Source organism: Duganella sp. 1411, from assembly GCF_017833525.1.
Classification (GTDB): Bacteria; Pseudomonadota; Gammaproteobacteria; order Burkholderiales; family Burkholderiaceae_D; genus Rugamonas.
Genome location: NZ_JAFICD010000003.1, coordinates 802,271 through 859,941, shown reverse-complemented (window position 1 = coordinate 859,941; position 57,671 = coordinate 802,271). Strand labels below are relative to the sequence as shown.

46 protein-coding genes (2 of these 46 running past the window's edge) are annotated in these 57,671 nt (G+C 62.2%); 26 read left to right on the top strand and 20 right to left on the bottom strand.

What is annotated here, in order from left to right; all coding sequences use genetic code 11:
• The 5 genes from mnmE to rpmH form a co-directional block, all read right to left on the bottom strand.
• On the bottom strand, positions 1 to 1,093 hold the 5' portion of the coding sequence (gene mnmE, locus JOD97_RS20800) for a tRNA uridine-5-carboxymethylaminomethyl(34) synthesis GTPase MnmE (protein WP_209722539.1). It extends 287 nt beyond the left edge of the window; only the first 1,093 of its 1,380 coding nucleotides appear in the window; it begins with the start codon at positions 1,091 to 1,093; the stop codon falls past the left edge of the window.
• 155 nt (positions 1,094 to 1,248) lie between these two features.
• Positions 1,249 to 2,961: a membrane protein insertase YidC gene (gene yidC / locus JOD97_RS20795; protein ID WP_209722536.1), complete on the bottom strand. Its 1,713-nt coding sequence runs from the start codon at positions 2,959 to 2,961 to the stop codon at positions 1,249 to 1,251.
• Positions 2,962 to 2,972: 11 nt separating this feature from the next.
• Complete coding sequence (yidD, locus tag JOD97_RS20790; RefSeq protein ID WP_209722533.1) at positions 2,973 to 3,245, bottom strand: membrane protein insertion efficiency factor YidD; 273 nt, start codon at positions 3,243 to 3,245, stop codon at positions 2,973 to 2,975.
• Complete coding sequence (gene rnpA / locus JOD97_RS20785) at positions 3,242 to 3,712, bottom strand: ribonuclease P protein component (protein WP_209722757.1); 471 nt, start codon at positions 3,710 to 3,712, stop codon at positions 3,242 to 3,244. The genes yidD and rnpA overlap by 4 nt, the downstream gene beginning before the upstream one ends.
• Positions 3,713 to 3,748: 36 nt before the next feature.
• The gene (gene rpmH, locus JOD97_RS20780; RefSeq protein WP_010401996.1) at positions 3,749 to 3,883 is read right to left on the bottom strand and encodes a 50S ribosomal protein L34; all 135 of its coding nucleotides are present in this window, start codon (positions 3,881 to 3,883) and stop codon (positions 3,749 to 3,751) included.
• A gap of 394 nt (positions 3,884 to 4,277) precedes the next feature.
• On the opposite strand from rpmH, the gene dnaA reads away from it, so the two are divergent.
• From dnaA to JOD97_RS20720, 12 genes are all read left to right on the top strand, one after another.
• Complete coding sequence (gene dnaA, locus JOD97_RS20775) at positions 4,278 to 5,675, top strand: chromosomal replication initiator protein DnaA (RefSeq protein ID WP_209722530.1); 1,398 nt, start codon at positions 4,278 to 4,280, stop codon at positions 5,673 to 5,675.
• Positions 5,676 to 5,771: 96 nt separating this feature from the next.
• The gene (dnaN, locus tag JOD97_RS20770) at positions 5,772 to 6,878 is read left to right on the top strand and encodes a DNA polymerase III subunit beta (RefSeq protein WP_209722527.1); all 1,107 of its coding nucleotides are present in this window, start codon (positions 5,772 to 5,774) and stop codon (positions 6,876 to 6,878) included.
• Between the two features lie 211 nt (positions 6,879 to 7,089).
• Positions 7,090 to 9,594, top strand: a complete 2,505-nt coding sequence (gene gyrB / locus JOD97_RS20765; RefSeq protein ID WP_209722524.1) for a DNA topoisomerase (ATP-hydrolyzing) subunit B — start codon at positions 7,090 to 7,092, stop codon at positions 9,592 to 9,594.
• Between the two features lie 357 nt (positions 9,595 to 9,951).
• Complete coding sequence (locus JOD97_RS20760) at positions 9,952 to 10,311, top strand: hypothetical protein (protein WP_209722522.1); 360 nt, start codon at positions 9,952 to 9,954, stop codon at positions 10,309 to 10,311.
• A gap of 275 nt (positions 10,312 to 10,586) precedes the next feature.
• Positions 10,587 to 13,367, top strand: coding sequence for a Z1 domain-containing protein (locus tag JOD97_RS32750; RefSeq protein ID WP_209722519.1), 2,781 nt, complete (start codon positions 10,587 to 10,589; stop codon positions 13,365 to 13,367).
• A 9-nt stretch (positions 13,368 to 13,376) separates the two neighbouring features.
• The gene (locus JOD97_RS20750; RefSeq protein WP_209722518.1) at positions 13,377 to 15,533 is read left to right on the top strand and encodes a hypothetical protein; all 2,157 of its coding nucleotides are present in this window, start codon (positions 13,377 to 13,379) and stop codon (positions 15,531 to 15,533) included.
• A 59-nt stretch (positions 15,534 to 15,592) separates the two neighbouring features.
• Positions 15,593 to 16,495 carry a hypothetical protein gene (locus JOD97_RS20745; RefSeq protein WP_209722516.1) on the top strand — a complete coding sequence of 301 codons (903 nt, stop codon included), beginning with the start codon at positions 15,593 to 15,595 and terminating at the stop codon, positions 16,493 to 16,495.
• Entirely contained in the window at positions 16,492 to 17,196 is a 705-nt protein-coding gene (locus JOD97_RS20740) for a hypothetical protein (protein WP_209722514.1), read from the top strand. Before JOD97_RS20745 ends, JOD97_RS20740 begins: the two co-directional genes overlap by 4 nt.
• A 281-nt stretch (positions 17,197 to 17,477) precedes the next feature.
• Positions 17,478 to 18,845 (top strand): DNA (cytosine-5-)-methyltransferase, encoded by a 1,368-nt coding sequence (dcm, locus tag JOD97_RS20735; protein WP_209722754.1) that lies wholly within the window; start codon positions 17,478 to 17,480, stop codon positions 18,843 to 18,845.
• Positions 18,846 to 18,847: 2 nt separating this feature from the next.
• Positions 18,848 to 19,363: a very short patch repair endonuclease gene (locus JOD97_RS20730; protein ID WP_209722512.1), complete on the top strand. Its 516-nt coding sequence runs from the start codon at positions 18,848 to 18,850 to the stop codon at positions 19,361 to 19,363.
• A 140-nt stretch (positions 19,364 to 19,503) separates the two neighbouring features.
• Positions 19,504 to 21,045: an MvaI/BcnI family restriction endonuclease gene (locus JOD97_RS20725; protein WP_209722510.1), complete on the top strand. Its 1,542-nt coding sequence runs from the start codon at positions 19,504 to 19,506 to the stop codon at positions 21,043 to 21,045.
• Between the two features lie 18 nt (positions 21,046 to 21,063).
• Positions 21,064 to 21,522: an EcoRII N-terminal effector-binding domain-containing protein gene (locus JOD97_RS20720; RefSeq protein WP_209722508.1), complete on the top strand. Its 459-nt coding sequence runs from the start codon at positions 21,064 to 21,066 to the stop codon at positions 21,520 to 21,522.
• A 1,453-nt stretch (positions 21,523 to 22,975) separates the two neighbouring features.
• Here JOD97_RS20720 and JOD97_RS20715 read toward each other — a convergent pair.
• The 7 genes from JOD97_RS20715 to tssF (JOD97_RS20685) all read right to left on the bottom strand — a co-directional run bounded on the left by JOD97_RS20715 (position 22,976) and on the right by tssF (JOD97_RS20685) (position 33,735).
• On the bottom strand, positions 22,976 to 23,242 hold the full coding sequence (locus JOD97_RS20715; RefSeq protein WP_209722506.1) for a PAAR domain-containing protein: 267 nt from the start codon (positions 23,240 to 23,242) through the stop codon (positions 22,976 to 22,978).
• Positions 23,243 to 23,256: 14 nt separating this feature from the next.
• A complete protein-coding gene (locus JOD97_RS20710) occupies positions 23,257 to 24,345 on the bottom strand; it encodes a T6SS immunity protein Tli4 family protein (RefSeq protein WP_209722503.1) in 1,089 nt (362 codons plus the stop codon).
• Entirely contained in the window at positions 24,338 to 26,083 is a 1,746-nt protein-coding gene (locus JOD97_RS20705; RefSeq protein WP_209722501.1) for a triacylglycerol lipase, read from the bottom strand. Before JOD97_RS20705 ends, JOD97_RS20710 begins: the two co-directional genes overlap by 8 nt.
• Before the next feature lie 9 nt (positions 26,084 to 26,092).
• Positions 26,093 to 28,873, bottom strand: a complete 2,781-nt coding sequence (locus JOD97_RS20700) for a type VI secretion system Vgr family protein (protein WP_373999900.1) — start codon at positions 28,871 to 28,873, stop codon at positions 26,093 to 26,095.
• A gap of 36 nt (positions 28,874 to 28,909) precedes the next feature.
• Positions 28,910 to 30,742 carry a type VI secretion system baseplate subunit TssF gene (gene tssF, locus JOD97_RS20695; protein WP_209722498.1) on the bottom strand — a complete coding sequence of 611 codons (1,833 nt, stop codon included), beginning with the start codon at positions 30,740 to 30,742 and terminating at the stop codon, positions 28,910 to 28,912.
• Positions 30,743 to 30,949: 207 nt separating this feature from the next.
• Positions 30,950 to 31,933, bottom strand: a complete 984-nt coding sequence (gene tssG / locus JOD97_RS20690; RefSeq protein ID WP_209722495.1) for a type VI secretion system baseplate subunit TssG — start codon at positions 31,931 to 31,933, stop codon at positions 30,950 to 30,952.
• Complete coding sequence (tssF, locus tag JOD97_RS20685) at positions 31,897 to 33,735, bottom strand: type VI secretion system baseplate subunit TssF (RefSeq protein ID WP_209722492.1); 1,839 nt, start codon at positions 33,733 to 33,735, stop codon at positions 31,897 to 31,899. Before tssF (JOD97_RS20685) ends, tssG begins: the two co-directional genes overlap by 37 nt.
• Positions 33,736 to 34,020: 285 nt before the next feature.
• Between tssF (JOD97_RS20685) and tssI the strand changes: the two genes are divergently transcribed.
• The 12 genes from tssI to JOD97_RS20625 all read left to right on the top strand — a co-directional run bounded on the left by tssI (position 34,021) and on the right by JOD97_RS20625 (position 49,171).
• Positions 34,021 to 37,086, top strand: coding sequence for a type VI secretion system Vgr family protein (gene tssI, locus JOD97_RS20680; protein WP_209722489.1), 3,066 nt, complete (start codon positions 34,021 to 34,023; stop codon positions 37,084 to 37,086).
• Positions 37,083 to 38,663: a hypothetical protein gene (locus JOD97_RS20675; RefSeq protein WP_209722486.1), complete on the top strand. Its 1,581-nt coding sequence runs from the start codon at positions 37,083 to 37,085 to the stop codon at positions 38,661 to 38,663. The genes tssI and JOD97_RS20675 overlap by 4 nt, the downstream gene beginning before the upstream one ends.
• Positions 38,581 to 39,654 (top strand): PoNe immunity protein domain-containing protein, encoded by a 1,074-nt coding sequence (locus JOD97_RS20670; RefSeq protein WP_209722484.1) that lies wholly within the window; start codon positions 38,581 to 38,583, stop codon positions 39,652 to 39,654. Before JOD97_RS20675 ends, JOD97_RS20670 begins: the two co-directional genes overlap by 83 nt.
• 258 nt (positions 39,655 to 39,912) lie before the next feature.
• Entirely contained in the window at positions 39,913 to 40,635 is a 723-nt protein-coding gene (locus tag JOD97_RS20665) for a PEP-CTERM sorting domain-containing protein (protein ID WP_209722480.1), read from the top strand.
• 110 nt (positions 40,636 to 40,745) lie between these two features.
• The gene (locus JOD97_RS20660; protein WP_209722478.1) at positions 40,746 to 41,534 is read left to right on the top strand and encodes a sterol desaturase family protein; all 789 of its coding nucleotides are present in this window, start codon (positions 40,746 to 40,748) and stop codon (positions 41,532 to 41,534) included.
• Positions 41,535 to 41,543: 9 nt separating this feature from the next.
• Entirely contained in the window at positions 41,544 to 41,828 is a 285-nt protein-coding gene (locus JOD97_RS33295) for a type VI secretion system Vgr family protein (protein ID WP_209722475.1), read from the top strand.
• Entirely contained in the window at positions 41,710 to 42,099 is a 390-nt protein-coding gene (locus JOD97_RS20650) for an HI0074 family nucleotidyltransferase substrate-binding subunit (protein WP_209722472.1), read from the top strand. The genes JOD97_RS33295 and JOD97_RS20650 overlap by 119 nt, the downstream gene beginning before the upstream one ends.
• A gap of 17 nt (positions 42,100 to 42,116) precedes the next feature.
• Positions 42,117 to 42,434, top strand: coding sequence for a nucleotidyltransferase domain-containing protein (locus tag JOD97_RS20645; RefSeq protein ID WP_209722469.1), 318 nt, complete (start codon positions 42,117 to 42,119; stop codon positions 42,432 to 42,434).
• A 64-nt stretch (positions 42,435 to 42,498) separates the two neighbouring features.
• Positions 42,499 to 43,959, top strand: coding sequence for a DUF3375 domain-containing protein (locus tag JOD97_RS20640; protein WP_209722466.1), 1,461 nt, complete (start codon positions 42,499 to 42,501; stop codon positions 43,957 to 43,959).
• Positions 43,946 to 44,647 (top strand): DUF4194 domain-containing protein, encoded by a 702-nt coding sequence (locus JOD97_RS20635; protein ID WP_209722464.1) that lies wholly within the window; start codon positions 43,946 to 43,948, stop codon positions 44,645 to 44,647. Before JOD97_RS20640 ends, JOD97_RS20635 begins: the two co-directional genes overlap by 14 nt.
• On the top strand, positions 44,644 to 48,021 hold the full coding sequence (locus JOD97_RS20630) for an ATP-binding protein (protein ID WP_209722461.1): 3,378 nt from the start codon (positions 44,644 to 44,646) through the stop codon (positions 48,019 to 48,021). Before JOD97_RS20635 ends, JOD97_RS20630 begins: the two co-directional genes overlap by 4 nt.
• On the top strand, positions 48,005 to 49,171 hold the full coding sequence (locus JOD97_RS20625) for a DUF3322 domain-containing protein (protein ID WP_209722458.1): 1,167 nt from the start codon (positions 48,005 to 48,007) through the stop codon (positions 49,169 to 49,171). The genes JOD97_RS20630 and JOD97_RS20625 overlap by 17 nt, the downstream gene beginning before the upstream one ends.
• Before the next feature lie 115 nt (positions 49,172 to 49,286).
• Here the strand turns inward: JOD97_RS20625 and JOD97_RS20620 are convergent, their stop codons facing one another.
• Complete coding sequence (locus JOD97_RS20620) at positions 49,287 to 50,204, bottom strand: hypothetical protein (protein ID WP_209722455.1); 918 nt, start codon at positions 50,202 to 50,204, stop codon at positions 49,287 to 49,289.
• 186 nt (positions 50,205 to 50,390) lie between these two features.
• Between JOD97_RS20620 and JOD97_RS20610 the strand changes: the two genes are divergently transcribed.
• Together JOD97_RS20610 and JOD97_RS20605 are read left to right on the top strand one after the other, a co-directional pair.
• Entirely contained in the window at positions 50,391 to 51,950 is a 1,560-nt protein-coding gene (locus JOD97_RS20610; protein WP_229264583.1) for a YsnF/AvaK domain-containing protein, read from the top strand.
• A gap of 53 nt (positions 51,951 to 52,003) precedes the next feature.
• Entirely contained in the window at positions 52,004 to 52,744 is a 741-nt protein-coding gene (locus JOD97_RS20605) for an ABC transporter substrate-binding protein (protein ID WP_209722451.1), read from the top strand.
• Between the two features lie 10 nt (positions 52,745 to 52,754).
• Here JOD97_RS20605 and JOD97_RS20600 read toward each other — a convergent pair whose 3' ends face one another.
• The 7 genes in view from JOD97_RS20600 to JOD97_RS20570 are tightly spaced (at most 30 nt apart) and all read right to left on the bottom strand, a layout consistent with a single transcriptional unit that may run on beyond the window.
• Entirely contained in the window at positions 52,755 to 54,026 is a 1,272-nt protein-coding gene (locus JOD97_RS20600; RefSeq protein ID WP_209722448.1) for an NAD(P)/FAD-dependent oxidoreductase, read from the bottom strand.
• Positions 54,023 to 54,346 (bottom strand): c-type cytochrome, encoded by a 324-nt coding sequence (locus JOD97_RS20595; RefSeq protein ID WP_209722446.1) that lies wholly within the window; start codon positions 54,344 to 54,346, stop codon positions 54,023 to 54,025. The genes JOD97_RS20600 and JOD97_RS20595 overlap by 4 nt, the downstream gene beginning before the upstream one ends.
• A gap of 30 nt (positions 54,347 to 54,376) precedes the next feature.
• Entirely contained in the window at positions 54,377 to 55,138 is a 762-nt protein-coding gene (gene soxA / locus JOD97_RS20590; protein WP_209722442.1) for a sulfur oxidation c-type cytochrome SoxA, read from the bottom strand.
• Positions 55,135 to 55,461: a thiosulfate oxidation carrier complex protein SoxZ gene (soxZ, locus tag JOD97_RS20585; RefSeq protein ID WP_209722439.1), complete on the bottom strand. Its 327-nt coding sequence runs from the start codon at positions 55,459 to 55,461 to the stop codon at positions 55,135 to 55,137. Before soxZ ends, soxA begins: the two co-directional genes overlap by 4 nt.
• The gene (locus JOD97_RS20580; protein WP_209722436.1) at positions 55,461 to 55,910 is read right to left on the bottom strand and encodes a SoxY-related AACIE arm protein; all 450 of its coding nucleotides are present in this window, start codon (positions 55,908 to 55,910) and stop codon (positions 55,461 to 55,463) included. Before JOD97_RS20580 ends, soxZ begins: the two co-directional genes overlap by 1 nt.
• Complete coding sequence (gene soxX, locus JOD97_RS20575; protein WP_373999899.1) at positions 55,907 to 56,365, bottom strand: sulfur oxidation c-type cytochrome SoxX; 459 nt, start codon at positions 56,363 to 56,365, stop codon at positions 55,907 to 55,909. Before soxX ends, JOD97_RS20580 begins: the two co-directional genes overlap by 4 nt.
• Positions 56,366 to 56,376: 11 nt before the next feature.
• Positions 56,377 to 57,671 carry the 3' portion of a molybdopterin cofactor-binding domain-containing protein gene (locus JOD97_RS20570; RefSeq protein ID WP_209722433.1) on the bottom strand. 889 nt of this gene lie beyond the right edge of the window, so the window shows 1,295 of its 2,184 coding nt (coding positions 890-2,184); its start codon lies off the right edge, out of view; the stop codon is at positions 56,377 to 56,379.

Genomic DNA, 57,671 nt, shown 5'->3' with positions numbered 1-57,671 from the left:
CGTGCGCCGACAGGTACACGTGCGTGGCGTCCGACATCGCGTCCACGCTCGGCTTGTGACCCGACAGGTCGATCTTGTTCCAGATGCGCAGCACCGGCACGCCCGCCGGAAACGCGGCGACGATGTTCTCATCCGCGCGCGACGGCCCGTGGTCGGCGTCCAGCAAATGCAGAATCACATCGGCCTTGCCGACCTCGCCCCAGGTGCGCTCGATACCGATGCGCTCGACCACGTCCACCGTCTCGTCCGCATGACGGATGCCGGCCGTGTCGATGATGTTGAGCGGGATGCCTTCGATCTGGATCGTTTCGGTGACCTTGTCGCGCGTGGTGCCGGCGATCGGCGTGACGATGGCGACGTCGGAACCGGCCAGCGCATTGAGCAGCGACGATTTGCCGACGTTCGGCTGGCCCACCAGCACCACGCTCAAGCCTTCGCGCAGCAGCGCGCCCTGCGCCGCCTGCTTGAACACCTGGTCCAGCGCGCTGACGATGCCGGCCAGCTGGCCGCGCGCGTCCGATTTCTCCAGGAAGTCGATTTCCTCCTCCGGGAAGTCCAAGGTCGCTTCGACCAGCATGCGCAGCCCGGTCACGCCTTCGACCAGCTTGTTGACCGTCTTCGAAAACGCCCCCGACAGCGATTGCGACGCCGACTTGGCCGCCGCTTCGGTGGAGGCGTCGATCAGGTCGGCCACGGCCTCGGCCTGCGCCAGGTCGAGCTTGTCGTTCAGATAGGCGCGGCGCGTGAATTCTCCCGGCTCGGCCAGCCGCAGACCCAGGTCGGCACCCGCTTCCAGCACCCGCGCCAGCAGCAGTTGCAGCACGATCGGGCCGCCGTGGCCTTGCAGCTCCAGCACGTCCTCGCCGGTGTACGAGTTCGGCCCCTTGAACCAGATGGCGATGCCCTGGTCGATGATGGCGCCGTCGGCCTGCGTGAACGGGATGTAGGTGGCGTGGCGCGGCTTCAGGGCGGTGGCGCCGAACAGGGCGGCGATCAGCGGTTGCAGATGCTTGCCGGAGGCGCGCACGACGCCGATGCCGCCGCGTCCCGGTGCGGTGGCGATGGCGGCGATGGGGGAGGAGTCGATATTCATGGGCAATGATTGTAAAGGATTTCGGAACCCAACCCTTCACCCCAAACCGGAGGGGTCGTACCCCGCACGGGGTACGACCCCGGGCTGAGCGGGGTGCGGGGTATAAAAAAAGCCCGCGATCAACACGGGCTTCTTGGCAACGCGAACCGCTCGGACTACGCCTTGGCGGCCGCCGGCGTGCCGTACTTCTTGCTGATGACGTACTGTTGACCGATCGACAGCACGTTGTTGACCACCCAGTACAGCACCAGGCCGGCCGGGAAGAAGAAGAACATCACCGAGAACACCAGCGGCATGAACAGCATGACCTTGGCCTGCATCGGGTCGGCCGGCGCCGGGTTCAGCTTGGTAGTGATGAACATCGAGATCGCGTACAGCACCGGCAGGATGAACCATGGGTCCGGCGCGGCCAGGTTGGTGATCCAGCCGATCCACGGCGCGCCGCGGATTTCAACCGACGCCTGCAGCACCCAGTACAGCGCGATGAAGACCGGCATCTGCACCAGGATCGGCAGGCAGCCGCCCAGCGGATTGATCTTCTCGGTCTTGTACAGTTCCATCGTGGCCTGGTTCATCTTGGCCGGATCGCCCTTGTAGCGCTCGCGGATGGCCTGCATCTTCGGCGTGACCAGCTTGACCTTGGCCATGCTCTTGTAACCGGCGGCCGACAGCGGGAAGAACAGCAGCTTGATCAAGATCGTGAAGACGATGATGGTCCAGCCCCAGTTGCCCAGCACCTGGTGGATATGCACCATGACCCAGAAGATCGGCTTGGCGATCACGGTCAGCATGCCGTAGTCCTTGACCAGCTCCAGGCCGGGCGTGACTTTTTCCAGCAGTTTTTCTTCCTGCGGACCGGAATACAGCTTGGCGTCCGACGACACGGTGGCGCCCGGCGCCAGGGTGCCCAGCGGCTGGATGGTGCCGATCGCGTACTGGTTGGTCGTCACTTTCTTGGTGAAGATGGTGCGTGGGGTCTTGTCCTGCGGCACGAAGGCCGAGACGAAGAAGTGCTGCGAGATCGCCACCCAGCCGTTGTCGGCCTTGGTCGGGTGGTCCTGCACCACGTCCTTGCCGGTCTTGGCCGCTTCGGCCGCGGCTTTTTCCAGCGATTCGAACTTCAGCTTGTGGTACTTGTCGGCCGCCGTGTACAGGGTCGGGCCGGTGTAGCTGCTGTTGAAGAACGAGTCGCCGGCCGGCTTGTTGCCGTCGTGGACCAGTTGCAGGTACAGCTCGGGCTTGACCGGCGCCGTGCCGACGTTGGTGACGTCGTGGCGCACGTCGATCACGTAGTCGCCGCGCTTGAAGGTGAAGGTCTTGGTCAGCTTGACGCCGCCCTGCTCCGCTTCCAGCACCAGTTGGATCTGGTTGGCGTCGTTGAGCATGCGCGGACCGGGCTTGGCGACGAAGCCGGTGGTGTGGTTCGGCAGGCCGGCCGCGCCCACCAGGCCGGTCTGGCCCAGATAGGTCTTGCCGGTGGCGTTGTCGACGTCGAACAGCACCTGGTTCTTGTGGGTGTCGACGCCGTCCTTGTACTTGAGCAGCTCGAGGCGCTTGATGGTGCCGCCCAGGGTGTCGATGTCGACCTTGAACAGGTCGGTCGTGACGGTGATGCGCTCACTCTTGAACGGCGCTGCGGCATCGGCGGCGGTCGCGGTCGCGCCCGGCAATGCGGCGGCGCCGGCGGTCGCCTGGGCGGAGGCGGCGGTCGGCAGTTCCGATTTCTTCGCCTCGGGCGCCTTGGCGGTTTGGGCCGGCGCGGGCGCGAACATGGAAGGCTGGCCGGTCGAGACCATCCAGTTGTTCCATAGAACTACCAGCGACACGGCAAACACGATCCACAGGATGGTACGTTTATTGATATCCATTAGGGTATTTATCAGGAGTGGTTGCAACCGCAAGCGGTCGTTGAAGAGGAATTCTTGGCATCCGGCGCATCCTTGGGCGGCACCGGATCGAAACCGCCGTCGTTGAACGGGTGGCAGCGGCACACGCGTTTGGCGGCCAGCCAGCCGCCCTTGGCGGCGCCATGCACCTGCAGCGCTTCCAGCGCGTAATTCGAACAACTCGGATAGAAGCGGCAACGCGGCCCCAGCAGCGGACTGATGGTCAGCTGGTAGGCGCGCAGCAGGAAGCGGAGCAGTTGGGTCATGACGGCGTAAGTGGAGGCGTGGCGGCCGAAGGCAAGGCCGCCGGCGGCTGCATCGGCGGAACTGTTTGCGCCTGCCGGCCCGACAGCTTGATCTGCGCCGCGAACAGGCGCGACAATTCCAACCGCAGCGAACGCTTGAGCGCGGCGGTGGTGGCGGGGCCGTCCTTGCTGTTGACCGGCTTGGCCAGGCGCACCACGCAATCGATGGCGGGCAGGCCGGTCACGCGGAACAGTTCGCGGGTGACGCGCTTGATCGTGTTGCGCGTGACGGCCCGCGGCGCGAAGCGCTTGGCCACCACGACGCCCAGCCGCGCATGCGGCAATTCGTTCAGACGGGTGTAGAGCACGAAGTGCGCGCTTTTTTGCGTGGGGCGCAAACGAAAAACGGATGAAAATTCATCCGTTTTAACGATACGCCGAACGCGCGCGAAGTCGTGGGAACCTTCGCCTGTCGAGCCGCTTGAAATACAGCTTTCCACGCGATCAGCTAACAAGCAGGTGGCTTATACAGCCAGACGCTTGCGGCCTTTTGCGCGACGTGCGTTGAGCACATCACGGCCACCACGGGTAGCCATACGAGCGCGGAAGCCGTGGGTACGCTTACGGCGTACGACGGAAGGTTGGTAAGTACGTTTCATGTTGGTCTCGCTAAAAGCAGAAAAAAATACAAAATCGGGCCAGCGCCCGTCAATTTTTGGTGCCAATGACACTTCGCGCACCCATGCCAACGCTACCGGCACAGCTGGGTCCATCTCATCGCCCGCTAATCCACGCTTACTCCATATTGACGTTCAAGTGAATAAACACGGAATACGGGCGGGGAACCCTGAATTATCAGCATTTCGGCCCTGCTTGTCAACAACAGATCCGGTTTGCCGGCGATCCGGGCCCGACCGGAAGGATGAAAAATAAGCGGCGTGCCTGTGGATAACTTTAGCGAGCGAGAGTAGAATAGCGCGTTACGTGTGGCGAACCCGCGGCGCAACAGCCCCGGTCCACACCCTCATCAGCAGTAGAGAATAGATAAGATTCATGGAAAATTTCTGGCAGACCTGCTCCGCACAGTTGGAGTTGGAACTGACGCCGCAACAATTTAGCGCGTGGATAAAACCGCTCATCCCACTCGATTACGAGGCGGGCAAGTTGCGTGTGGCCGCACCGAACCGCTTCAAGCTGGACTGGGTCAAATCGCAGTTCGCCAGCCGCATCACGGCGCTGGCCTGCCAGTACTGGGAAGCGCCGACCGAAGTGCAGTTCGTGCTCGACCCGCGTCTGTCGATGCCGAAAAAGGCCGCCACCGTGGTGCCGGCGCCGGACTACAACGACGGCAACCCGAACGGCCACGCGCGCAACTCCGACCCGGTGCCGTCGGTGCCGGAATTGCCGGCCTCGGCCGCGCCGCGCCGCGAGCAAAGCCGCATCAACACCGACCTGACCTTCGACAGTTTCGTCACCGGTAAGGCCAACCAGCTGGCGCGCGCCGCCGCCATCCAGGTCGCCAACAACCCGGGCGTGTCGTACAACCCGCTGTTCTTCTACGGCGGCGTCGGCCTGGGTAAGACCCACTTGATCCACGCCATCGGCAACCAGGTCATGGCCGACCAGCCGGGCGCCAAGATCCGCTACATCCACGCCGAGCAGTACGTGCGCGACGTCGTCACCGCCTATCAGCGCAAGGGCTTCGACGACTTCAAGCATTACTACCACTCGCTCGACATGCTGCTGATCGATGATATTCAGTTCTTCGGAGGCAAAAGCCGCACGCAGGAAGAATTCTTCTACGCGTTTGAAGCGCTGATCGCCGCCAAGAAGCAGATCATCATCACCTCGGACACGTATCCGAAGGAAATCACCGGCATGGACGACCGCCTGATCTCGCGCTTCGACTCCGGCCTGACGGTGGCCATCGAACCGCCGGAGCTGGAAATGCGGGTCGCCATCCTGTTGAAGAAGGCCAAGCAGGAAGGGGTCACGTTCTCGGACGACGTCGCCTTCTTCGTCGCCAAGCACCTGCGCTCGAACGTGCGCGAGCTCGAAGGCGCGCTGCGCAAGATCCTGGCGTACTCGCGCTTCCACGGCAAGGACATCACGATCGACATCGTCAAGGAAGCGCTGAAGGACTTGCTGTCGGTGCAGAACCGCCAGATCTCGGTGGAAAACATCCAGAAGACCGTGGCCGACTTCTTCAACATCAAGGTCGCCGACATGTACTCCAAGCGCCGTCCGGCCAACATCGCCCGGCCGCGCCAGATCGCCATGTACCTGGCCAAGGAACTGACGCAAAAGAGCCTGCCGGAGATCGGCGAACTGTTCGGCGGAAGGGACCACACGACGGTGCTGCACGCGGTCCGCAAGATCGCGCTGGACCGCACGAAAAACCCGGAATGCAACCACGAACTGCACGTTCTGGAACAAACACTGAAGGGCTAGCGGGACGCTAGTTTTGCCATTATGATTGGTTGAACTGCAGAGCTGCACATAAGTTAATCTTGAAATATCGTTAATCTTTACTACTGAGGATAATCTATGCAATTGGTCAAAACCACCCGAGATACCCTTCTCCGGCCACTGCAGATCGTGAGCGGTATTGTCGAGCGTCGGCACACTATGCCGATTCTGGCCAATATCCTCATCCGCAAAGACGGCGAGAACGTATCCTTCCTGTCGACCGACACCGAAGTGCAGATCACGACCAACGCCGCGATCGGCTCCGGCGCCGAAGTGACCGGCACCACCGTGGCCGCGCGCAAGCTGCTCGACATCCTGCGCGCGCTGCCGGAATCGGGCGACGTCACGATGACCTTGCTCAACAAGCGCCTGACCGTGCAGACGGGCAAATCGCGCTTCGCGCTGCAAACGCTGGCCGCCGAGGAATTCCCGACCGTCCAGCAGGCCGACAGCTACAGCGCCAGCGTCACCCTGCCGCAGAAAACCCTGAAGCACCTGTTCAACATGGTGCACTTCTCGATGGCGCAGCAGGACATCCGCTACTACCTGAACGGCCTGCTGCTGGTCCTGGACGGCAACAACGTCATCGCCGTGGCCACCGACGGCCACCGCCTGGCGTTCTGCCAGGTGGAGACCGAGCAAACCTTCGAGCGCCAGGAAGTGATCATCCCGCGCAAGACCATCATCGAACTGCAGCGTCTGCTGGAAGAGAACGATGAAACGGTGCAGCTCGACATCGCCGCCAACCAGGTCAAGCTGACCTTCGCCGACATCGAGCTGATCTCGAAGCTGGTCGAGGGCAAGTTCCCCGATTACACGCGCGTGATTCCGAAGGGCTACAAGAACGAATTCACGATCGGCCGCGACGAGCTGCTGCGTTCGCTGCAACGCGCGGCGATCATGACCAGCGACAAGTTCAAGGGCGTGCGCTGCATCATCACGCCGGGCAGCATGAAGATCAGCTCGACCAACGCCGATCAAGAGGAAGCGGTCGAGGAACTGGAGATCGACTACGGCGGCGACAGCGTCGACATCGGCTTCAACGTCACGTATCTGCTCGACGTGCTCAACAACCTGAAGTGCGACCAGATCAACGTCGCCCTCGGTGATTCGAACTCGTCGGCGCTGATCTCGATTCCGGAGAACGCCGATTTCAAGTATGTCGTTATGCCGATGCGGATCTAAGAGTTGGCGGATTACGCCTGACGGCTAATCCGCCCTACGTGTTTCCGGACCACGCCGCCGACCCATGCCGCCAGATGTCGCAAGGCATGCGGCTGATACTCCGGCCAAGCGACTTCGGATCCACGTAGGGCGGATTAGCGCGCAGCGCGTAATCCGCCAAACCAGCAGGCCCCAATCAACACCAGCAACAGATAAACAGAGAAAGCAGTCCATGTCCGCCATCCCAGAAGAGAACCCAGTACCGGTACCAGCCAAAGTCGAAGAATACGGCGCAGCATCGATCCAGATCCTCGAAGGTCTGGAAGCAGTACGCAAACGTCCCGGCATGTACATCGGCGACACCTCGGACGGCACCGGCCTGCACCACCTGGTGTTCGAAGTGCTGGACAACTCGATCGACGAATCGCTGGCCGGGCACTGCACGGAAATCCACGTCACCATCCACTCGGACAACTCGATCTCGATCACCGACAACGGCCGCGGCGTGCCGACCGGCCTGAAGATGGACGACAAGCACGATCCGAAGCGCTCCGCCGCCGAGATCGTCATGACCGAACTGCACGCCGGCGGCAAGTTCGACCAGAACTCGTACAAGGTCTCCGGCGGCCTGCACGGCGTGGGCGTGTCCTGCGTCAACGCGCTGTCGAAAACGCTCAAGCTGACCATCCGCCGCGACGGCAAGGTCCACTTCATGGAATTCGCCCGCGGCGTGCCGGTCAACCGCGAACTGGAAATGAAGGACGGCTTCGCCGTCTCGCCGATCAAGGTCATCGGCGAAACCGACAAGCGCGGCACCGACGTCCACTTCTGGGCCGACGAAACCATCTTCGGCAACGTCGAATTCCACTACGAAATCCTGGCCAAGCGCATCCGCGAGCTGTCATTCCTGAATAACGGCGTCAACATCAAGCTCACCGACCAGCGCAACGGCAAGGAAGAAATCTTCGCCTTCGAGGGCGGCACGCGCGGCTTCGTCGAATACATCAACAAGGCCAAGACGGTGCTGCACCCGACCGTGTTCCAGGCCACCGGCGAGCGCATGTCGGACCAGAACACCAACATCTCGGTCGACGTCTCGATGCAATGGAACGACGCCTACAACGAACAGGTGCTGTGCTTCACCAACAACATCCCGCAGCGCGACGGCGGCACCCACCTGACCGGCCTGCGCGCGGCGATGACCCGCGTCATCAACAAATACATCGACGAGCAGGAATTCGCCAAGAAGGCCAAGGTGGAAATCTCCGGCGACGACATGCGCGAAGGCCTGACCTGCGTGCTGTCGGTCAAGGTGCCCGAGCCGAAATTCTCGTCGCAGACCAAGGACAAGCTGGTGTCGTCGGAAGTGCGCGGCCCGGTCGAAGAGATCGTCGCCAAGACCTTGTCGGACTACCTGCAGGAAAAACCGAACGACGCCAAAATCATCTGCGGCAAGATCGTCGAAGCGGCGCGCGCGCGCGAAGCGGCCCGCAAGGCGCGCGACCTGACCCGCCGCAAAGGCGTCATGGACGGCCTGGGCCTGTCGGCCAAGCTGGCCGACTGCCAGGAAAAAGACCCGGCGCTGTGCGAACTGTACATCGTCGAGGGTGACTCCGCAGGCGGCTCCGCCAAGCAGGGCCGCGACCGCAAGTTCCAGGCGATTCTGCCGCTGCGCGGCAAGGTGCTGAACGTGGAAAAGGCGCGCTTCGAAAAGATGCTGTCGTCGGAGCAGATCACCACCCTGATCGCCACCCTGGGCACCTCGATCGGCCCGGACGAATTCAACGTCGAAAAGCTGCGCTACCACCGCATCATCATCATGACCGATGCGGACGTCGACGGCGCCCACATCCGCACGCTGCTGCTGACCCTGTTCTATCGCCAGATGCCGCAGCTGGTCGAGCGCGGCCACATCTACATCGCGCAACCGCCGCTGTACAAGGTCAAGGCCGGCCGCGACGAGCGTTATCTGAAGGATGACGCCGAGGAAGCGAGCTACATGATGAACGTCGCGCTCAACACCGCGGCGCTGATCCCGCGCGAAGGCGCAGACCCGATCGTCGGCGAACCGCTGGCCGAGCTGGTGCGTCAGTTCAACCTGGCCAACGTCATCATGATGCGCCTGACGCGCGTGATCGACCGCGCCGCGCTGACCGCCATCATGACCGGCGTGACGCTGGATTTGAGCACGCAGGAGCTGGCCGACGCGTCGGCGCGCGCGCTGGCGGCCGAGATCAACGACATCGCCGTCAAGGTCACGGTGATTTCGGACGAGCTGTCGGAGAAGCACGCGCTGCGCATCGAGCGTATGCATCACGGTAACATCAAGGTCAGCGCGATTGATGCGGATTTCGTCCAAGGCGCGGACTACAACGTGCTGGCCAGCGCGGCCGCCACGTTCAAGGGCCTGATCGGCGAAGGCGCGATCGTGCGCCGCGGCGAAGGCGAACGCACCAAGGAATCGGCCGTGGTCGACTTCCACCACGCGATGGGCTGGCTGCGCGATGAGGCGGAGCGGGTGGTGTCGAAGCAGCGCTACAAAGGTCTGGGTGAGATGAATCCGGATCAGCTGTGGGAGACCACCATGGATCCAAACGTGCGGCGCTTGCTGAAGGTGCAGATCGAGGACGCGATTGCTGCGGATCAGATCTTTACTACGCTGATGGGGGATGACGTGGAGCCGCGTCGGGCGTTTATTGAGAATAATGCGCTGCGGGCGGGGAATATTGACGTTTAAGCTAGCAGTTGTAGCAGGAGCCATAATCTGAGATTTTGAGACGCATCCTTTGAGACTCTTATCAGGAAATCATTTTCGATAGCTCGGAGGGCATCCGCCTAAATTCGCTAAAAGCCCACGAATTGGACTCGTGGGCTTTTTTTTGCTCCGGTGAGCTCCAACGAGCACACTGCACAATGTGAGAATTCACGCATTTTTACACTTACGCAACATGCTATGCTTAGCGGAAATGGCTGTGTTTGTCGAAACTTGGCGTTGTGCAATTTGCGGCATACGAATACATTCCAAGTTATACAGCGGTGTCGTTTCTTACGACAACAGCACATGCTTCGATGAGACCGAATGAAAGGATTTAGTATGGATTACATCTCATGGTCACAAGCAGTAGTCACGAAGCTAGTAAACAACGGCTTTGAGTCCGCGCTTGTGCATAAAGTGTTTGATGAGGCTGGGCCAGCGCTAAGATCAGAATTTGAGAAAGGTGAATTCAATTCGGCTGGCGCGCATTTCGTCACCATACTACGGAAATATGACCTTGATCTCGAGATTGCTTGGGAACGTGGTCAGGGGCGCTTAGTTCAAGACCTTGGTCGCGCCTATCAAATTAACCAAGAAGAAGCGCACGAACGCCTGACTCGTGGTTTCAAAAAAAGGGTCCTCATATTGGGATGGTTTCGTGGAGAGGATGTTGATCTGACGCAGTCTGCCAATTTTTAATTCTTGCGGCTTTTGTCACAAACTTTCCGGGCGAGATTAAGTACAGATTTCGTTAGTGATAACTGCAGTAAAATTCGAACGCAACCTTCGTACGGTAAATGACAAGGCTGATGCGGTCCTTGTGAGGATTAATTCTGGAACAGAAGTTTGATCACTGCCACGCTTAGCGCGTACCTTGGGGATGGCGACATGCCGTAAGCAATCTGGCTGAGCTAGGGCCGGGCACCGGTCGTGCCGCCTTCCTCACCATCGTCATTTTTTCCAAAAGGTTTTCCGTGTCCGACTTTCTGATCAACCCCCAATACGACCCTTACCGAAACCACATTGACAAGATGCGACGCGACGGGTTCGACTGGAACGCCGTCGCCGCAGGCGGCGCAGCCCATGATAATCTGGACAGCATGTTCACAATGTCGGTCCAGTTCTTCCAGTGGCCGAGTCTGGGCGACTCGCCTGCCATACGCCGCCAAGTCTGGCAGGACATCGTGTACGCCAAGCGGCAAGCCGAAGAAATGGCCGAATCTGTCAGCCGCCCACTTGTCGTGGTTGGCGCCGGAGAAACCGAGCCGGAGATCCAAGTCCCCACCGAAATGCATTCGTCGTGGCAGCTCTACAAAAGTCATCTGCTTGCCCAGCACTGGAAGGACAAGGCGGTCGCCAGCATCGAGACCTCGTCCCTGAAGATTCTCAGGCACCTTCGCAAGAATACCCAGGGACAGCCGGCAGTCCGCGGCCTCGTCGTCGGACACGTGCAGTCGGGTAAAACCGCCAGCATGGCAGGTCTGATGGCGATGGCAGCCGACCATGGCTGGAACATGTTCATTGTGCTGAGTGGCACGCTGGAAAACCTGCGCAAGCAGACGAAAAAACGTCTGCTTGGCGACCTCAACCATATTGGCAACCTGCACTGGCATGCCATCGAACATCCGTCAGCCGAAAGCGCGGAAGGCGAGCGTGCCCAGGACTACCATTTCAGCCCCGGCCACCGGGGGCGCTATTTTTCGGTCTGCCTGAAAAACTCCTCGCGCCTCGCCGGGCTGGCTGGCTGGATCACGGCCAATGCGCTCAGCCTCGAGCAGATGCGGATTCTAATCATCGATGACGAGGCTGACCAAGGCGGCATCAACACCGCCCCTATCTCGGCTCAGGATCGGACACGCCTCAACAAGCTGATCGTCGACCTGACTAATGTAACTGCCTGCAGCGTGAACTATGTAGCATACACCGCGACACCGGCCGCAAATTTCCTCAACGAGGGTCCAGGGGACGGGCTGTATCCGGAAGACTTCATTGTCGCGCTGCCCCAGTCCGACGAGCATTTCGGACCTGTCCAGATCTTCGGGCTGCCGGAGGCTGAAAAGGAAGCTCTTGGTATCGTCAGGCCGGTCAGTAAAGTCGACCAAGAGGCCGTAGCAGCATTGCACGATGACGGCAGTGCCACGGTACCCGACTCGCTCGAGGAAGCCGTGCTCTGGTTCCTCTGCTGCACGGCTGCAATGCGATATTCAGGCTTTGCCAAACCTGTCACCATGCTCATCCACACCAGTCAGCGCCAAGGGCACCATGAGAACATGGACACGGCAGTAAAGTCCCTGCTGGCGCGGCTACAGACACCGTTTAGCAGGCTCAGGAAAAAGTGCGAGCAGGTGTGGGAACGCGTGAAGGCAGATCTCGACCTATCGGCGTTTGGCCAGCGCTTCCCATCATACGGCCGCTTGGACTCGGTTCCGGATTACCCCGCCTTTGCCGACTTCGCAGAAGGGCTGCGTGAACTCGTCTCGGAAGTCTCGTCGATCCGCCTTGACCAAGACGGTACTTTTACCTACGGACGGGGTATCCATCTATGCGTTGACAACTGTGCCAACAACGGCGTGAACGACGAAAACGAGGTACGCCGGCTGTTCTATCCGGCAACGGGTGAACCCGACAGCCCGGATTTCGCCACCGCATTCATCGTCATCGGCGGCAGTACCCTTGCACGGGGCCTTACACTGGAGAACCTTGTCAGTACATATTTTTTCCGTGCGTCGGCGCAAGCAGATTCCCTCATGCAGATGGGGCGCTGGTTTGGCTATCGCAAGGGTTATGAGCTGCTACCACGGATCTGGATGCCGAAAGGAACGCGCGAGAAATTCGATTTCATGACACTTGCAGAGGAAGACCTGCGTGACGACCTGAAGCGATTCATGGATTTCGGATGCAGACCCTCGGAGTACGGTCCGCGTGTTCGCGTCCATCCGCGCGCCTCGTGGCTGCGGCCGACGGCAGCCAGCCGCATGCAGGCGAAGACCGGAGCAAAGTATGACTTCTCCGGCGTGAACCGGCAGACCACGGTCTTCGATGACGGCCTTGGTGCGAAAACCATCCATACGGCCAACCTAGCGCATACCGAAGGTTTCCTGCAAAAGCTTGGCGAAGAGAGGGCTGAAAAGGGGCTCCACCATTCCGTAGTCTGGCGTGGCGTGCGTTACGCTGACATCAGGACTTTCCTAGCCGGGTTCTTGTTCCATGAGAGTGCCCAGTTCTTCTCAGATCTGGCGCCGTTCCTCGAGTGGTACGCGGCGAACCAGAACAAAACCGGCTATGGTGCATGGAACGTGGTCGTCGCCGGTAATGCACCGGACGGGGAGCGTCGCTGGGACCTTCCCGGCGGCGCCGTCGGCCGCGTCGACCGTACCCGGCTTGCGGCTAGGAGCAAGAAGGGAGTCTCGGTCTCGGTCGGCGTGCTGCGCAACCCCGGCGACCTGCTGGCGGACAGCCGCGCGGACGGCCAAGACTCGGAAAAGCCGACGAAGGGCACCATTGCGAAACTGCGTGCCGAAGGCGGGGTGGGCAAGGTGCCGCAGCTCCTTCTGTACCTGATCGACAGGCACAGCACACCGCCGCTGGACCGGAAGGACCGTGCGCCACTCGATGCGCCGGCGCACATCGTCGGCATGAGCATCTGGCTGCCCGAGAGCGGGCGCGAGTCGGGACAGTTTGCCACGCACCTGACCGTAAAAATTCCTGCCGCCTTAGCTGATACCAGCGACGGAGCCGCGGAAACGCCGGAGTAAGGACCATCCATGAAGTACTTTACCCCCTCACTTGGACCAATGCAGGGATCGGGAGCGGCACTGCTGCGCTCGATGCAGAACGTGGCGATGGTGCCGCTTGACCTGCTGGTCCGTGAAGCGGTCCAGAACAGCCTCGATGCCGCTCTCGGAAAGGCGGGCAGTGACGTGCGCGTCGATTTTACGGTCCGGCAGCACGCCACCGCGCCGGTTGCGGCACTGCTCGGGGAATACATTAGCGGAGAAGCACTGCACCGGAAATTCCCGAAGGGAGGACGGATGCTCGAGATCCGCGACTCCCGTACCGAAGGATTGTCGGGACCGACGTCGATGGACCTGCTCCGTTCCGGGGACAGCCACGGCAACCTGCTCAAGCTGGTGTACGAGATTGGCCATACCCGCAGCGACGAAGGTGCGGGTGGCTCGTGGGGACTTGGCAAGACCTGCTACTTCCGTATGGGCACTGGACTCGTGTTTTATTACAGCCGTACACTGGCAGACGGTAGGCCGGCAGAACGGCTGGTCGCATGTATGGTCGAGGACGAAACCAGCAGGGACAGACTGCAGACCGACAGCGCAACCGGAATCGGCTGGTGGGGCGGAACAGGCCCGAAAGGAGGCCCCGCCGCGGTCACCGACAGTGCCACGATCCGGCGTATTCTTGCCACGCTGGGCGTAAGCCCGTTCGGTCGTGACGAGACCGGCACTGTGGTCGTTATCCCCTTCCTCCGCAACGACCTCGTGACGCTGCCGTCCGTTTACGACGACGCCACGACCCCGTCGGGCAGCCTGCCGGCGTGGTGGTTCAAGAACGACCAGAGCTATATCGAGGTCGCCCTGCAGCGCTGGTTTTGTGTACGGCTCGACAATCCGATGTTCCGCACCGGTCCGTGGCTGCACGCCAGCGTCAACGGAAAAAAGATTGAGCGCGAGGCCATGCTTCCCGTTTTCCAAGTCACCCAGTCGTTATACAACTGGATCGACAAAAGGGTACGCATGCCGGGTGACTACCTAGGGAGAAAGAAGGTACCACACGGAAACGTGCTGCTCGCACCGGTCATGCTCAACAATGTCTTCGAATCGGCTGGCCCGGCCGGCTACCTGGCTGCCGTCCAGCTCAGTGCCCGTCAGCTCGGCATCGGGTCTCCAGATAACATTCCCGATCCCTACCTCTGCCTGTTCGGCCAGGCGGAGAAGTCGGCACCGTTCCGACCGCTCGTCACTTTCATGCGCAGCCCGGGCATGTCGATCAGGTGGGATGACGGTGCTTCAGGCCGTGGATGGGCCCGGGGCCTGAAGGGGGCGGCAGACGGGAAATACCTTGTGGCGCTGTTCGTGCCCGAACCCGGGCGGCGGCTTGCGGCCGCACTGCGGGGGAAGCTGGGCGAGCCAGAAGCGACCGTGGAATCCTACCTGCGCAGCTGCGAACTTTCCGACCACCATCAATGGGCCGATCTTTCCGGCTACAGTATTGCGGACAGGATCCGCAGCGGGGTATCTAAGCGCCTGCGCGACCATGTCGATCCACCGGTGAATGGGGCAAGCGAGGGAGTCTCGATCGGGCTTGCCAGACGCCTCGCTAACCTGATGCTCCCGCAGCGCGGACTAGGCTCTGACGGGCGTAGCGGACGTGCATCGCCACGTGCACCAAGTGACCAAGGCGGGCTTACCGGAGCCCCCGGAAAGGGAACCGTAGGCGGGGGGCCGGGCGCCGGTGGCACGGGGTCGGGTGGAGCGCGCAGTGCAGCAAAGGGCCCCCGTTTCATGTTCTTGGTGGACGGTGCTCCGGCGTACGGCCGTGATCGCATCACGCTCTGGTGGCGGCTCGACTGGGGCACGGGAAGCGACGCGCGTGAGATTGCCGTGTTGGTAGACTCGGAACGTGGACCGGTTTCCGAGCAGCTGTGGCATGAGAGCGGACTAGGAGATTTTCCGTTTCTGCTAACCGATGTCACGCTTGAACAACTGGCGCCCGTCGCCGGTGCCCGTGCTCCCCTCAGGATCGAGCCCACGGGGGCGCGCCTCCGGCTCGTTCCTGACATGCGCTCGAAACAGCAGCCCGATGCGCTGGCACTGCGGGGCAGCTTCAGCATCGTGTTCCCGGCCGGGCGTACCGGAGAACTGTGTCCGCTGATCGAAGCGGCAGTTGTAACGAAAGGATCACTTTGAGCAGGACTGTAATTTTTCCATTTCGCACCCTTGCGGCAGGTTTCCCGAATGGCCTTAGTGTGCCCACCACGCCCGAATTCAGCTCGACTGGGCCGGATCCCGGTGCGAACGGTGAGGGCAGTGAATTCGCGCTGGGACACGATAGTGACTGGAATGCCAGCCTGCATGACCTGACCGTACAGTGGACGCTGAAGCCAAGCGGCTTGAAGGCGCTGTTTGGGGCAGGCGGAATTGCCGGCGAACGTGCAGCGCTATTGCTGACGGCCGAATGGACATCCCCCGAATCCGGTTACCGCCAGCTAGGGGAAGGCGTGGTGCTGCGTCTGCCCGACTGTTCCGAGCGGTCAGCGCCACTGACAGTATCGCTGACCCTCGGAGGCGGTACGCTGCGCGGCTCGGGCAGTCTGTCGCTGCAGGTATATCTCGAGAGACGGGGTCCCGGTTCGATGCGCGCCGGGTTGGCGAGCGCGCAAGGCTCCCGCCTCGGCACGCTGTGGGGACCGGTCACGGTGGTGATTGATGCCGACAGCTCACTGTTCCCGGTCGTGGAGGAAGACTTGGGCGCTGGACGGCCACTGTGGGAGTTCCGCGGAAACTGGACGGATGCACTCAGCGATCCGTTCTCCTCAGACTATCTTGCGCTGGTGATGAACACCAGCCATCCGGACATTGCGGCGCTGCGGGACGCGCAGGCTCCGGCTGCGAGAATTACCCCGCTCATGAAACAGGTACTTGCATGCTGGCTGGCGCAACTGGTCGAACAGATTGTGGAGGAACACGGCGAAGGTTTCAACCGCATTACCGGCGACGAGCACTGCATTTCAGAGCCCGGCAGTATTGCCCACACGCTGGCCCGGCTAGTGAGTGCGGGCAGCATCGATACCGAATCGCCGCTGACGCGGCTGCAGTCGGCCCAGCTGTGGCTCGACCGCCTGACACGTACCCAAGAGGCACCGGCATGAAATGGATGGAAACCGACCGCGTGAATGCACAGCGCCGTTTCGCCGCGATGGATAACGCGGGCCGGTTTGAACCCGGCATGCTGACGCCCGACTATGTACGGATCAGGCAGGCCCTGCTGTCCGCCCTCCCCACGCTGTCTGGCACGAAGACGGCGAGGGGCAGCTACGACGTGGAGGTGGGACTGGCGCTGTACGCAGTGCTCGCATCCTGCGGCTTTGGCCTGCGACAGGCATCTGCGGACGGGTTCTGGCGCCACCTGTCGCTGGAAGTCCTGCCTGATGTGGTCGCCGCACGTTGGGAAGAGCACCAGCCAGCACGGTTCTGGGCCATACGCAGCCGGATATGGCTGCGTGCCGTGTGGTGGTTCATACACCTGTCATGGCAGGGAAGCGAACATGAGACGCGCCAGATTCTGACCGGCGTCACGACCGACGACATGGTCCAGCTGGTCGAACGTCCCGGCCGCCACGGTTTCCGTATCGGGCTGTACCGTACAATCATGCGCGTCAGCGGCGCCCGCAGGGCGCAGCGGGCCGGCACTGAACGGTTCCGCGAGCTGATGACACTCAACACGGTGAAAGTCGTCATGACGGAACCGGAACTGCACGAGGGGGGGCTCGATGGCTACGTCGCCAGCCTGTACGATGCACTGGTCGCCGGCGACAGGACCGCGAAGCGGAGGGCAGGCACTGCCAAGTAACAAGGAACGGATATGACGGAACTGCTGAACGAAATAAGAACGGGGATGGCCAACCTGGACAGACGTGGCTCGATGCTGCAGCGCCATATTTTTATGGATGTCAGACTGCCATCATTGTGTCTGATTCCCCTTTCTGTTTCTGATCTTCACTGGCACTGGCGGCGGCACTGGTTTAACATACAGTATAATGTCAGACCAAAGATTCCTTACGAGCAGTCATCGTAGCCACGATGACTGCTCGTAATGATCTACCGCTGCGCGCACATTCCAGAGAAAAAGACATGATTTCCATTAGTGATGAGTTGGCGCTGCTGAATCAAGCGCTCGAAAGCTATGACCACAAATACATTGCCGAGCATTTGAATCAGATCTCGCCCAATACGTGGACACGCGAATCACTGAAGCGTTGGGTCGGAGGCAAAGACGAGCTCCGCCTCAGTGAGGCAGAGTTCATCCATCTAAGAGCCTTACTCCCACAAGCACCTCGGCGCAAAACTCATGACTTTGACTTCATCGATCTCTTCGCAGGCATAGGTGGAATCCGCAAGGGCTTTGAAGAGGCCGGCGGGCGATGTGTTTTCACCAGCGAGTGGAATCCTTATGCCGTGCGCACTTACAAAGCCAATCACTACAGCGATCCATCAATTCACAAATTCAACTCGGATATCCGAGCAGTAACGTTGAGCGCAAATCCGAGTGTTTCTGAGGATGAAGCGTATCAATTCATCAAGGCCAACGTTCCGGACCATGATGTGTTGCTAGCTGGTTTCCCATGCCAACCTTTTTCGATCGCAGGAGTCTCTAAGAAGAACTCTCTCGGTCGTAAGCACGGTTTTGAGTGCGATACGCAGGGTACTCTCTTCTTTGATGTGGCGCGAATAATCGCAGCTAAACAGCCGGTCGCATTCGTGCTTGAGAACGTAAAAAATCTTAAGAGTCACGACAAAGGCAACACCTTCCGAGTAATCATGAAGGCATTGGATGAGCTTGGCTATTGGGTCGCTGATACTGAGAGCAGTGACAATGTGGACTACAAAATAATCGATGGCAAGCACTTCGTTCCTCAACACCGCGAGCGTATTGTGCTGGTCGGTTTCCGTAAGGACCTCAATGTACATAAGGGGTTCAGCCTCAAAGACATAGCTAGCCTCTATCCAAAGCTTAAACCAACGCTAGGCGATATACTGGAAAAGCAGGTTGAGCCCAACTACATACTTACCCCTAAACTTTGGCAGTACTTGTTCAACTACTCGATCAAACATAAGGCTAAGGGCAACGGGTTTGGCTACGGACTGGTGAAAGAACATGAGGTAACTCGTACCTTATCCGCTCGCTACTACAAGGATGGATCTGAGATTCTGATCGATAGGGGCTTCGATCCCAAGCTAGACTTCGAACACAAGAAAAATGTGGAGAACCGTCCGCGAAGACTCACTCCTCGCGAGTGTGCACGGCTTATGGGCTATGACGCGCCAGGCGAGTATAGCTTCCGTATCCCCGTATCCGACACACAAGCTTACAAGCAGTTCGGTAACTCAGTTGTGGTCCCTGTCTTTGCCGCTGTCGCCAAACTAATGAAGGATCGAATCATCCAAGCGAAGCGACTGGCGGCTCAGCAACCACGAGATGGCAACAAGCTCGCTGCGTAATAATGACTGACGTTCACAGCCCGGAACGCCGCAGTAAGAACATGCGCGCGATCCGGAGCAAGAACACAAATCCAGAACTCACTCTTCGAAAACTACTCTTCGCCCGCGGCCTGCGTTTTCGTCTACATGTCAACAGCCTTCCCGGCAAACCAGATATTGTCCTGCCCAAATACCGCGTAGCCATTCTTGTGCATGGCTGCTTTTGGCATGGTCACGACTGCTACCTATTCAAACTCCCTGTCGCCCGACGGGAGTTTTGGCAAGCCAAAATCTTGCAAAATAAACAGCGCGACAAGCGCGATAACGAAGCACTCCTCTTAACGGGATGGCGCGTTTTATGCGTATGGGAATGTGCACTTAAAGGACGCCTGAAGTGGGACCCAGATGAACTCGCAGATCGCATCGTGAGCTGGATTTGCTGCGTCTCTGCCGCCGACACCCATACAGAGGTGCAACATCGGCCAGAGCAGCATTCTCGCGTCGCCCCTGAAATAGCCGAACCCGGCGCAGGCGAGTAACCTCCTAGTAGAAATTTTTTAATTCGTTGATTTATAACGATATTTTACAAATATGGATGACAATCGTCTTAATTTTCTTAAAAATATTCTTCCTCGCATCATTTCCTTGTGCTATCTTACGAACTTGCACAGGAGAAAAGATGACTATCCAGCCCACCGCCTTACCCTCAGAATTTGAGCATTGCTTCAACTCTGTTCTCGAACTCGCGACACTGCTCGCTAGCATCGGAGCGGATGTGGCTTTCCTCAAAGTTCTGCCAAAAAACGCGAACGATAAAAATCAAATCTATATCGCGTCAGACTTCGGTGTGATCTTTGACTTGTTTGACGTGACTTTATCGGAACGAGGGGAAAGTACTAGCGAGACAAAAGGTCGGTCCGTCCCAGGTAAGCGGATTCCTGAGGCAGTTTTCAACGATTTTGCATGGCTCCGACGCGACCGTTCAGAGATAAAGGCGCGGCGAGTCAAAGCGATTATTTACACGCAATATCCTGAAGCACGACTATCGGGGCTCCAGGGGATCGACGGATCCATGCCACCGTCACTGTCCGTCAGTTTTACGAAACTGAACCCTGAAGCGAAGCGGCTGCTCGTCCTCGCTCGGCTGCCACGAGGTAAATGCGTTGGCTTTGTTTGCGTAGAGATGTCCAATGGCTTTGAGGCAGAGATCAAAGCGTTGCCCGGATTCGAACGAGCTCCAGCCTGCAAACGTTTGGTCCTTGAGCAAAACCGTAGTTCCAAACTTGAAGCACGACTTGCGGCCGTTGTAGGTAAAAAACTTCGCGGTTGCCGGCTTGACGCTTTCGGGCAAACTCTGCCGTTTTCCGGCACCCAAGTTTGCGGTTACACCTTAGAACACGCGCTCGGCATCGTTCCAAATTCCAACAAAGACGGAGACTTGTTCGGCATCGAGCTCAAGACTCACACAAAGCCGAAAGTCACCCTGTTCACGCCAGAGCCAGACGGCGGAATTTACGCTAGGAACTTCACCAAGTTCATGAAGACGTATGGATATCTCGACTCTGATGGAGATTACAGATTGACCGGCCTGCACCGCGCGAATGAAGTGTGTTCCAAATCCGGACTCACCCTGAGGGTTAGGGAGACCAGAGCAGATTCTGAGGGAAAGTTGCGGGCTTTCCCTTACAACCCAGATACGCCGCTGACGCCGAAGCTCGACAGCATAGATGTAGCCTTGATCGATGGTGATGGCGAGGTTGCCGCGTCCTGGAGTCTGGAACGCTTGATGAACTGCTGGGGTGCCAAACACAACGAAGTCGTTTATCTCACAGCATCTAAGGAAAATAACCCTGATCCAACTGAACACGATCAGGGATACGAACACATCATCACCTATGGGAACAAGGTGATGTGGTGCCGCGACACTACTGCAGAGAAATTACTGTGGGCGATCAATACCGGAGTTATCTACCTAGACCCGGCACCCAAGCTGCACGGATCGGATCCAGCGAAGAACAAGCGGCGCGCGCAGTGGCGCGTCAACGACATCACCAAGGCGGCGAAGGTATTGTATGAGCACGTTGAGTTTCGACAGATCGCAGTTACAGGAAATGTGCTCGAATTCCAAGGGCAGTCTGGACTGCAAAAGCCGCCTCAGCCGCAGGGCTTGCTTTTTCCGAATGCAACAGAAGGCGCGGCGGACGTAGCTGCGGAAATCTAACTTACTGAAGAGGACAACATGAAACTCGACTGCATGAAACCGTCTAAAGAATGGGAAGCGCCGTTTTTTAAAGTACTCGCTAAAAATGACACCGGAGAGGGTAAAGGCCATCAGGCGGGTGTTCTGATACCCAAATCTCTGCGGCAATACTTTCCACAGTTGAACGGGACGACCTCTTCAAGACAGCCTACGATTGATCAGCGAGTCAATGCTGAGCTGTACGACGGAGAAAAGTTCCTGAGTTCTGTCAACACGCGATACCAGTATCAGTCTTGGAGCGATACCAGATCGCACGAATCTAGGCTCACTGATCAACTCGGCCCGATTCACAGTATTGCCCAAGGCGGAGATGTGCTGGTTATGCAAAGAAATGGCCTCAAACAAAATCGCTTCAGATTGACGTTGATCAGGAAATCAAGCAGTCATTTTGAACTGGTACTACCCGTAATTGGGCGCCGCCGCTGGGGCGCCCTTTAATCAACGCGATGACCTGCTGAGTAGCGACATATACCAACAACGCGGGAGATGCCAGACTTCGCCGGCTGACACCGGCGAATTCAAAAGCGGTAACAACCTGCTTCTTAAATGAGGCGGGTTCATCATATTTCGCTGCTGCTTTCTCTGTAGAGAGCGAGGCCCGGGACCGTTCCGACGAGGGCTTCCGCTGTAGCATAAAAAACGTCTCCCAATGACCGTAAACAGGGAGATATTTCCACGACAGCGCCTGTCTTATATGCCCCAGCGGATGCGCAATTAATTCGACCAGCGAGCGCGCTCATCTTGGTTTCGTGTTCGTGCAAATACAATTCTGACATCGACCCGCCCTCTTGAACGTAGACATATGATGGCTTTGATTTTTCTTTCAACAATGAGGCACCGTGTGGGGCAATAGTGATACGCAGTTGCCCATCTGGCAAGCGCTCGTATTGAATTGCCGCTTTCGACGTCATGACATAGAGAGCGACGGCGATAGCATCCTCGTCGTTTAAAAATAAGGTGGCATATGGGTCTTAGTCATCGGTTGCTCCAAATGTGAACCGCGCTAGCAAGGTGTATTCGGAGCCACGCAATCGCAGGCAGCCTTTACCTAGGCGCCCAATATTGCCGAGTCAGCTAAGCCCACACCAGCGACTTTCTTACTTTGCAGAGCAAAATCAGTTAGACCTCCGTTGGAGTAGAAATATCTTTGCTTCGCAAAAAAACTTACAAGGCTGGCGCAATTCTGTCGCCTTTTCTTCGCTGACACTTGGCGTCGGCATGGCTGGCATATTGGCCTTGCCAGGCGCGTTGAGAGCTACCCAGGAAGTAGCGCCGCCTCGACTTGAAGAAATTAATGAGGTAGTCCTCGGCCGATTTCTGGAATCCTGTTTGAACGATCAGGAAGCGGCAGTCAAAGTCGTTGGAGTTCAGAGTGATACCGGCGCTGCGGATGCTCTTCGCGTGCGCGTCGAAGCGGGCCGATAGTTGGTACCCTGGCTGACAGCGTCCTTGGTGGCCTGGTTGTCCGAATCGGCCTTGCCGACCTAGATCTGGTGCTCTATTCCCTTGAGCGGCGCGTAGGGTTCGAAGTCGCCGCGGTAGTAAATGGCGTAGACGCCGGCGCCGTAGAAACCGGGGATCTTTGCCAGCGGGTGCTGCTGGCGCGACCAAGGTCAGCCCGGCGACGCGTGCGGAGGTGTTGGGGTTGGGTCGAAGATGGATTCGGGACACAACACAGGGTCGAGCTTGTGCGTGACGTTTTCAGCTGGCGGCGACCTGCTCCAGGCCGAGGCGGACTTTTGACGGCACCGGGATCTTCGCCGGCTTCGGTAGCGGCGATGCGCTCTGTTAGCGCACGCAGCTCCGAGCGCAAAGACGCTAGTGGGGAGTCATTCTTTTTGCTTGTCGCCATCGAGCGACGGAACAACTGCCGACGCGTAGCTGCCTTTTCTCAGTTTTGAGAGAAGGTTTGGATAGACGAGATCAACGTTGCTCCACAAGATGTTTTGTCACCGTGATAGGCAACTGCCTTGCCGCTTATGGAGTGCGTAGCACTGCCGCTGACTACCGTGCAGTTCTGGTGACCGTTGACCGGGCACATACATTTGTCTCCGACGACAACGACTGGCTTCCCACCGACAACAAAATATTCCACGCTGCTGCTGAGGACTTTGCCGCCATGCGAGGTAGCATCGCCAACTCGGATTACATCGGCCATCTCGCGCTCCTTATCTATTTTGCAGCCACTGGTCGAACACGAATCGAACCAGTCAGCCTATCCCAAAGCGCTACCGCCTCTTCATCACTAAGACTGGGCTTGGCGCCACCGACATCATTTCCTTGTACGCCAGTGCGCAGTTCCAGCTCAACCAACGGCAAAAGAGGATTCATCGGCTCGCCCTGGCTTAAGTACTTGAACTCATGAGATTCTCCTTCTTTTTCCTGTGCCGGCAGTCTAGCCAAAATTTCAAAACCCTTCCATTTACCCAAGGCACGATCTCCACGCCTCAACGTCTTTATCCGAGAATACCAACCGCCAAGTCCATTGCTAATAGCGTTTTCCTCTGCCTGCTGTATTCTTGGCTCAAGCGCATCAGAGGCAAGTAACTTTTTCTTGTTTGTAGTAGAAATTGAGAAATGAACATCAGGGTATTCCACCAATCGAATTCCAAGTGTAACGTACTCACGTATACTTTCGGGCGGCTCCGCGAAGAATCCATTTTCGACACAAATCCCGGGGGCTTGAGGAATTTCCGTTTTATCACGAAGTCGGAACAACGATGCCATCAAATTCAATCGTTTCACGTTTCTTTCATACTCTTCCTTTTTACCACTAGAATCAATTTCTTGAGTGAAGATATAATCCCCCAAAGGCAAGAATGACTGAATCCGATAAAAAACTCCACTGGCTTCGCTGACTCCAAAAACAATTTTCTGGCCAGATATCCCACCATCCATCACTCGTCCAATAATTGCGTCCGCGTTGAGTAAACGTCCCTCCGCGTACTCTCGCTCTTTCTCTATCTCTGTTAGTCGCTCACTCACCACCGCACCTATCGAACGCCCTTCTTCCTTAGAAATACCAAGGGAGAAAGGCACTTCAGCTGGCCCGTAAACAACCTCTGCTCCTTCGGGCACATCAATCAGAAATCGACCGATGCAGACAGTCTGGCTTTTCTCGAACAGATGATCAATCCGTGGAAGTTTCATAATTTCGGCCTTTTCTAATTTTCCTGGTGTAAAATAAAAAAAGAAAAACGATATGATCGAGGTGGCCACCATCGCACCGATTATGATTAAGCGAATAATATGGTTACGCATCGCTATTCCATTTCATCAATGCCGCTATCCGCACTATGCTATAAATTGTAGAGTGAACAGCGGCAGAATCTTTATAACTTTTTTGATGCTCGTAACCGACCTGCCTAAAGATGCCGCTAAATTTCCCGCTGAGAAGTTGTTGGTCAGCTGAACGCAAAGGGACCGTCTGGTCTCCCGGCCCAACACTAGGGCCCATCCTCAGTGAGAAAGACGGCGCAGCCGAAACAATATCTACTCCGGCTCCATCAATCGATGTTTGTAAATGACTTCCCGAATTCGATACATCAGTATCACTCTCAAATAAGCGAATTGCGCCATCTTGCTCATCGGAATATATCTTTAGTTTCCCCCATTGCCTTCCGCCATACCTCGAATCCAGATCCCAAGTTACTTTTTCCCAAGACGGGCGCCTGTTGTCGGCGCCATAATGCGCATAACTAACGGGGTGATAAGTGGAATGGATTTTTTCGTGGAAAGATCTCGCACCATCCAACAGGTCACAACTGTTGTCGAATCCACATCTTTCGAGCTCAGCCGGGTTCAGCCACTCTTCACGAAGCAGACGAAACCAAGAGTCTCGAAGCTGATAGATTTCCCGGTAGGGATCACCGTGTTCAGGAAGTCTTTTCAACGTCACGCCATTCTGTTTTATTTCCAACCAACCATTTCCGTACGCCCTGCTAGGCAATAGCTCCAGACCTCCTTGAGCATTTCCTAGGACCGCTGTCACGTGACTGCCGAATGCGCCCAAGACTTGGGGAGCAGGATCCAACGCCTTCTCCCCCTTTTCCGTTCCGCATCGAATGCGTCTATAGGCCGCAGGAGACCCGATTGCAGGCATTACGCCGTGAACAATACCCAAAACTTGGGCCTCTATTCCTCCGATCTGCGGATGGATCACAGCGCGCGCTAATAATCCCCCCATGGAGTGCGTAATAATTATTACTTTCTCGCACTCATATTTTTTTTCTTGATACTCTTTTATCAACGAAATAATTCTGGCGCTTATTTTTTTTGCAGATACTGCATTGGATTTTAGCCAGTTGTACCCCATTGCATGAACAGGAAACCAACAGCCATGGACTGCTTTACGATATTCATCTCTGCCGAGGGGTTTTAGCGAGCAATCTGGATGGGCTCCCCATATCGCTGGATCTTGTTCTAAAATCTGGTTCCAAAAGGAGAAATCGCTCGGGCTATTAAGATATTGCTCACACGTTTCAAGAATATCTCGATAACTTCCGTAATATACTTCCCCCCACCCTCGTTCCATTGCCTTCATTTCTTTTGTTTTTGCGTTGGCGACCCCAGCGGGATCGTCAGACAATAACGGGGTATTAATCCCCACGGCAAGAGCTTTACCAATGTCAACCTTATACCGCTGTGCCGCCGATTCCGAAGGATCGCCAGTAGTATGCTTATTCGGCTCATAGCTATCCACCTCTGTTTCTTTAGGATCTAACTGCATCTGCCGCTCACGAGGCGATGCATTGATCAAATGGGCTGCCTCTAATAAACGATCAGGCCTCCATGCAATATTGTTGCTTTTTCTTAGCTCCTTTTGTCGTTGTGGCTTGAGTCGTAAATTGGAACCCATAATTCCGGGTAGAAAAATTATCGGTAAAACTCGCTTTGGAGGCACGCTAACTTTCTGAGGCGTTTTATCTTCCCTCGGTGTGCAACATCCCTCAGCTTTAAGCTGACCTCCGTCCTTACGCGAGTGCAGTTGGGTTGCCATACATTTCCTTTAGTCCAAGATCTCAATTTGATAATTCGCGAAAGCCATTTTCGTTGAAAATCTCTCCGTGAGGCCCTCATTGTTTGTCTTCCCCTTGAAAGTTTGCCCATCTTCCATTCGAATAATGTAGCGACGGTTAATAACAGGCTCATCAGTTATAAGGTCGGTGACGATCACTTGTTGGTCGTGTTCAATATCTGTTTGAGGGAGATTGAGGTTCGTCGGCGCGCCATCGCCTCCCAGCTCGTGGTGAAAAGCGGATGATTTAATCGTGTGGACGCCGCTGCTTTGTTGGGCGATCTTGCCGCCGCCGTAGTTTGCTTGACACCCCTGTGCCACGAACTTAATAGCAGGAGACTGAAGTTCAATGCCTTCATTCGCTATCAATTTAATACGCTTAAGAGAAGTGATCTCGATGTCGCCGCCCTGTGATTCGATACGAATATTCCCGCTTGCAGCAATTATCTTTATTCCCAGTTTAAAGGCGAACATGCTAATGCCGCGTGTGGCTCGCAGCATTAAATTCCGCCCGGAGCCAACGCGCGTGTCTGCGGCGCTGGCCACGTCAACCGCCGTTTTTGCGCAAATACCGATCGATTCTTGGCTGCCCACAAAAATACCAGCGGGAGCGCTAACGGCCACCACCGATTCGCCAATACCGCAGGAAGGCACACCTTTCCCATCGTCCAGCTTCCTGATCCTATCAACTAGGACGGCAAGCTCTTCGCCGCCTGACGCGTCGAGAGCGTGCTTTTCTGCAAGGGTGGCAAGCTGCTTCATCACTTGCTGAGATAGCTCCCCAACATTGGTAAGCTCGTCACGACTCAGCATGGCGTCATTGGACTTCGCACATCCACTTGCAGAAATAAGAACACCCTTAACTCCACGTATAGCGACCGCTTTGTCACTCCTGAGCTCAGCGCCTTCCCCACGCGCTACACCGCTTCCATTGGACCTCTGTTCCGTGAGGTAGCCGAGATTCAACTGGCTGGCCCCATGATCACTGGCCAACTGCGCACTTATTTCTCCGGTCGTGTCATCCAGCCGAAGCTGATTCGCACGGGTGCCTCTGATTTCCCGGCTCTTGATGCCGGATAAGTGGCGGTTACCCGGCAAGTCACCCCGATCACTCAACGCCGGCGGCTGCGCCAGTTGGTTATAAAGCTGCCCGACGATCACCGGCTTGTCCGGATCGCCGCCCAGGAAGTTGACCAGCACCTCCGTCCCCACGCGCGGCAGGCCGACCGTCCCGCACTGATCCACACTGCCCGGCCCATTGCCCGCCCAGTTCGACGCCACCCTCACCCAGGCTGAATCGCTGTCGTCACCGGCCGCGCCGGAACCGTCCGCGTGTTGATGATCCGGCGCCCGCGTGCCGGGGAAGCGGATCTTCACCCTGCCCATCTGGTCGCAATACACCTCCTCGCCCTTCGGCCCGACGACGATCGCGCTTTGCATCAGCGCCTGCGGCAGATCGGTGCGCGCGTCGTACGCCGGCACGATCTTCACGCCGCGCCGCACCGCCGTGAACTGGATGTGCATGCGCAGCGCGCCCGACGCCATCCGCTCCGCCACCTCCTTGCGCAGCTGCGGCTCGTGCACGTCCTGCGTCCAGCGGCTGCGCGAGAACATGCGTTCCACTCGTTCGGCCAGCGCCTTGGGCAGGTTGTTCTGCGCGTTCACCTGCAAGGCCGTGACGACGAAATCGCGTTCCTGGGCCGGATGCTGGTCCACCTCCGGGTGCCCGGTCAGCGTGAAGTACTCGCCGGCGCACAGATCGCGCACGCTGCCTTCGCCATGAAAACACTTCGATTCAAAATCATGGCGCGTCATGTGCAGCCGGCCCAGGCGGCACAGGTCATCGACGTCGTCACCCGCGTGCGGCATCATCACCTGGTAGTCGTCCAGGCTCGCGGCCAGGTCGTTGCCGCACACGCCCTGGTCGACGCCGCTGGTGGCCTGCGCCATCATGTAGTCCGGCCCCTGCGAATAGCGGTAGTCCCAGCTGTGCCGCGTCACCACGCCCGGCTGCAGCGTGCGCACCGCGCCCCAGGAGGTGATCGTGTCGCGCTCCTCGGTGGCGGCGTCGCGGTGGTAGCGGATGGTGCCGGCGGCGTTCTGGCGCAGGCTCTCGGCGTCGTTGAACAGCACCAGCGTGTGCATCGGCCCTTCGCCATTGGCCTCGGCCCGCACGTACCAGCCGATGCCGCTGCGCTTGAGCAGGCGGCGGATGAAGGCGGCGTCCGATTCGTTGTGCTGCATCGTGAATTCGCGCTGCGGGTATTTGCGCAGATGAAAAACCTCGTCCACCTCGTCGCGGAAGCAGACGCCCAGCGTGGAGCTCTTTTGCCGCCATTCGCGCAGGATCTGGCGGACGATCTCCACTTCGTCCATCTGGCGGAACACGCGCGTGTTGATGCGCTTTTCCAGGACGGCCAGCGCGTCGCGCAGCACCAGCTGGTAGCTGGCCAGGCCGCCGTCGCTGTCGCCGGAACTGGCTTCGGTGACGATGCCGCAGACGCTGCGCAGGCCGCCCTGGTCGGTGACGAATTGCAGCGCGGCCGGCACCGCGATCAGCTGCTTCAAGGCCAGGTTGGCGTTGGACGACACGCACAGGACGCGGTAGTCGATGCCGCCGCACAGCGTCTCGGTGCCGAACACGCGCTGCGGCAGCAGCATGTCGTCGTTGACGCCGCCCGGCAGGTCGAGCTTGAGCCGGATCGGCCGGTTGAAGGTGACCAGCTCCTTGGGCATGCTCATGAAGCTGAAAAAATCGTTATCGCTTTCCACGGTTACTCCTCTGGTATGCGGCGAATCGGGCGGTGCTCAGGCCAGCGGCAAGGCGCCGGCGCGCGGGGCGCAGCGCAGCACTTCCTTGCCGGTGGCGTGGGAGACGATCACCAGCTGCGTGTAGCTGTTCAGGTGGACGTTCAGGCAAAACAGGTGATCGAGCAGCTGGGCGAAGACGTGGACGCCGGTGTCGGCGTACGCCGCTTCGTCCAGCGTGACCGTCACTTCGATCCCGCGCAGGTAGGCGCTGTCGCCGGCTTGCCGCATCCAGGCCGACGCAGGCCGGTGCGACAGGCCGGTGATGCCGTCGATCTGCTGCTGCGCGATGGCGTTGTCGCGCTGCGCGTACAGCCGCAGCGTGGCGGCCAGCGCGGGCAGGCCTTGCTGGGTGAGCGAGCGGTGGTTCGGCGCCAGATGGGCGATCAGGCCCCACTGGCTGTCGCCGTGCGACGCCGGCGGGTGCGACAGCGTCGGCCGGCGCAGCATGCGGATCGGGAAGTTGCCGGTGGATTTGACCGCGCGCAGGTCGCCGCCGGTCCGTCCGCACTGCAGGTTTTGCGGCAGGTTGCGGTTGGTGCAGGTGACCCGCACCGACGCCGTGCCGTCCTCCAGCCGCAGGGGCGAGAGCTGCTGGCCGACCAGCGTGAGCGAAACGCCGTGGTCGGCGGCGTCGCCGATATCTTCGCGGCGTTCAAGCCAGTGGTGGCCTTTGCCGCCGGCCGCGTCCCGCCGAAACGAGTAGTAAGGGGAGAAGTCCGTGATGCCGCTGCCTTGTTGCGCCTTGCGCACCAGCTGCACGGCGTCGATGCTGTAGATCTCGCAGTCGCCGGCCTGCACCGCGTCGAGCACCACTGGATAGTTGTTGCGCAAGGGGGTGACGCGGACCGGCACGGCCGCCTGCTCGAACAGGTTGACGACGGGTGTGCAGCCGAGCACCAGATTCGCTTCGGTCAGTGTGCGCAGCACGCGCGCGGCGGGCGTGTCGGGACGGACGTCCGTCAGCGCCAGGCGCAGCGTGAGCCGGGTGCAGTCGGCCGGACTGGCGGCGATCAGGGCGCCCAGGTCGATGTCGAAGAAGTCGAATTTTTCCGGGAAGGCGAAGTACTCGCCAAGCAGCCGGTACGCGGCGTGTTCGGAGGGGGCGGCCGGCAGCAGCGCCTCGTCGTCGGCAAAACCCACCGGTGCGATCGGCGGCTTGGCCAGCGTGCGCCATTGGCCCTCAGCCTCGACGCAGGCGCAGGCGGTGCGCGTGAACAGCGCGTCGCGCAGGGTGGCACGCAGCCTGGCATCGGCGTCGATGAACACCCGCATGGCGGTCAGGCCTTGCAGCGCCAGGCCGCGCGCGGCGCCGGTGCTTTCGATCGTGATGCAGATCGCCGCGCCGGCATCAGCCGGCAGCGCGACGGTCGATGGCACGTGGATGTGCGGTTCGAACCAGGCGGCGCCGATGCCGACCGGGGCGACCGTGGCGTCGTACACGCTGCGAAAGCCGCAGCCCACGACGTTGGGCGCCAGCGACTTCACGGCCGCGCCGCGCGGCAGGACGGTGACGCCGCTGACCGAGTTTTTCGGCGCTTCGCTATAGTCGATGCGGGCGATCGAACACGATGGCATCGGCCGCAGATGGTGCGGGTACAGCATGCCGAGCAGCGCTTCGGTCAGGCGCGAGTGGCCGTCGTCAAGCCGCTGGCCAACGCGGGCGTTGAGGAAGGCGTTGGCTTGGATCAGACGTTCGACATGGGGATCGGCGCAGGTTTCGCCCCGTATCCGCAGGCTGCCGGCCAGCTGGGGGTAACGGCCGGCGAACTCGGCGCCGGCGCGGCGCAGCTCGCTGAGTTCCCGTTCGTAGTACGGCAGTAGTTTTTCCATCGCGGCATCCATCGAAGAGTGAACGTGGCCAATGCCTTGCGGCAATAAACGGCTGCACAGGAGGTCGATCATGTCATGGCGATGGAAGCGCGCTTTTGAGGTGACGCAATGTGCCCAAGGGGTGCAACCAAAACGCCACAGGGCGTCGGGACAAAGCGGACACGCAGCACGTTCGCCTTTACTGGCAAAGCCAAGTCCCTTTACTGCTCAGGTATGCAGCAAATACATCAAATCCTCACGGTCGCATGCCGGCGGCGCGCTATACAGGCAGGCGTCCACGCCCAGGTGCGCGCCACCGGCGGCGTCCAGGCTGAAGCCGCGCACATCCTCGGCGCGCTGTATCAGATACACTTGGTACGTCATGCCCACGCCGCATTGAAGCTTGAGCAGCGCCTCCAGATGCAGCGCCGCGCTGCGTCCCGGCAGAAAGCGTTCGTAGCTTTCCCTGTCCAGCGGACCGATACGCAGGCGCACGCGCGCGTCGCAGGCGTACACGCGCGCGCCAAGCAGTACACCTGTCTCCAAGTCGACATGGGCCTTGCCCAACTGCGCCTGATCGCGCGCCGGCAGTTCCTGCCATTCGCCGACCAGCTGCTCCACCGCGAACGGCACCTCGAAATACTCCGCATACAGCCCCGCCATCAGCGGCGCGGAGACGGCGCGGCTGCGAATCTGCATCGCGTAGAACGCCAGCGTTTCGCGCGCGAGCGTGCCGGCCTCGCCTTCCCGCGCGCCGGCCAGCGCGGTGAGTATGGCCATGAACCCGTCGCCGCCTTCGCTCGTCGCCATGCATTCGGGACGGTGCTTGGCCCAGGCCTGATAGAACATCGTCAGCGCGCGATGCGAGAAGATATCGAGGAAGGCGCGCGGTCCGCCGTCGCTGTTGCCCTTCTCGTGGCGGTTGATGCGTTCCGAGTAGTGCAGCGGCAGCGCGCCCTGGCTGCCCAGCATGCCCATAAACGCCGGCGTGATGCGGATCGCCTTGTCGTCGCTGCTGATGTTTTCGATCTGGCTGGGCGGGAAGCCCAGCGACAGCCGGTTGCGAAAGCGCACGCCATCGAGGCCGGCGCCGCCATCCCGATCCTGCGCGAGCTCGATCAGCCTCACCGCCTGGAAGAACTGAAAGCGGTGGGGCTCTTCCAGCAGCTCGCCGATCAGGCCAGCGTCAACGCGCCGTTGCGTGGTGGGCATCGCAGCAACTCCTTTCCGCTGTCGTGGGAGACGACGACCAGTTGTGTGTAGCTATTCAGGTGGACGTGCAGGCCAAACAAGTGGTCCAGCACCTGCGCGAAGATATGGATGCCGGTGCCGGAGTAGGCTTCCTCGTCCAGGGCGACGGTCACTTCGGTCCCGCGCAGGCAGGCGTTGCCGCGCGCCTGCCGCAGCCAGGTGGTCGCCGGACGGTGCGACAGCGCGGTGATCCCTTCGATCTGGCGCTGGGAGACGGCGTTGTCCTGCCGCGCATACAGGCGCAGCATGGCGATCAGCGCCGGCAAGCCTTCCTGCGTCAGCGAGCGGTGGTTCAGCGCCAGGTGGGCGACCAGGCCCCATTGACCGCTGCCGCGCGACGCCGGCCCGTGCGAGATGGTCGGCCGGCGCAGCATACGGATCGGGAAGTTGCTGCTTGGGGTGAGCGCGCGCAAATCGCCGCCGCTTCGGCCATATTGCAGGTCGTGCGGCAGATTGCGGTTGGTGCAGGTGATGCGCACGCAGGCGGTGCCTTTGTCGGCGTGCAGCGGCGAGAACGCGTGGTCCACCAGCGTCAGCGAAAAATCGTGGCCGGCACCACCCAGCGCCAGATCCTCGCGGCCGGCCAGCCAGTATCGCCCTTTGCGGCTGGCGCCACCGTCGTGCCGCAGCGAATAGTAGGGGAAGAATTCCGTGACAACGCTGCCCTGCGCCGATTTGTTCAGCAGGTGCACCGTGTCGATGCTGTAGATTTCGCAACCGCTCGCTGGCATCTCGTCGGGGATCACCTGATAGCTGCTGCACGCGTGGGTCACATGAATCGGCGTGGCCGAATGCGCGAACAGGTTGATGACCGGCGTGCAGCCGAGCACCAGATTGTCCGCCGAGAGGCCGCGCAGCGTGCGCGCGGCGGGCGTGTCGGGACGCACGTCCGCCAGCGCCAGGCGCAACGTCAGTTGGGCGGCACCGGCGGGCGCCGCGGCGATCAGCGCGCCCAGATCGATGTCGAAGAAGTTGAATTTTTCGGGAAAGGCGAAGTACTCGCTGATCAGCCGGTAGGCGCTGTGTTCCGACGGCGCGCCTGGCAGCAGCGCTTCGTCGGCGGCGAAGCCCACCGGCGCGACCGGCCAGCCGGCCAGCATGCGCCACTGGCCTTCGGCCTCCACGCAGGCGCAGGCGGCGCGCATGAACAGCGCGTCGCGCAGGGTGGCGCACAACGAGGCCTCGCCGTCGATGAAGACGCGCATCGTCGATACGCCTTGCATCGCCAGGGCGCGCGCGGCGCCCATGCTGGCGATGGTGATGCAGATCGCCGCGCCGGCCTCGGACGGCAGCGATATCGTCGACGGCACCTGGATGTAAGGTTCGAACCATGCCGCGTCGATGGCGACGGGGGCGACCGTGGCGTCGTAGACGGTGCGGAAGCAGCACGTTACGGCGTCCTTGCCGATCGATTTCATCGCGGTGCCGCGCGCCTGCGTGGCGACGCCGCCGACGTCGCGCTCCCTGCCGCCGCTGTAATCGATGCGGGCGATCGAGCAGGACGGCATCGGGCGCAGGTAGTGCGGATACAGCATGCCAAGCAGCGCTTCGGTGAAGCCGGCGTGGCCGTCGTCGAGCAGCTTGGCGACGCGCGCGTTGAGGAAGGCGCAGGCCTGGATCAGGCGTTCGACATGGGGATCGGCGCAGGTCTCGCCGTGCATCCGCAGGCTGCCGGCCAGCCGGGGATAACGCCCCGCGAACTCGGCGCCGCCACGGCGCAGCAGGCCCAGTTCACGCTCGAAGTACGGCAGTAGTTTTTCCATCGCGGCATCCATCGCAGGGTGGGCGTGCCCGCGATGCCTGTTGGCAATAACGGGCTGCACAGGAGGTCGATCATGTCATGACGATGGGCCCGCGTTTTTGAGTTGAAGCAACATGCCAACCTCGGCGGTGGAAATGCAACAACCCCGGAAAATCGTGCGGGCAACGGCTGTGACCGGCAAACGAATCGCTCTTGCCAAATAGTAAATTCTAAGGTGTAATCTTGTGTGGACTGCATCGAGTTAGGCGCTGCGTTTGACGGCGCCGCGTATGGGAGTGTGAGTCATATGTCAGAACCGATTTCATCACCGCTAGGCGAGTACGACCCACTGGCGCTGCTCGCCGGCTTCTCGCAAGGCACACGGCTGCTCCGACTGATTACGCCGCTCGGCGCCGACGTGCTGCTGGCCGAATGCGTGCGCGGCGAGGAAGGCATCGGCACCGGCTTCCGCTTCAAGATCGCCGCGTTGTCGACCGACGCCGCCATTCCCCTCAAATCGCTGATCGGCCAGCCGGTGCTGCTCGAGCTGATGACCGCCGCCAGCCGCGATCAGTTGCGCCCCTTCCACGGCCACGTCACCGCGATCGACATGGCCGGCGCCAACGGCGGTTTCGCCCGCTACAACCTCACCGTCGAACCCTGGACCGCCTTCCTCGCGCGCGGACGCGACAGCCGCATCTTCCAGGACATGACGGTGTTCGACATCCTCGACACCATCTTCAACGCCTACCAGGGCCAAGGCAAGCTGGCGCCGGCGTGGCGCTTCGACATCGTCGACCGCGCCGTCTATCCCAAGCGCAGCATCACCACGCAATACCAGGAGAGCGACCTCGCCTTCGCCGAACGCCTGATGCATGAGGAAGGCCTGTTCCATTACTTCGAGCACAGCGGCGACGCCGCCAGCCCCGGCCTGGGCAGCCACACCATGGTCATCGCCGACCACAACGGCAGCTTCAAGCCCAACGCGCAGGCCAGCGTGGCCTTCAGCCAGCCCGGCGCGACGATGCGGGAAGACACGCTGGACCGCTGGCGCACCGAGCTGCGCCTGCAAACCAACGCCATCGAGCTGAGCAGCTGGGACTACCGCTCGCTCGACACCCGCGACGTCGGCGCCGCCAGCGCGGACGGCGGCGACGGCGCGCCACTGGTCAGCCGCGACGCCCCCGGCGCCTACGCCTACCAGTCGCGCGAACAGGGCCAGCGCATCGCCGACAACCAGTTGCAGGCGTTCGAGGCCAGCAAGGAAATCCATGTCGGCGCCGGCACCGTGCGCACGCTCGCGCCGGGCACCACCTTCGCACTGACCGGGCAGGCCCAGTTCGACCTGGCCGGCAGCGACGACGAGCGCAGCTTTTTGATCGTGCGCGTGGTGCACCTGATGCACAACAACCTCGGCGCCGACCTGAAGTCGAGCCTGATGCAGCGGCTCGGCCAAGGCCTGCTCGACGCCTTGATCGGCGAAGAGGAAAAAACCAGCCTGCACGCGGTGGGCAAGGCCATCGCCGAGCGGCCCTTGTACCGCAACCGCATCGACGCCATCCGCAGCAACATTCCCTACCGCTCCAGCGGCACCGACGCCCACGGCCAATTGCTCCATCCGCGCCCGACCATCCACGGCCAGCAGACCGCCATCGTGGTCGGCCCGCCGGGCGCGCCGATCCATACCGACCGCGACCACCGCGTCAAAGTGCAGTTCCACTGGCAGCGCGGCGCGCAAAGCCATAGCCGCCTGCAGCATCCGATGCCCGACGGCCACACCGGCGCGCCCGGCGACGACCAGGCCGGCACGTGGGTGCGGGTGGCCACGCCGATGGCGCCGGTGGCCGGCGCCAACTGGGGCAGCAGCGCCCTGCCCCGCATCGGCCAGGAAGTACTGATCGATTTCCTGGAAGGGAACATCGACCGGCCGGTGGTGCTCGGCACCGTCTACAACGGCCGCGGCCAGGCCGACGCGCAGCACAACCAGGTGGCCGGCGGCGCCGGCGTGGCGACCGGCAACGCGCCGGCCTGGTTCCCGGGCGAGGCCGGTGGCCACGCGCACCCGGCGGCGCTGTCGGGCATCAAGACGCAGGCGCTGCAATCGAGCCAGGGCGGCAGCGGCGCGTACAACCAGCTGGTGTTCGACGACACGCCCGGCCAGTCGCGCCTGGGCTTGCAGCGCCACGCCACCGCGCACCAGGGCACGGCCGAGCTGAACCTGGGCCACTTGCTGCACCAGAGCGACAACCAGCGGCTCAAGCCGGCCGGCTTCGGCGCCGAGCTCAAGACCGAACACAGCGTCGCGGTGCGCGCCGGCAAGGGGTTGCTGCTGTCGACAGACGCGCGCGGTAGCGCCACCGGCAGCCAGATGGATTCGAAAGAGGCCATCACGCAGATCGAGGAAAGCGTACAGCTGCAGACCGATCTGGCCGAGATGGCGCAGAAGCACAGCACGTTGACGGTCGGCGGTCAGGCACCTGCCACGGGGACGGAAGCGCCGCTGCCCGCCATCGCCCAACTCAAGCGCACCATGGAGGTATTGGGCACGACGGAATCCGATGCGCCGGCCTACAGCGAGCCGCATCTGCAATTGAGCTCGCCTGCGGGCATCGCGGCCACCACGCCGGCCAACGCGGTGCTGGGCGCCGCCGGCACCAGCTTGAGCGCTGGGCACGATATCAACTTCGCGTCGCAACGCAACAGCTACACGAGCGTCAAGGAAGGCATCAAGCTTGTCACCTACGGCAAGGCGGTCAACGCGCAAAAGCCCAATCAGGAGATCGGCATCCGCCTGCACGCGGCCAGCGGCAAGGTGAGCAGCCAGAGCCAGGCCGGCGAGACCAAGCTGACGGCCGACAAGGCGCTCACTGTCGCCAGCACGACCAAGGGCATCAACATCGCCGGCAAGCAGCATGTGCGGCTGACCGCGCAAGGCGCCCATCTCAAGCTTGACGGCGGCAACATCGAGCTGCATGGGCCGGGCAAGATCGATTTCAAGGCCAGCCTGAAGGAGCTGGCCGGGCCGATGAGCGCCACGCCTGCGCTGCCGGCCTTGCCGCAGGCTGCCAATCTTGATAACTCGATCGAAATCCTGTTCCATTACGACGACCTGGCGCCCATCCCCGGCGCCGCCTATAAGGTCACCTTCGAGAATGGCACCGTGCGCGAAGGCAAGCTGGATGACAAGGGGCACGCCTTACTGACCGGCACGCCGCCGGGTGAGTATGTGGTCGAGTATGGCGACGATCCGCGTCCGTGGAAGCCGCCGGAAGAAGAAACGCCGGAGTATAAAAAACCGGAATTCAAGGCGGCGATGGACGCCGAGATGGAACGCGAGCGCCAGTTGCACGAGCAAAGACAGGGGGCGGTATGAGTCTCGTCAGCAATTGCACGAAATTCCTCGAAGACCTGATCATGGGCGACTTCAACGAGGACCAGATGGTGTCGGCGCAGATCATCGGCGGCCTGATCTCATTGATCCCCGTGATCGACCAGGTGATGGACCTGCGCGACGTCTCGGGCAGCCTGTACCGCATCAACAAGCACGGCGGCTTCGCCAAGGCCACGATCGATCAGAAGATCTATCTGGGCTTCGCCGCGTTCGGCGTGGTGCCGGAGGTGGGCAGCGCCTTCAAGACCGTGTTCAAGCCGCTCTACAAAGAGCGCAAGGCGCTCAAGGGCGCGGTCAACAGCGGCGTGGCGATGATCGAGCGGATGCTGTCGAAGAAAAAAGGCGGCGCGCTGGCGTGGGTCAAGGCGCTGGACTGGGCCGGCAACACCCAGGCCGCCATCGTCCAGGCGAACCTGGCGCTGGAGAGCTGCATCGCGCTGCTCGACTATATCGCCGTCGGACACTGGTGGTGCCCGGACCATCTGGAGCAACTGGCGCGCGACGTCTCGCCGGGCATCAAGAAAATGCGCGGCCAGTTGGCCGGGCCGATACGCGAGGCGTCCGGATATATCAAGCAGTTCGTCACCGAGTTGCTGGGCGAGCACGCGGCCGCCGTCGTGATGGCGGTCGCCAGCAACGCCGGCAGCATTCCGCGCGGCGGCCATCATGGTGCGGCGCCTCGTGCCGCAAGCGGCAACAGCCATCTGCGCGTGGCCGACAAGCCGCGCCTCAATGGGCGCACTACCAAGGGTAAAATCGCCAGCGTGGTGCAGCGCACGGCTTTTCAGGCTTATCAGGGATTGGAGCAAGCCGCCAAAGGCTTGCTGGGCGAGCATATCGTCGACCACCATGTCATCGAGCAGAAAGGCTGGGGCCTCAGCTGGAACCGGCATGACATGATTGGTGGTCCGGGCAAAAAAGCCGCTGGTTGGCAAAGCGAATTCAAAAAATTGAATGACAACGAAATACCGCTGTATCTGTGCACGCCGAGCGTGCATGTGCTGACCAACGGCATAGACTCGTTATGGCTGACCAACCGCCCGCGACCGCACCAATTTGCCGTTGTCGAAGCGAAGGCCAGCATAAATCCTGCAGCGAAACTCCTTTCGCTGTTGGGAGAGGCGAAGGGAGCAGGCGGATCTTCCACGATCAATACCGGTCGAAAGAAAAACCGAACGCCGGGCGCTTCTATGCCGAGCAGTTCAGCTTCGACCAACGGCCCAAAATCCGGCATGGTAATGCAAATGAGCAGACAGTGGATCTTAGACCGCATAGATAAAGAATTCGGCCAATATAAAGGCAGGATGACCCGAGGCGGAACTAACTATTCTCGACATGTGTTTCTCGTGTCCCCCCTCCAAGCTGCGGACCATATGATAGCGATGGAGAAGATTGTTAGCGAAGGGCTGATCAGCAAACCTGCGGCAGCCCAAAAATACGCTCCCGAGCATAGCCGACACGACATTCAGAAAGAATTTGGCGAAAAAGATCTCGATGCCGCAGAGGCTCAATACAAAATTAGCGGCAAGCCGAGCAAGCCCAAAAAGCCAAAAAAATGAGAAAGAGCAAATGATGAAAACTTCAGATTTCAGAACCAAACGCCGTCAGGTCTATCTGGACGAAGAAAGCTATCAGAATACGGTCGCCCAACTTTTAGCCGAAAATGCAGTCGAGTCCCCCCCAGGGCTACCTGCGGTTGATGCATGTAGGGATCTGCAATTAACCGCAATTGACAAATGGACGATATTCAAACTCAAATATACTGCGGGGGAGTCCCTCACTGAATTAGCAAATACCTTTGACGACATCGTATTAGCGTATGAACGCTGGGTCGATGCGTTGAACGATCTACCAGACGACGATTATTATCCACCGTTCATCATGAACGATCTGATTGACACATATGTCGATTACTTAAGTCTCGTTTCCGTCGCGATTTTGTTGCGACGCGAAGACTTAGTCGGAAGGATCTACGCGTTGAACGAAGGAACTGACTTTGACGGAGTCGATGCAGTGCTGGAGGAGCTGTTTAAATTCTACCTTCCGGACCGCCCCGATCTAGATCAATGGTTGTGGAACAAGCCTTACCGAAAATTGCTCGACGCCATCGACAGCGATAACGCGGCTGAGATGGCAGCAGAAATGAAAGTCTACGTAAAAAGCTGGTATTCCGACATGAAGGGACAGGCGATCTTCTGGGGAAAGCATGAAAAAATTAAACCAGAATTCACTTCCTACACCGGCTACTGGGCGATGTGCGCCGCAGCCTTCACCTATCTCTATGATATAGACGACTCGTCTTATCGGAACGAGACGGTGTACCCCAAGGACCTCGTCGACTACGCGCGCAGCATCCCGCGCAACGATGACACGCAACACAGTACGGCCAAACCGTTGCGTGTGGCGGGTGGTGAAGCCTGTCCGAAGTCCGGGCAGTGGTTTTCACCGGCCAAGGCCGATAGCCAAGGGCATTTCTCGGCAGGGACGATCATGCCCGACTTCCCGGATGCGCAATACGGCCTGACTATCTGGCAATGGATGGGTGATTAATTTATAGAAGTCAGTCGCCGACGCGGACCTCAACGAGGATCAGATGGTATCGGCGCAGATCATCGGTGGTTGCCGCGCCGTGCCGGCCAATTTCGTGACATTGAGAAAAATTGGCGACACAAAAATCCAAATAATTCAACATACTTTACAAATTAAAAATGTTCCTAACGGCACTTGTTTTCGGCATAATATTGAATCCTTAACACCGACCGACGGCGGCACGGCGACCGCCAGAAGTGCCCATCCTGGAGCTTTCCTATGCGTATCAAATCCTTCTTGCTGGCCGTGACCGCAACCGCTGCCCTGTGCAGCGGCGTCGCCAGCGCATCCACCGAACTGATCGTCAACGGCAATTTCGAATCCGGCGACCAGGGCCAGATCAACTGGGGCGGCCATCAGCTGGCTGGCTGGACGACCTCCGGCTTCAACTTCCTGTTCAACGGCTCGAACGTGGATAACGGCGGCGCGCCCGGCACCTACGGCAACCTGCAACTGTGGGGCCCGAACAACGGCGCGAATAACGGCTTGCAAGCGAGCCCTGTCGGCGGCAATTTCGTCGCCGCCGACGGCGCGTTCGGCGTCGCCCCGCTGTCGCAGACGGTCAATGGCCTGACGGTCGGCCAGCAGTACAACGTGAGCTTCTACTGGGCCGGCGCCCAGCAGTCCGGCTACTCCGGCGACACCACCGAGCAGTGGCACGTCTCGCTGGGCAACCAAACCCAGTCGACCGTCGTGAAGAGCAACGCCAACCACGGTTTCACCGGCTGGCAGAAAGAAACCTTCACCTTCACGGCCACCAGCGCCAGCGAAGTGCTGAGCTTCCTGGCCGCTGGCACGCCGAACGGCGTTCCACCGTTCTCGCTGCTCGATGGCGTGTCGATGACCTCCGCCGTGCCTGAGCCGGAAGTCCTGGGCATGCTGGGCCTGGGCCTGGGCCTGGTCGGCTTCGCCGCGCGCCGCCGCAAAACCAAAACTGCTTAATTCTTCTTTATAAGCAGTCACCGATGCCGGGCGTTCGCGTCCGGCATTTTCCATTGCGCACATGAGCGCTGTTGTTGGTGCAAGTCCGCATCACTGAAGTCCCGACACCGATGAACGACATTCTTGCCTACCTGCCGACCTTTGCCGTCAACGTGGGGCGGCTGTGCCTGTGGCTGGCGCTGCTGTCGCTGGTGTTCGTGCCGCTGGAGCGCTGGCTGGCGGTGCGCAAGGCGCGCTTGCCGCGCCGCGCGCTGGCGATCAATCTCGGGATGTATTTCCTCAACAGCCTGCTTCCGGCCGCCGTCCTGAGCGCGCTGATGGCCGTCGTCGCCGTCGCCGCGCACGCCGCGCTGCCGGCCGCGTTGCCGGCCGCCCTGGGCGCGCTGCCGCTGGCGGTCAAGCTGCCGTTGTCGTTCGTGATCGCCGAAATCGGCTTTTACTGGGGCCACCGTTTAAGCCATCGCTTGCCCTGGCTATGGTATTTCCATTCGGTGCATCACAAGCCCGAGCACCTGTACTTCCTGATCAATACCCATGCGCATCCGGTCGACATGGTCGTCACCCGCTTGTTCGGCATGACGCCGCTGTACATCCTCGGCCTGGCCGGCGCCAGCGCGGGCGGCAGCGCCACGCCGGCGCTGGTGATCATCATTGGCACGATCTGGGGATTTTTCATCCATTCGAACCTGCGGGTCCGGCTCGGTCCGCTGGAATCGATCGTCGCCACGCCGGCGTTCCATCACTGGCACCATACCAGCATCGCGCCGCTGGACCGCAATTTCTCATCGACACTACCGTTCCTGGACCGGGTGTTTGGCACTTGGTACCTGCCGGATCAGTGGCCGTCGGCCTATGGCATCGCCGACACGCCGCCCACCCCCCCCGGGCCGGCGGCCTGACCCCAAATCATGGCTGTGCGCGCCGGGCTGAATCTAGGCCATCTGGTGCGCCAGAGCGACAATCAGCGGCTGAAGCCGGCCGGCTTCGGCGCCGAGCTCAAGACGGAGCACGGCGTCGCCATGCGCGCCGGGGTAACAAGGGGCTATAATCAATCCTCAATTTCCCAACCCCACCATGAACAATCGTCTCGCAGAACGCAGCCGCGACTTTCTTACGGCACTCGCCCGTCTGGAGGAAGCACTGGCTCAGCCGGAAGACTCGTTTCTGCGCGACGCGTCCATTCAACGATTTGAGTTCACGTATGAGCTAGCCTGGAAGGCCATCAGGCTCTGGCTGGAAACCAAAGACATCCTCGCACTCAGCGCCAAGGAAACGTTGCAGGCCGCGCTCGATCAGGGACTACTGGCCGATGGCAACGGCTGGAGCCAGTTGCATCGCATGCGCAATCTAACCAGCCATACCTATGACGAAGCGCAGGCGTTACTCGTCTATCGCTTTGTTAAAACCGATGGAGTTCAGCTTTTCTCCGAGCTGGCGGCGACGGTGCAAACATGGGTGCAATAGCTGACAGCACACTCCCTTTGGGTCTCAGCGAAACGATCCGCCAATCCCTAAAAGACGTCTTCGCCCGGTTCCCACAGGTCGATCGCGTCCTGGTCTACGGCTCGCGCGCGACCGGGCGCCACCGCCCGCAGTCTGACATCGACCTTGCGGTGCTTGCGCCGACCATGTCAGACCGCGAATTCTCCCGTTTATGGATGGCGTTGGACGACTTGCCCATCCTTTTCCGGCTCGATGTTTCACTATGGCATGAGGTCACCAATCCTGCCCTCAAACAAGCCATGCTTGACGACGGCATCCCACTCTATCAAGCAAGCGCCGGCGCCCCGGAACCCTAGTACCGACGCCAGCGCCGGCACCGCCGTCACGCCACGTTCCCCCGCTTGCCTTAAAATAAGCGCCATGAAAGCCGACAAAGCCCTCGCCACCAACCGCCGCCTGCGCCAGCAGCCGTTGTGGCGGCTGCTGGCCGCGCCCAGCGGGCCGACCACCCTGGCGCTGCTGCAAACGCACCTGTACGAGGGCGAGCGCAGCCTGCCGGCGTCGATCTTCCACGAGCGCGTCGCGCGCGACCTCGAACACCTGCGCGCGCTCGGCGAGGACTGGCCGCAGACCGCCCAGGCCTACGTCGCCGGCTGGCTGGCCGACGGCCACCTGGAGCGCCGCTTCCCGCCCGGCGCGTCGGAGGAGGAGTACGAGCTGGCCACCTCGACCATCGAGGCGATCCGCTTCGTCGCCGGCCAGGTCAAGCCGCACTCGGCCGCGACCGAGAGCCGCCTGGGCCTGGTGATCGACGCGCTCGCCCGCCTGGCCGAGGACACCGACGCCGACAAGGCGCGCCGCGTCCAGCGCCTGCGCGCCGAGCAGGAGCGCATCGAGCGCGAGATCGCCGCCATCGAACAGGGCGTGCTGCACATCCTGCCCGAGGCGGCCGCGCTCGAGCGCACGCGCGAGATCATCACGCTGGCCGACGGCCTGGCGGGCGACTTCCGCCGCGTGCGCGACCAGTTCGAGCAGCTCAACCGCGACCTGCGCGCGCGCATCATGGAAAACGACGGCAGCCGCGGCGAGGTGCTCGATTCGCTGTTCGCCGGCATCGACCTGATCACCGACAGCGACGCCGGCCGCACCTTCGCCGCGTTCTGGCGCCTGCTGACCGATCCCGAGCAGTCGGCCACGCTGGAGCAGGCGCTGGACCAGTTGCTGTCGCGCGACTTCATCGCCAGCCTGGACACGCAGGAGCGCAAATTCCTGCTGCGCCTGACGCGCACCCTGCTCGAACAGGGCGGCATGGTGCACGACGTGCTGCAATCGTTCGCCCGCAGCCTCAAGCATTTCGTGCAGAGCCGCGAGTTCCTTGAACAACGCCGCCTGAACACCCTGCTGCGCCAAGCCCAGCTGGCCGCGCTGGCGCTCAAGGACGAGGTCAAGGCCACCGACACGCTGCACTACGCGTTGCCGCTGACGAGCAGCAAGCTGGCGTCGCTGTCGCAATGGGTGCTGCACGATCCGGCGCTGCAGGCGCTGCCCGGCGCCATGCTCGACGGCGAGGCGGCGCCGATCGGCCTCGATTCCGTCGGCGAGCTGGTGGCGCAGTCGGAGATCGACTTCCGCAGCCTCAAGCGCCACGTGCTGGCCGTGCTCGACCTGCAGTCGCAGGCCTCGGTGGCCGACGTGCTGCGCGCCTATCCGGCCGCGCAGGGCCTGGGCAGCGTGCTGGGCCTGCTGGCCCTGGGCAGCCGCCACGGCCTGGTCGCCGGCCACAGCGAGACGGTCAGCTGGACCGGCGGCGACGCGCAGCAACGCAGCGCCCACATCCCCGTCATCTATTTCGTGAAAGAACGCGCCCATGAACTTGCCTGACGACGACCTGGCGCCGCCGCTGGACGCCGTCGCCACGGACGGCGCGGCGCCGTCGACCGCGCTGTTTTCCGGCGACAGCGGCGCGCTGCCGCTGGAGACGCGCCGCGCGCTGGTGCAGCTGCTGGCCGGCCCGGCGCTCGACGGGCGCCGCCACGCCAAGCTGTGGCCGGTGCTGCTGCGCGACGAGCCGGCCGTGCGCCGCCACCTGGCCGAGCTGTTCCTGGAGCTGGTGATCGACCGCGACATGCAGGTCGCCTTCACGCGCCAGGCCGACACGGGCGACCTGGAGGTGCCGCTGCTGCTGCGCCGCGCCCAGCTGACGTTCATCGATTCGGTGCTGGTGCTGTACCTGCGCCAGCGCCTGACGCAGGCCGACGCCCACGGCGAGCGCGCGGTGGTGGCGCTCGACGAGATGGTCGACAACCTCACCCTGTACGAGCGCGCCGCCAGCACCGACCGCGCCGGCTTCGCCAAGCGCGTGCACGCGTCGGTGGAAAAGGTCAAGAAGCACAACATCCTGCAGAAGATCCGCGCCAGCGAGGACCGCTACGAGATCTCGCCCACGCTCAAGCTGCTGTTCTCGGCCGAGGAGATCCAGACACTGACGGGGCTGTACCGGCGCATGGCGGCCGGCGATGCGGTCAGGCAGCAACCACTGTCCATCGATGAAGACGAGGACGACGCATGAACGCCGAACTGCCCGCCGCCGCGCTGGCCGGCCGCGAACAATTCCGCATGCACAAGCTGCAGGTGTACAACTGGGGCACCTTCGGCGGCCTGCACGAGGTGCCGATCAGCGAGCGCGGCTTTCTGATCGTGGGCCGCTCCGGCGCCGGCAAGTCGACCCTGCTCGACGCCTTCTCGGCGCTGCTGGTGCCGCCACGCTGGATCGATTTCAACGCCGCCGCGCGCGAGGCCGACCGCGCCGGACGCGACCGCAACCTGGTCAGCTACGTGCGCGGCGCCTGGGCCGCCCAGAGCGACGCCGCCTCCGGCGAGTACGCCACGCGCTACCTGCGCGAGGGCACCACCTGGTCGGCGCTGGCGCTGCACTACCGCAACGGGCTGGGGCACGACGTGGTGCTGGTGCAGCTGTTCTGGTTGCGCGGCAACGCCAACGGCAACAGCGACGTCAAACGTTACTTCCTGATCTTCGAGCGCCCGCTCGACTTGCGCGAGCTGTCCGAGTTCGGCAGCAACAATTTCGACGTGCGCAAGCTCAAGGCGGCCTTCCCGGACGCCCACGCGCGCGACGAGTTCCGCCCCTATTGCGAGCGCTTCTGCCGGCTGCTCGGCATCGACAGCGAGATGGCGCTGCGCCTGCTGCACAAGACGCAGTCGGCCAAGAACCTGGGCGACCTCAACGCCTTCCTGCGCGACTTCATGCTCGACAAGCCAGAGACGTTCGCCGTGGCGGACCGGCTGGTCAGCGAATTCGGCGAGCTCAACGCGGCGCACCAGGCCGTCGTCATCGCCCGCAAGCAGGTGCAGACGCTGGCGCCGGCGCGCGCCCGCCACGAGGACATGCGGCGCCTGCGGGACGAGCGCGGCGGACAGGAGGAGTTGCGCGCCGGCATGCACAGCTACCGCGAACGGCTGCGCATCGGCCTGCTGACCGAGTACGTGGCCGCGCTGGAGGTCGAGGCCGAGGGCTACGCCGGCCAGCTGCAACGCCAGCAGGACACCCTCGACAACCGCAGCGCCGCGCTGCGCGACCTGGAAAGCCGGCGCCGCGCGGCCGGCGGCGACCAGATCGAACATCTGGAGAACGAGCGCAAAACGCTGCAAACCCAGCGCGAGGAACGCCTGCGCCGCCGCAGGCAGGCCACCGAGGCGTGCGACAAGCTCGGCTGGGTGCTGCCGGGCACGCCGCAGGGCTTCGCCGAGCTGCTGGGCCTGGCCCGGCAGGAGATCGCCGACTGGCAGGCCGCCGGCGCGGACCAGGAGCCGCTGCTGCTGCTCGACCGCGAACGCACCACCGCCGCCGCCGACCTGGCCGGCGTCACGCAGGAAATCGTCTCGCTGCGGCGCCAGCCGTCCAACATCCCGGCGCCGATGCTGGAGCTGCGCCGTTCGATCGCGCTGGCGATCGGCGTGGCCGAGGCGGCGCTGCCCTTCGTCGGCGAACTGGTCGAGGTCAAGCCCGACGAGGCGCCGTGGCGTGGCGCGGCCGAGCGCGTGCTGCACGGCTTCGCGCTGTCGATCCTGGTCGACAACGACCATTACAACGCGCTGACCCAGCACCTCAACGACGTCAATCTGGGCCGCCGGCTGGTGTACTACCGCACCGGCGCGGCCGAGGGCGGCGCGCCGAAGATGCTCAAGGCCGGCTCGCTGGCGCTCAAGCTCACCGTCAAGGAAGGCGGCCACGCCGGCTGGCTCCAGGCCGAGCTGCGCCAGCGCTACGATTACGATTGCGTCGACTCGGTGCGGGCGTTGCGCGCGGCGCCGGAGCGGGCCATGACGCGCGAGGGCCAGATCAAGCACAGCCGCACGCGCCACGAGAAGGACGACCGCCACAGCGTCGACGACCGCCGCCACTGGGTGCTGGGCTTCGACAACCGCGACAAGCTGGCGCTGTACGAGCAACAGCAGCGCGGGCTGCAGGAGCGCATCGCCAAGCTCGACGCCCAGCTCGACAGCCTGCGCCGGCAAATGCAGCGCCGCGCCGAGCGCCTGATGCCGTGCAACACGCTGGTCAACCTGACCTGGCAGGAGATCGACGGCTTGCCGCCGGCCGAGCGCATCGCCGCGATCGACCGCCAGTTGCGCGCCCTGCGCGAAGGCAATACGCAACTGCAGGAGATCGACGACCGCCTGCGCGAGCAGGCCGGGCTGGTCAGCGCGGCCGAGCGCACCTTGCGCGACACCGACGTCAACCTGCGCACCTGCCACGCCAAGATCGTCGAGCAACAGCTGCTGCTCGACGGCCTGCGCGCCGATCCGTCCATCGTGGCGCTCACGCCGCACCAGCAGCAGGGCCTGGACCAGCTGTACGCGGGCCTGCCGGACAAGGTCGTCCTGGGCCGGGTCGACCAGGCCGACCGCGCCATCGGCAAGCTGATCGGCGCCAGGGTCGAAGCGCTGGACCGCGACATCATGCTGTGCGAGCGCGACATCGAAGGCCGCTTCGCCGACTTCATCCGCGAATGGCAGGCCGACTCGGACGGCCTCGACGCCACCCTGGCGGCCGCGTCGGACTTCTTCGCCAAGCTGGCGCGGCTCGAAACGGACGGCCTGCCGGCGCACGAGCAGCGCTTCTTCGACCTGCTGCACAACCAGAGCAACCAGAACCTGGCGGCGCTGTCGACCTATCTGAACGACTCGCGCAAGGCCATCCTGGAGCGCATGGAGCTGGTCAACGACAGCCTGCGCCAGGTGCCGTTCAACCAGACGGCCGACCTCAGCACGTATCTGCACATCCAGCCCAGCGACCGCCAGTTGCCCGAGGTGCGCGACTTCAAGCAGGACATCCAGCGCGCGCTGAGCAACGCCTGGAGCGCCGACCGCGAATCGGCCGAGGCGCGCTTCATCGCGCTGCGCCGGCTGGTCGACGACCTGGCCAGCCAGGAGCCGGACAAGCGGCGCTGGCGCGAGGCGGTGCTCGACGTGCGCCAGCATGTGGAATTCATCGGCAGGGAGATCGACACCGACGGCAACGAGATCGAGGTCTACCAGAGCGGCGCCGGCAAATCCGGCGGCCAGCGGCAAAAGCTGGCCACCACCTGCCTGGCGGCGGCGCTGCGCTACCAGCTGGGCGGCAGCGACCACGCGCTGCCGGTGTACGCGCCGGTGGTGCTGGACGAGGCGTTCGACAAGGCCGACAACGAATTCACCGCGCTGGCGATGAACATCTTCGCCAACTTCGGCTTCCAGATGATCGTCGCCACGCCGTTGAAGTCGGTGATGACCCTGGAGCCGTTCATCGGCGGCGCCTGTTTCGTCGACATCCGCGACCGCAAGATCTCGGGCGTGCTGATGATCGAATACGACGACCAGCGCCAGCGGCTCAAACTGCCGGAGCAGGCGCGGCAGGAGGCGGCGCTTGAAGTCGCCCGATAGCGTGCGCCAGTGGCTGCTGCGCCGCCACGCCAGCCAGCACCGCGACTGGCTGGGCGCCGAAGCGCAGCAACACTGGCCGCTGGCCATCCCGCTGGGCCTGCCGACCGAGGCGGAAGCGCTGCGCCAGCCGGACGCGGTGCGCGCCTGGGCCGACGGCTGGCGCGCTTGGCGCGGCGAAGGCGAGTTGCGCTGGGCCGAGCGGCGCTGGCGGGTGCTGGGCGCGCAAACGCTGCCGGAGGCGCTGGTGCTGCACGGGCCGCGGCAGGCGACGGCCTGGATTGGCGAGCGGGAACGCTGGGACCGCGCCGTCGACCGTTACACCCGCACCGCCGCGCGCCGGCCGGCGCTGACGCGGGCGCTGGCGCGCCACTACGACGTGCTGGCCGACTATTCCGACGCCGACTTCCAGCGCCTGCTCGATCTGCTGGACTGGCTGGCCGCGCACCCCGGCTCGGGCCTGTATCCGCGCCAATTGCCGCTGGCCGGCATGGACAGCAAATGGCTGGAGTCGCGCCGGAACGTGGTGGCCGAGCTGGTCGCGGCGACGACGGGCGGCGACAACGCCGGCAAGGATTTCCATCAACTGTGCGGCCTGAGGCGCGCGCCGTCGCTGCTGCGCATGCGCGTGCTCGATCCGGCGCTGCGGGCCGTGGTTGGCGGGCTTGGGGATATCAGCGCGCCGGTCGGGCACCTGGCGGCCATACCGTGGCGGCCGTCGACCGTGGTCATCGTCGAGAATCTGCAGACCGGGCTGGCGCTGGAGGATATGCCCGGCGCCGTGGCTTTCATGGGGCTGGGCTATGCGGTGGACGCGCTGGGAGAGGTGCCATGGATCGATTCGGCGACTTGCCTGTACTGGGGCGATATCGACACCCACGGCTACGCCATCCTGCACCAGGCGCGCAGCCGCTTTCCGCATGTGGTGTCGGTGATGATGGACGAAGCGACAATGTTGCAATTCGCAACATTATGGACGGAGGAAAGATCGCAGCACGCGGCCGACGACTTCCCCACGCTGACGCCGGACGAACGGACGGTCTACGCGGCGCTGCGCAAGAACAGCTGGGGCCAGGCGCTGCGGCTGGAGCAAGAGCGCATCGGCTGGGACATCGCCTGGCCGGCGTTAGCCAGAGCCGCCGGGATCACGTAGGGCGGATTAGCGCAGCGTAATCCGCCAATGCGTGCGCCGCCAGCGGCTCATAGATGGCGGATTACGGCGTGCCGCCTAATCCGCCCTACGTGTCTCCGCGTAAATCCATCGTCAGTTATCGCGTTACACGCTCCCAGCCGGCCCGCACCGCGTCCTTGAACTTTTCCCAGCTCGATTGCGGATAGGTGTTTTCCCAGGTCGTGCGCAGTTCCGGCTCGGCGTGCTCCCACGGCTTCTGCTGATACGCCGGGCTGCCGGCCATCGATTCGCCATATAAATACGCCGGGTTGTACTCCTGGTACGTGCCGCCGGTGTACGTTTTCTCCCAGTGCGAGCGGAAATACTCGTCGCCGTCGTCGGTGCGGTCGCCGCGCAGGATATTCAAACTGTCCTGGTTCGGCCCCTCGGCATCGCGCGGATAGATGCGCATGCCGCTGCGCTGCACCGTGCGCTGCCCCTCGGCCAGCGGGTCGCCGGCGAACGGGCCGTCCGGCGAGATCACTTCGCCCCGCTGCAGCGAGCCCTGCGTCAGCTGTCCCTGCTCGGAGCGCACGAACTCGACCGCCTCCTCGCGCGGACGGATGCCGTGCGGTTCGGGGGCGCTTTGCAGCGCGCCCACCGTGGTCTGCTGCATGCCGGTGCCGCTGCGCAGGATTTCCGCGCCGGTCCAGCCGCTGGCGCGCCACATCGTTTCGTGCTCGTCGATGTCGATCGGGTTGAAGTCTTCGACGATGTCGGCGGCCAGGTCGGCCTTGGCCATGTCCTCGGTCTCGATGGTCAGCACGGTGTGGCCTCGGTTCAACGCCTCGGCGTAGACGTGGCGGTCGGCGTGCTCCCGGCCAATCAGCTCGCTGAACATCTGCTTGATGTTGCCCAGGATCGAGGCGTCGTCGTCGATGCGGGCCCTGCCGGCCGCGCTGCCGGAATCGGTGATCTGGATGCTGCCGCCATCGAATCCATTCAGGATCAGTTCTTCTTGAGCCTTGGTGGCCTCGGCGCGGGTTTCAAATACGGCTGCCAATGTATGGGTCATGATGAGCTCCTCGGTTAAACGCATGGGGTCGATTGCAAATTCAGTTTACGTTGTAAGCTGGGAAGTCAGCGCCCGCTTGCCTCTAGGAAAATGGCGGTCCCCTTTTTCTGACCGGCAAACGGGCGCCCGCCCCCAAGGCGGCGACGTAGACTGGCTATCCCGTTGCAAGCGCCGCCCCTCCGCACCATGGCCAACGAACCCGACATTCCACCGCAGGACGAGACGGTCACGCTGCCCGTGGTCCAGGAGAGTTTGCATGTGGGCACGCGCCTGGCCGACACCGGCCGGGGCGTGCGCGTGCGCAAGCACGTGCGCAGTCAGCCGCACGAGGTCGACCAGACCGTGTGGCATGACGAGCTCGATGTCCGGCATGTGCCGGTCGACCGCGTCGTCAGCGCGCCTCCCGCCGCGCGCTACGAGGGCGACACCTTCATCGTTCCCGTCCTGGAGGAAGTGCTGGTGGTGGAAAAACGCTACCGCATCAAGGAGGAACTGCACATCACGCGGCTGCGGCACGCCAGCCGGCACCGGCAAACGGTGCCGCTGCGCGCGGAGCACGTGACGGTCGAGCGCTTCGACGACGGCAACGGCGGGCAATCCCCACTCACCAAGGAAGCAACCATGACACACACACTGGCGGCAGTATTCGAACACCGCGGCGACGCCGACCGCGCCAAGGCAGAACTGCTCAACGCAGGTTTCAGCGGCAGCGCCGTGCGGCTGGCGTCGGGCGCCGGCACGCAAGCCGGGCAAAGCACCGAGCCCGGCGCCGACGACGGCATCGCCGGCAGCATCATGCACTTTTTCAACAGCCTGTTCGGCACCGACGACAACGCCGACAAACATTACTACAGCAGTGCTATCAACCGCGGCAACACCGTGTTGACGGTCGATGCCGCCACCGACGACGAGATCGACCGCGCCAGCGACATCATCGAGGGCTTCGGCCCGCTCAACATCGAAGAGCAGCAGGGGCTGTCGGGGCAGGCGCCGCCACCGCCAACCTACCAGGGCGCGGCCGGCTCGCTGCAGGACGCGCAGACGGCCGCCGCCGGCATGCAGTCGGCGCCCCCGGCGGCGGCCGGCACCATGCAAGGCGGGCAGTCGGCCGCCGCCGGCTCGATGCAGCGCGCGACGCTGGAGCAGCAGGCGATCCCGGTCGTGCAGGAGGAACTCAAGGTGGGCAAGCGCACCGTGCAGCGCGGCGGCGTGCGCGTGTTCCAGCGCGTGATCGAAACGCCGGTCCAGCAGGACGTCACCCTGCGCGAGGAACACGTCACGGTCGAGCGCCGTCCGGTCGACCAGGCCATCGATCCGGACCAGGTGCCGGCGTTCCAGGAAAAGACCTTCGAGCTGCGCGAGAGCGCCGAGGAGGCGGTGGTGCAAAAGAGCGCGCGCGTGGTCGAGGAGGTCGTGGTCGGCAAGGAGGTGTCCGAGCGGCAGGAGCAGGTCAGCGACACCGTGCGCAGCACCCAGGTCGAGGTCGAGCAACTCGCGCCCGATCTCGACACCCATTTCCGCAGCCACTGGCAAAGCAACTACGCCAGCGCCGGCGGCCGCTACGAGGACTACGACCCGGCCTACCGCTACGGCTGGTCGATGGCGTCCGACGCCGCCTACCGGGGCCGGCCGTGGAACGACGTCGAACCCGAACTGCGCAGCCACTGGGAAAGCCGCCACCCGCAATCGGCGTGGGACAGGTTCAAGGCGGCGATCCGCGAGGGCTGGGACCGCATGACCTCCTGAAGCTGTCGTGTCCGCCTTATAATGGGGGATTTCCTCCTCCTGGATAACCGGACATGCCCAAAACCGCCCTGCGCATAGTGGCCACGTTGCTGACGATCTTGCCGCTATGCGCCTCGACCTCCGTGCAGGCCGCGTCCGGGGACTTCGTCATGATCGCGCCGCTGGACCAGGCCATGCCGATCGTGCGCTTCGAGAACGGCATCCTCACCGGCGGCATCCTCAAGGACCTGGGCGACGCCATGGCCAGGCGGCTGGGCCGGCGCCCGGTCTACCTCAGCGTCGACGTGCCGGGCGTCAAGCAGGTCCTCAGCAGCGGCCGCGCCGACGGCATGTGCTACGTCATGCCGTTCTGGATCGACGGCGACTACCACTGGAGCACGCCGCTGCTGCCGGACACCGAAATGGTGGTGGCCCGGGGCGACGCGCCGGTCGTCGGTTCGCTGCGGGGCTTGCGCAACAAGCCGGTCGGCACGGTGGCCGGCTACCGTTATCCGCGCATCGAGCAGGTGCTGGGCAAGGGCTTCACGCGGGTCGACGCGCTCACGATCGAGCAGAACATCCAGCAAATCCTGGCCGGCAAGACGCAGTACGCCGTCATCGGCGAGACCACGATGTCCTACCTGCAGCGCCAGCATCCGGCGCTGCATCTGCGTCCGGAGCTGGTGTTCATCAACTTCAAGGCGCAATGCGCGTTCTCGCGCAAGTCGCAGGTGCCGTTCGAGCAAGTCAACAGTGTCATCGAGACCATGCTCAAAGATGGCAGCATCGACCAGATCCTCGCAAGATACAGATAGCGGGGGCGATTCACGCGCCCAGGGTATCGGCCCAAATGTTACGCGCCCAATTCATTGCGTATTCCCCCTCCAGCGCGCTCGGCCCGGCCGAAACTCCCCCGGAGCCGGACACCACCAGCAACGTCTTCTGTTCCGCGCTGTACGCGTGCACCGAAGCGACGTGAATCACCTCCGTATCCGAAATAAAGCTGTAACACGTATTGGTCAGCATCGGATGCGGATCGGGCGCACGGCCGTTTAACAAATCCACCACCGCCGCCGCGCACACCTTGGCATGCTGGTTCGCCATGTGCGCCGACTTGGGCATCAACGGCGACGCCTGGATCGCATCCCCGAGAACATGGATATTCTTGGCCCGCGTCGATTCGAAGCCCAGGAAATCCACCCCGCACCAGCGCCCGTTGACATTGGCCAGCCCACTTTGCACCGCGATGGCCCCGGCGCGCTGCGGCGGAATCACATTGAGCACGTCCGCCCGCACCCGGTCGTCCAGCTCCGACACCGCCGTCCGCGCGCCCGCATCGATATCGGCGGTACGGAACGACGGCCGGTATTCGACGATGCCGCCATAGCGCTCCTTCCACACCTTCTTGAACAGCGGCCCCTTGGACACCACGTCGTCGTTGGCGTCGAGGATCAGCACCTTCGATTTGGGCTTGAACCGGCTGAAGTAGAAAGCGATCTGCGACGCGCGCTCGTACGGCCCCGGCGGACAGCGATACGGCGCCGGCGGAATGGTCATCGCAAACACGCCGCCGTCGGGCATGGCCTCCAGTTGGGCGCGCAGCGCGACGGTCTGCGCACCGGCCTTCCACGCGTGCAGCACCGTCTCGCGCGCGCCGGGCTTCAGCATGCCAGGCAACTGGTCCCACATGAACTCCACGCCGGGCGAGACGATCAGGCGGTCGTAGGACAGCTTGCCGCCGCCGGCCAGCGCCAGCGTGCGTCGGTCGGCGTCGATGGCGGTCACGGTATCGCGCACGATGCGCACGCCGTGTTTGCCGGCCAGCGCGTCGAGCGACATGGTCAGATCGGCGATGCGGCGCGAGCCGCCCAGCACCAGGTTCGACAACGGGCAGGAGATGAACCCTGTATCCGGTTCGATCAGCGTGACGTCGATCGCGCCTTCGCTCCACATGCGCACGTAGCGGGCGGCGGTGGCGCCGCCGTAGCCGCCGCCGACCACCACGACCTGCGGCCTGGCCTTGCCGACGATGCCGGCGCAGCCGGTGGTCGATGCCAGCACGGCGCCGGCGGCCTGGATGAATTGACGGCGTCTCATGGCGTCGCTTTCTTTTGCGCGGCGAAGAAGGCCGCCAGCAGTTCGATCTGTTCGTCGGTGTAGCCCTTGGCGATCTGCGTCATGATGGTCGATGGACGGGAGCCGGATTTGAAGGCGCGCAGGCTGGCGGCCAGATTTTCGCGAGGCTGCCCGGCCAGACCGGGTAGCGTGGCGAAATTCGGCGCGGTTTTGGTGTCGCCGTTGGTGCCGTGGCAGGCGGCGCAGTTGGCGGCGAGGCGCGCGCCGGGGGAGATGGTCGTGGCGCCGGTGCCGGCGGCGACCAGCGACAGCATCGCAACCGCGAGAATTTTAAATAACATAGCGACCCCTCGGAATATAAACCAACAACGTCACGGCCTTACACCTGGCGTCTCGATCTTCATGCCCTTGTCGCGCACGGCCAACCAGGCTTCCAGATCGACCAGCTCCTGCGCGCCAAACGCCGGCACCTCGGCCCGAACGCCGCTCATGCAATTGCGCAGGCGCCGCTGTAACGATCCCACCGCCTGCCACTCAAGACGATAAATCGGATACGCGGCGGCATGCGCCTGCGGTATCGTGCTGCCCGCCAGACGTTTGCCCGCCTGCTGATCGTGACACTGCGCGCACGACAAATTCAATTGCCCGATGCGCCGCACATACAATTCCCTGCCCCGCGCGGCCGAGGCCCGCGTCCCCGCATCCGCCGGCGGCGCCACCGGCATCCCGCGCGACTGCAGCGCCACATACGCCTCCAGCCCAAGCAGCTCCTCGCTCTCCGCCCGCAGCGCCGGCGCCTGCTGCTTGCGCTCGCGGCACATATTAATGCGCTGCCCCAGATCGATCGTCATCCCGCTCGCGGCGTGAAAAGCCGGATACCGCGCCGCCACGCCGCGCATGCCCTGCTTCGCCTCGCCATGGCAGCTGGCGCAGGACTTGCCGCTCTTGCCGGCGGCGGCGCCCCACTGCGCCTCGCCGCCGCTGATCCACAGCATGGCCGGATTGAGCGTGTCGTCGCGCTGCATCGCCTGCGTGGAAGCGCTCATGAACTCACTGCCGGAGCGGCGCGCATCCTCGGCGCCGGCCGCCCCCAGCATCAACACGCCCGCGAGGCAGCACAGCGCCCGGCTCATGCCGCGCCCACGGTCAGATTCATCTTCTCCGTCTGGGCGAAACCCTGATCGCCTTCCCACGTGAATTCCAGCGTCCCCGTCTCCGTCGCGACGGTGAAAAAGCTGATGTACGGATTGGCGGATACCGCCTGGTGCAGCTCCGCGCCGAACACCTGTTCCCCGTTGTAGCGGCACACGAACTTGCGGATGATGTCGCGCGGGATAAGCTTGCCGTCGGCGCCGGGCCGATAACCGGTTTCCATCGGATGTCCGATCAGCGCGCGGATCTCGATCACCTCGCCGCGCCTGGCCGTCGCCGGCATGTGGATCAAAGCGCGCGCCATCAGGGAGCCTCGCCTTCCACGCAGGCGGCCAACGCGACGATCACGCTGACGGATGCCGACCGATAGCTGCCGTCGCCCATGCGCGCCACCGCCGTCAGCTTTTGCGACGTTGCCAGCCGTATGCGCGTGGACACCTGCGCCTTGCCGGCGCGCGGCCCGAGCGTGAACACCGCCACATCGGTCTGCGGATTGCGCTCGTTGAAGATGGCGATCGCGCTGACATGGTCGGCCGCGCTCATCGCGCTGTCGACGGCGATGGTCACCGGCACCGCGTTGCCGTTGTCGATCAACTGCGCGATATCGAACGTCATCCTGCCTTCGGTCGGCTTGACGCCGCCGGTGAAGCGATCGATCGCCGCCGCCATTTCCTCGCTGGTGGCGGACGCCGGGCGTACCAGCGCCAGCATCGCCAGTCCGGCGCCCGCGGCCAGCACGTCGCGGCGCTTCATGGTGTTTGCTCCTTCAGCGTGAGCAACCACGCCACCACGTCCTCGATCTGCTGCGCGGTGAGGATCGTTTTGCCCTGGAAGGCCGGCGCCACGCTGTTCAGGTCATCGGTTTTGTAATAGGAAGGCATGATCGTCGTCGGGTTGAAGTGGCCGGCGTCCACGATGCGCAACCGCAGCTGCGGCGCGCTCCAGCGCCGGCCCGCACCTTGCAGGTCGGGCCCCAGGTCGCCCTGGAAGCGTTCCTCGGGAATCGGGCCGGTATGGCATAGCAGGCAAAGGCTGGCCTGCCGGTTCGCCACCAGCGCGCGTCCACGCGCCGCATCGCCGGCGACGGCACCGGCCAGCGGCGCCGCGATGCCGTCGCCGTCGATCACGTAACCCGGATCGGCCATCGCCGGCCGCGCGATGACAGATAAGGCCACGGCGGCGGCGACGCCAACTATCCGCGCGGCCACGCCGTCGCCCCTTACGCCTTCTTCAGGCTATGGTTCTTCAGCGGCAGATCGCGTATGCGCTTGCCGGTGGCGGCGAAGATCGCGTTCAGCACCGCCGGCGCGGCCACCGCGATCGTCGGCTCGCCCACGCCGCCCCAGAATCCGCCCGACGGCATGATGATCGATTCCACCTTCGGCATCTCGTCGAGCTTGAGCACCGGGTAGGTGTCGAAGTTGGTCTGCTCCATCTGCCCGTCCTTCAGCGTGCATTCGCCGTACAGCGCCGCCGACAACCCGTACACGAACGAGCCCTCGATCTGCGCCTCGATCTGCTGCGGATTGACGGCGTATCCCGGATCGGTGGCCGCGACGATGCGCAAAATCTTCACCTTGCCGGTCTTCTGGTCGACCGACACCTCGGCACATGCGGCAACGTAGCTGCCAAAGCCCATGGTTTGCGCCAGGCCGCGATAAACACCCTTCTTCGCCGGCTTGCTCCAGCCGGCCTTCTCGGCCACCGCGTTGAGCACCGCCAGGTGCTTGGGATGCTCGGCCATCAGCTTGCGGCGCAGCGCCAGCGGGTCCTGCTTGGTCGCATACGCGATCTCGTCGATGAAGCATTCGAGGTAAATCGTGTTCTGGTTCAGGTTCACGCCGCGCCAGAAGCCGGCTGGCACCGGCGGGTTGCGCATCGCGTGGTCGACCAGCAGGTTGGGGAACGAATAGCCGATCGACGCCTCCGGCCCCGGCGCGTTAAGCCCCTGGAACACCACCGGGTCCTTGCCATCCTTGATCGCCATGCCCAGCGAGGCGAGGATCGACTGCCCGGCGATGCGCATGTGCAGAGCCGTCACATTACCCTTGGCGTCCAGGCCGGCGGTCAGCTTGCATTGCGTGATCGGATGGTAGCGGCCGTGCAGCATGTCCTCTTCGCGCGTCCAGATCAGCTTTACCGGCGTGCCGGGCATCTCCCTGGCGATCTTCACCGCCTGCGTCACCCAGTCGTGCGAGGCGCCGCGCCGGCCGAAGCCTCCGCCCAGGTGCATCTTGTACACCTCGCACTTTGCCGCCGGCAGGCCCGCCGCCTCGGAAGCCGCCGCCAGCGCGGCCTCGCCGTTCTGCGTCGGCGTCCACACCTCGCAGCGCTCCGGCGTCCACAGCACCGTCGCGTTCATGGTCTCCATGGTCGCGTGGTTCAGCCACGGGAACGAATACACCGCCTCGATGGTGCGCGCCGCCGACTTGATCGCCGCCTTCGCGTCGCCGTTGGCATTGCCCACCACCGCCTCGGGCGCGTCGAGCGCCGCCTTCAACGTCGCCGCCACGT

Bases quoted from the DNA above. Each gene is read 5' to 3' on its own strand.
- JOD97_RS20740 (WP_209722514.1), top strand. From the start codon at position 16,492: ATGAAATGGATGGAAACCGACCGCGTGAATGCACAGCGCCGTTTCGCC.
- JOD97_RS20730 (WP_209722512.1), top strand. From the start codon at position 18,848: ATGACTGACGTTCACAGCCCGGAACGCCGCAGTAAGAACATGCGCGCG.
- JOD97_RS20725 (WP_209722510.1), top strand. From the start codon at position 19,504: ATGACTATCCAGCCCACCGCCTTACCCTCAGAATTTGAGCATTGCTTC.
- yidD (WP_209722533.1), bottom strand. From the start codon at position 3,245: ATGACCCAACTGCTCCGCTTCCTGCTGCGCGCCTACCAGCTGACCATC.
- tssF (WP_209722498.1), bottom strand. From the start codon at position 30,742: ATGGAAAAACTACTGCCGTACTACGAACGGGAACTCAGCGAGCTGCGC.
- JOD97_RS20720 (WP_209722508.1), top strand. From the start codon at position 21,064: ATGAAACTCGACTGCATGAAACCGTCTAAAGAATGGGAAGCGCCGTTT.
- dnaN (WP_209722527.1), top strand. From the start codon at position 5,772: ATGCAATTGGTCAAAACCACCCGAGATACCCTTCTCCGGCCACTGCAG.
- JOD97_RS20650 (WP_209722472.1), top strand. From the start codon at position 41,710: ATGAACAATCGTCTCGCAGAACGCAGCCGCGACTTTCTTACGGCACTC.
- JOD97_RS20750 (WP_209722518.1), top strand. From the start codon at position 13,377: ATGAAGTACTTTACCCCCTCACTTGGACCAATGCAGGGATCGGGAGCG.
- JOD97_RS20580 (WP_209722436.1), bottom strand. From the start codon at position 55,910: ATGAAGCGCCGCGACGTGCTGGCCGCGGGCGCCGGACTGGCGATGCTG.
- JOD97_RS20630 (WP_209722461.1), top strand. From the start codon at position 44,644: ATGAACGCCGAACTGCCCGCCGCCGCGCTGGCCGGCCGCGAACAATTC.
- JOD97_RS33295 (WP_209722475.1), top strand. From the start codon at position 41,544: ATGGCTGTGCGCGCCGGGCTGAATCTAGGCCATCTGGTGCGCCAGAGC.
- yidC (WP_209722536.1), bottom strand. From the start codon at position 2,961: ATGGATATCAATAAACGTACCATCCTGTGGATCGTGTTTGCCGTGTCG.
- JOD97_RS20610 (WP_229264583.1), top strand. From the start codon at position 50,391: ATGGCCAACGAACCCGACATTCCACCGCAGGACGAGACGGTCACGCTG.
- tssI (WP_209722489.1), top strand. From the start codon at position 34,021: ATGTCAGAACCGATTTCATCACCGCTAGGCGAGTACGACCCACTGGCG.
- soxA (WP_209722442.1), bottom strand. From the start codon at position 55,138: ATGAGCCGGGCGCTGTGCTGCCTCGCGGGCGTGTTGATGCTGGGGGCG.
- JOD97_RS20620 (WP_209722455.1), bottom strand. From the start codon at position 50,204: ATGACCCATACATTGGCAGCCGTATTTGAAACCCGCGCCGAGGCCACC.
- dnaA (WP_209722530.1), top strand. From the start codon at position 4,278: ATGGAAAATTTCTGGCAGACCTGCTCCGCACAGTTGGAGTTGGAACTG.
- rpmH (WP_010401996.1), bottom strand. From the start codon at position 3,883: ATGAAACGTACTTACCAACCTTCCGTCGTACGCCGTAAGCGTACCCAC.
- JOD97_RS20715 (WP_209722506.1), bottom strand. From the start codon at position 23,242: ATGGCCGATGTAATCCGAGTTGGCGATGCTACCTCGCATGGCGGCAAA.
- tssF (WP_209722492.1), bottom strand. From the start codon at position 33,735: ATGGAAAAACTACTGCCGTACTTCGAGCGTGAACTGGGCCTGCTGCGC.
- JOD97_RS20605 (WP_209722451.1), top strand. From the start codon at position 52,004: ATGCCCAAAACCGCCCTGCGCATAGTGGCCACGTTGCTGACGATCTTG.
- soxZ (WP_209722439.1), bottom strand. From the start codon at position 55,461: ATGGCGCGCGCTTTGATCCACATGCCGGCGACGGCCAGGCGCGGCGAG.
- JOD97_RS20710 (WP_209722503.1), bottom strand. From the start codon at position 24,345: ATGCGTAACCATATTATTCGCTTAATCATAATCGGTGCGATGGTGGCC.
- JOD97_RS20665 (WP_209722480.1), top strand. From the start codon at position 39,913: ATGCGTATCAAATCCTTCTTGCTGGCCGTGACCGCAACCGCTGCCCTG.
- JOD97_RS20760 (WP_209722522.1), top strand. From the start codon at position 9,952: ATGGATTACATCTCATGGTCACAAGCAGTAGTCACGAAGCTAGTAAAC.
- JOD97_RS20660 (WP_209722478.1), top strand. From the start codon at position 40,746: ATGAACGACATTCTTGCCTACCTGCCGACCTTTGCCGTCAACGTGGGG.
- tssG (WP_209722495.1), bottom strand. From the start codon at position 31,933: ATGCCCACCACGCAACGGCGCGTTGACGCTGGCCTGATCGGCGAGCTG.
- dcm (WP_209722754.1), top strand. From the start codon at position 17,478: ATGATTTCCATTAGTGATGAGTTGGCGCTGCTGAATCAAGCGCTCGAA.
- JOD97_RS20635 (WP_209722464.1), top strand. From the start codon at position 43,946: ATGAACTTGCCTGACGACGACCTGGCGCCGCCGCTGGACGCCGTCGCC.
- JOD97_RS20640 (WP_209722466.1), top strand. From the start codon at position 42,499: ATGAAAGCCGACAAAGCCCTCGCCACCAACCGCCGCCTGCGCCAGCAG.
- JOD97_RS20595 (WP_209722446.1), bottom strand. From the start codon at position 54,346: ATGTTATTTAAAATTCTCGCGGTTGCGATGCTGTCGCTGGTCGCCGCC.
- gyrB (WP_209722524.1), top strand. From the start codon at position 7,090: ATGTCCGCCATCCCAGAAGAGAACCCAGTACCGGTACCAGCCAAAGTC.
- JOD97_RS20600 (WP_209722448.1), bottom strand. From the start codon at position 54,026: ATGAGACGCCGTCAATTCATCCAGGCCGCCGGCGCCGTGCTGGCATCG.
- JOD97_RS20675 (WP_209722486.1), top strand. From the start codon at position 37,083: ATGAGTCTCGTCAGCAATTGCACGAAATTCCTCGAAGACCTGATCATG.
- JOD97_RS20705 (WP_209722501.1), bottom strand. From the start codon at position 26,083: ATGGCAACCCAACTGCACTCGCGTAAGGACGGAGGTCAGCTTAAAGCT.